General features: G+C 66.6%; 57 protein-coding genes and 1 pseudogene (2 of these 58 only partly in view). 34 read left to right on the forward strand and 24 right to left on the reverse strand.

Features of this window, described 5'->3' with window-relative positions:
- The 3 genes from E2481_RS15370 to E2481_RS15380 form a co-directional block, all read right to left on the reverse strand.
- Positions 1–68, reverse strand: the beginning of a protein-coding gene (locus tag E2481_RS15370) for a heme-binding protein (RefSeq protein ID WP_136718047.1). It extends 1,870 nt beyond the left edge of the window; only the first 68 of its 1,938 coding nucleotides appear in the window; the start codon lies at positions 66–68; its stop codon lies beyond the left edge, outside the window.
- A gap of 37 nt (positions 69–105) precedes the next feature.
- A complete protein-coding gene (locus E2481_RS15375) occupies positions 106–1,032 on the reverse strand; it encodes a hypothetical protein (protein WP_136718048.1) in 927 nt (308 codons plus the stop codon).
- Positions 1,033–1,207: 175 nt separating this feature from the next.
- The gene (locus E2481_RS15380) at positions 1,208–3,028 is read right to left on the reverse strand and encodes a site-2 protease family protein (protein ID WP_136718049.1); all 1,821 of its coding nucleotides are present in this window, start codon (positions 3,026–3,028) and stop codon (positions 1,208–1,210) included.
- A gap of 137 nt (positions 3,029–3,165) precedes the next feature.
- Here E2481_RS15380 and E2481_RS15385 point away from each other — a divergent pair, with 137 nt between their 5' ends.
- On the forward strand, positions 3,166–4,563 hold the full coding sequence (locus E2481_RS15385) for a PQQ-dependent sugar dehydrogenase (RefSeq protein WP_136718050.1): 1,398 nt from the start codon (positions 3,166–3,168) through the stop codon (positions 4,561–4,563).
- 16 nt (positions 4,564–4,579) lie between these two features.
- Here the strand turns inward: E2481_RS15385 and E2481_RS15390 are convergent, their stop codons facing one another.
- The 3 genes from E2481_RS15390 to pyrH all read right to left on the reverse strand — a co-directional run bounded on the left by E2481_RS15390 (position 4,580) and on the right by pyrH (position 7,917).
- Entirely contained in the window at positions 4,580–5,488 is a 909-nt protein-coding gene (locus E2481_RS15390; RefSeq protein WP_136718051.1) for a DUF4352 domain-containing protein, read from the reverse strand.
- A 61-nt stretch (positions 5,489–5,549) separates the two neighbouring features.
- The gene (lysS, locus tag E2481_RS15395; protein WP_136718052.1) at positions 5,550–7,229 is read right to left on the reverse strand and encodes a lysine--tRNA ligase; all 1,680 of its coding nucleotides are present in this window, start codon (positions 7,227–7,229) and stop codon (positions 5,550–5,552) included.
- A complete protein-coding gene (pyrH, locus tag E2481_RS15400) occupies positions 7,222–7,917 on the reverse strand; it encodes a UMP kinase (protein ID WP_136718053.1) in 696 nt (231 codons plus the stop codon). Before pyrH ends, lysS begins: the two co-directional genes overlap by 8 nt.
- Before the next feature lie 105 nt (positions 7,918–8,022).
- Here pyrH and E2481_RS15405 point away from each other — a divergent pair, with 105 nt between their 5' ends.
- The 3 genes from E2481_RS15405 (at position 8,023) to E2481_RS15415 (ending at position 10,670) form a co-directional block, all read left to right on the forward strand.
- The gene (locus E2481_RS15405; protein WP_136718054.1) at positions 8,023–8,853 is read left to right on the forward strand and encodes a molybdopterin synthase; all 831 of its coding nucleotides are present in this window, start codon (positions 8,023–8,025) and stop codon (positions 8,851–8,853) included.
- Positions 8,854–9,130: 277 nt separating this feature from the next.
- Positions 9,131–9,376 carry a DUF7123 family protein gene (locus tag E2481_RS15410; protein WP_136718055.1) on the forward strand — a complete coding sequence of 82 codons (246 nt, stop codon included), beginning with the start codon at positions 9,131–9,133 and terminating at the stop codon, positions 9,374–9,376.
- 172 nt (positions 9,377–9,548) lie between these two features.
- The gene (locus E2481_RS15415; protein ID WP_136718056.1) at positions 9,549–10,670 is read left to right on the forward strand and encodes a site-2 protease family protein; all 1,122 of its coding nucleotides are present in this window, start codon (positions 9,549–9,551) and stop codon (positions 10,668–10,670) included.
- On the opposite strand, the gene thiL is transcribed toward E2481_RS15415, so the two are convergent.
- Positions 10,667–11,566 carry a thiamine-phosphate kinase gene (thiL, locus tag E2481_RS15420; protein ID WP_136718057.1) on the reverse strand — a complete coding sequence of 300 codons (900 nt, stop codon included), beginning with the start codon at positions 11,564–11,566 and terminating at the stop codon, positions 10,667–10,669. The genes E2481_RS15415 and thiL overlap by 4 nt on opposite strands.
- 87 nt (positions 11,567–11,653) lie before the next feature.
- On the opposite strand from thiL, the gene E2481_RS15425 reads away from it, so the two are divergent.
- The 5 genes from E2481_RS15425 (at position 11,654) to E2481_RS15445 (ending at position 14,854) form a co-directional block, all read left to right on the forward strand.
- Entirely contained in the window at positions 11,654–12,694 is a 1,041-nt protein-coding gene (locus E2481_RS15425) for a lysylphosphatidylglycerol synthase transmembrane domain-containing protein (protein ID WP_136718058.1), read from the forward strand.
- Positions 12,695–12,763: 69 nt separating this feature from the next.
- Positions 12,764–13,225, forward strand: a complete 462-nt coding sequence (locus E2481_RS15430; protein WP_136718059.1) for a 30S ribosomal protein S19e — start codon at positions 12,764–12,766, stop codon at positions 13,223–13,225.
- A 116-nt stretch (positions 13,226–13,341) separates the two neighbouring features.
- Positions 13,342–13,812: an SRPBCC domain-containing protein gene (locus E2481_RS15435; RefSeq protein ID WP_136718060.1), complete on the forward strand. Its 471-nt coding sequence runs from the start codon at positions 13,342–13,344 to the stop codon at positions 13,810–13,812.
- Positions 13,813–13,870: 58 nt separating this feature from the next.
- Entirely contained in the window at positions 13,871–14,230 is a 360-nt protein-coding gene (locus E2481_RS15440; protein WP_136718061.1) for a DNA-binding protein, read from the forward strand.
- Entirely contained in the window at positions 14,231–14,854 is a 624-nt protein-coding gene (locus tag E2481_RS15445) for a DUF7411 family protein (protein ID WP_136718062.1), read from the forward strand.
- A 10-nt stretch (positions 14,855–14,864) separates the two neighbouring features.
- Here the strand turns inward: E2481_RS15445 and E2481_RS15450 are convergent, their stop codons facing one another.
- Positions 14,865–15,119, reverse strand: coding sequence for a hypothetical protein (locus E2481_RS15450; protein WP_136718063.1), 255 nt, complete (start codon positions 15,117–15,119; stop codon positions 14,865–14,867).
- A 211-nt stretch (positions 15,120–15,330) separates the two neighbouring features.
- Here E2481_RS15450 and hisS point away from each other — a divergent pair, with 211 nt between their 5' ends.
- On the forward strand, positions 15,331–16,635 hold the full coding sequence (hisS, locus tag E2481_RS15455; RefSeq protein WP_136718064.1) for a histidine--tRNA ligase: 1,305 nt from the start codon (positions 15,331–15,333) through the stop codon (positions 16,633–16,635).
- A gap of 33 nt (positions 16,636–16,668) precedes the next feature.
- Here hisS and E2481_RS15460 read toward each other — a convergent pair whose 3' ends face one another.
- Positions 16,669–17,181: an LEA type 2 family protein gene (locus E2481_RS15460; protein WP_136718065.1), complete on the reverse strand. Its 513-nt coding sequence runs from the start codon at positions 17,179–17,181 to the stop codon at positions 16,669–16,671.
- Positions 17,182–17,273: 92 nt separating this feature from the next.
- Here E2481_RS15460 and truA point away from each other — a divergent pair, with 92 nt between their 5' ends.
- On the forward strand, positions 17,274–18,077 hold the full coding sequence (gene truA, locus E2481_RS15465; RefSeq protein WP_136718066.1) for a tRNA pseudouridine(38-40) synthase TruA: 804 nt from the start codon (positions 17,274–17,276) through the stop codon (positions 18,075–18,077).
- Positions 18,078–18,090: 13 nt separating this feature from the next.
- Here truA and E2481_RS18765 read toward each other — a convergent pair whose 3' ends face one another.
- The gene (locus E2481_RS18765; protein ID WP_169302464.1) at positions 18,091–18,246 is read right to left on the reverse strand and encodes a DUF7331 family protein; all 156 of its coding nucleotides are present in this window, start codon (positions 18,244–18,246) and stop codon (positions 18,091–18,093) included.
- 152 nt (positions 18,247–18,398) lie between these two features.
- Entirely contained in the window at positions 18,399–20,255 is a 1,857-nt protein-coding gene (locus E2481_RS15470; RefSeq protein ID WP_136718067.1) for a cation:proton antiporter domain-containing protein, read from the reverse strand.
- Between the two features lie 174 nt (positions 20,256–20,429).
- Here E2481_RS15470 and E2481_RS15475 point away from each other — a divergent pair, with 174 nt between their 5' ends.
- From E2481_RS15475 to E2481_RS15495, 5 genes are all read left to right on the forward strand, one after another.
- On the forward strand, positions 20,430–22,088 hold the full coding sequence (locus tag E2481_RS15475) for a methyl-accepting chemotaxis protein (RefSeq protein ID WP_169302465.1): 1,659 nt from the start codon (positions 20,430–20,432) through the stop codon (positions 22,086–22,088).
- An 87-nt stretch (positions 22,089–22,175) separates the two neighbouring features.
- On the forward strand, positions 22,176–22,574 hold the full coding sequence (locus E2481_RS15480; protein ID WP_136718068.1) for a hypothetical protein: 399 nt from the start codon (positions 22,176–22,178) through the stop codon (positions 22,572–22,574).
- A 68-nt stretch (positions 22,575–22,642) separates the two neighbouring features.
- Positions 22,643–23,020: a hypothetical protein gene (locus E2481_RS15485; RefSeq protein ID WP_136718069.1), complete on the forward strand. Its 378-nt coding sequence runs from the start codon at positions 22,643–22,645 to the stop codon at positions 23,018–23,020.
- Positions 23,021–23,095: 75 nt separating this feature from the next.
- Positions 23,096–23,479 (forward strand): hypothetical protein, encoded by a 384-nt coding sequence (locus E2481_RS15490; protein WP_136718070.1) that lies wholly within the window; start codon positions 23,096–23,098, stop codon positions 23,477–23,479.
- A gap of 77 nt (positions 23,480–23,556) precedes the next feature.
- A complete protein-coding gene (locus tag E2481_RS15495) occupies positions 23,557–23,928 on the forward strand; it encodes a hypothetical protein (protein WP_136718071.1) in 372 nt (123 codons plus the stop codon).
- A 19-nt stretch (positions 23,929–23,947) separates the two neighbouring features.
- Here the strand turns inward: E2481_RS15495 and E2481_RS15500 are convergent, their stop codons facing one another.
- Positions 23,948–24,871 (reverse strand): MBL fold metallo-hydrolase, encoded by a 924-nt coding sequence (locus tag E2481_RS15500; RefSeq protein WP_136718072.1) that lies wholly within the window; start codon positions 24,869–24,871, stop codon positions 23,948–23,950.
- An 80-nt stretch (positions 24,872–24,951) separates the two neighbouring features.
- Here E2481_RS15500 and E2481_RS15505 point away from each other — a divergent pair, with 80 nt between their 5' ends.
- Positions 24,952–25,533, forward strand: coding sequence for a nucleotide exchange factor GrpE (locus E2481_RS15505; protein ID WP_136718073.1), 582 nt, complete (start codon positions 24,952–24,954; stop codon positions 25,531–25,533).
- Between the two features lie 15 nt (positions 25,534–25,548).
- Here the strand turns inward: E2481_RS15505 and E2481_RS15510 are convergent, their stop codons facing one another.
- The 4 genes from E2481_RS15510 to E2481_RS15525 all read right to left on the reverse strand — a co-directional run bounded on the left by E2481_RS15510 (position 25,549) and on the right by E2481_RS15525 (position 31,384).
- On the reverse strand, positions 25,549–26,550 hold the full coding sequence (locus tag E2481_RS15510; RefSeq protein ID WP_136718074.1) for a zinc ribbon domain-containing protein: 1,002 nt from the start codon (positions 26,548–26,550) through the stop codon (positions 25,549–25,551).
- Positions 26,551–26,619: 69 nt separating this feature from the next.
- Positions 26,620–28,221 carry an Hsp70 family protein gene (locus tag E2481_RS19045; RefSeq protein WP_250137845.1) on the reverse strand — a complete coding sequence of 534 codons (1,602 nt, stop codon included), beginning with the start codon at positions 28,219–28,221 and terminating at the stop codon, positions 26,620–26,622.
- 63 nt (positions 28,222–28,284) lie between these two features.
- Positions 28,285–30,501: a methyl-accepting chemotaxis protein gene (locus E2481_RS15520; RefSeq protein WP_136718075.1), complete on the reverse strand. Its 2,217-nt coding sequence runs from the start codon at positions 30,499–30,501 to the stop codon at positions 28,285–28,287.
- A gap of 127 nt (positions 30,502–30,628) precedes the next feature.
- The gene (locus E2481_RS15525; RefSeq protein WP_136718076.1) at positions 30,629–31,384 is read right to left on the reverse strand and encodes a bacteriorhodopsin; all 756 of its coding nucleotides are present in this window, start codon (positions 31,382–31,384) and stop codon (positions 30,629–30,631) included.
- A 225-nt stretch (positions 31,385–31,609) separates the two neighbouring features.
- On the opposite strand from E2481_RS15525, the gene serS reads away from it, so the two are divergent.
- Both serS and E2481_RS15535 read left to right on the forward strand, forming a co-directional pair.
- Positions 31,610–32,989 carry a serine--tRNA ligase gene (gene serS / locus E2481_RS15530; protein ID WP_136718077.1) on the forward strand — a complete coding sequence of 460 codons (1,380 nt, stop codon included), beginning with the start codon at positions 31,610–31,612 and terminating at the stop codon, positions 32,987–32,989.
- 85 nt (positions 32,990–33,074) lie between these two features.
- On the forward strand, positions 33,075–33,482 hold the full coding sequence (locus E2481_RS15535) for a hypothetical protein (RefSeq protein ID WP_136718078.1): 408 nt from the start codon (positions 33,075–33,077) through the stop codon (positions 33,480–33,482).
- Positions 33,483–33,506: 24 nt separating this feature from the next.
- Here E2481_RS15535 and E2481_RS15540 read toward each other — a convergent pair whose 3' ends face one another.
- Both E2481_RS15540 and E2481_RS15545 read right to left on the reverse strand, forming a co-directional pair.
- Positions 33,507–33,848 (reverse strand): nuclear transport factor 2 family protein, encoded by a 342-nt coding sequence (locus E2481_RS15540; protein WP_136718079.1) that lies wholly within the window; start codon positions 33,846–33,848, stop codon positions 33,507–33,509.
- Between the two features lie 43 nt (positions 33,849–33,891).
- Positions 33,892–35,160, reverse strand: a complete 1,269-nt coding sequence (locus tag E2481_RS15545; RefSeq protein ID WP_136718080.1) for a redoxin domain-containing protein — start codon at positions 35,158–35,160, stop codon at positions 33,892–33,894.
- 52 nt (positions 35,161–35,212) lie between these two features.
- On the opposite strand from E2481_RS15545, the gene E2481_RS15550 reads away from it, so the two are divergent.
- Both E2481_RS15550 and E2481_RS15555 read left to right on the forward strand, forming a co-directional pair.
- Positions 35,213–35,731, forward strand: coding sequence for a DUF367 family protein (locus E2481_RS15550; protein WP_136718081.1), 519 nt, complete (start codon positions 35,213–35,215; stop codon positions 35,729–35,731).
- A 189-nt stretch (positions 35,732–35,920) separates the two neighbouring features.
- The gene (locus E2481_RS15555; RefSeq protein ID WP_136718082.1) at positions 35,921–37,240 is read left to right on the forward strand and encodes a hemolysin family protein; all 1,320 of its coding nucleotides are present in this window, start codon (positions 35,921–35,923) and stop codon (positions 37,238–37,240) included.
- 24 nt (positions 37,241–37,264) lie between these two features.
- Here the strand turns inward: E2481_RS15555 and E2481_RS15560 are convergent, their stop codons facing one another.
- The gene (locus E2481_RS15560) at positions 37,265–38,305 is read right to left on the reverse strand and encodes a hypothetical protein (RefSeq protein WP_136718083.1); all 1,041 of its coding nucleotides are present in this window, start codon (positions 38,303–38,305) and stop codon (positions 37,265–37,267) included.
- Positions 38,306–38,406: 101 nt separating this feature from the next.
- Here E2481_RS15560 and E2481_RS15565 point away from each other — a divergent pair, with 101 nt between their 5' ends.
- The gene (locus tag E2481_RS15565; RefSeq protein ID WP_136718084.1) at positions 38,407–38,556 is read left to right on the forward strand and encodes a 50S ribosomal protein L40e; all 150 of its coding nucleotides are present in this window, start codon (positions 38,407–38,409) and stop codon (positions 38,554–38,556) included.
- 60 nt (positions 38,557–38,616) lie between these two features.
- Here E2481_RS15565 and E2481_RS15570 read toward each other — a convergent pair whose 3' ends face one another.
- On the reverse strand, positions 38,617–39,228 hold the full coding sequence (locus tag E2481_RS15570; RefSeq protein WP_136718085.1) for an MBL fold metallo-hydrolase: 612 nt from the start codon (positions 39,226–39,228) through the stop codon (positions 38,617–38,619).
- A 79-nt stretch (positions 39,229–39,307) separates the two neighbouring features.
- Between E2481_RS15570 and E2481_RS15575 the strand changes: the two genes are divergently transcribed.
- The 5 genes and pseudogenes from E2481_RS15575 to E2481_RS15595 all read left to right on the forward strand — a co-directional run.
- Entirely contained in the window at positions 39,308–39,499 is a 192-nt protein-coding gene (locus tag E2481_RS15575) for a DUF5786 family protein (RefSeq protein ID WP_136718086.1), read from the forward strand.
- Complete coding sequence (locus E2481_RS15580) at positions 39,496–40,062, forward strand: endonuclease dU (protein WP_136718087.1); 567 nt, start codon at positions 39,496–39,498, stop codon at positions 40,060–40,062. The genes E2481_RS15575 and E2481_RS15580 overlap by 4 nt, the downstream gene beginning before the upstream one ends.
- Positions 40,063–40,304: 242 nt before the next feature.
- Positions 40,305–40,889 carry a uracil-DNA glycosylase gene (locus tag E2481_RS15585; RefSeq protein WP_136718088.1) on the forward strand — a complete coding sequence of 195 codons (585 nt, stop codon included), beginning with the start codon at positions 40,305–40,307 and terminating at the stop codon, positions 40,887–40,889.
- 38 nt (positions 40,890–40,927) lie between these two features.
- Positions 40,928–41,575: an imidazole glycerol phosphate synthase subunit HisH gene (gene hisH / locus E2481_RS15590; RefSeq protein WP_136718089.1), complete on the forward strand. Its 648-nt coding sequence runs from the start codon at positions 40,928–40,930 to the stop codon at positions 41,573–41,575.
- A gap of 189 nt (positions 41,576–41,764) precedes the next feature.
- Positions 41,765–41,839 (forward strand): annotated as a pseudogene (locus E2481_RS15595) (imidazole glycerol phosphate synthase subunit HisH); the annotation flags it as partial.
- A 360-nt stretch (positions 41,840–42,199) separates the two neighbouring features.
- Here E2481_RS15595 and pan2 read toward each other — a convergent pair.
- Both pan2 and pepF read right to left on the reverse strand, forming a co-directional pair.
- Positions 42,200–43,420, reverse strand: coding sequence for a proteasome-activating nucleotidase Pan2 (gene pan2 / locus E2481_RS15600; RefSeq protein ID WP_136718090.1), 1,221 nt, complete (start codon positions 43,418–43,420; stop codon positions 42,200–42,202).
- 55 nt (positions 43,421–43,475) lie between these two features.
- Entirely contained in the window at positions 43,476–45,266 is a 1,791-nt protein-coding gene (pepF, locus tag E2481_RS15605; RefSeq protein ID WP_136718091.1) for an oligoendopeptidase F, read from the reverse strand.
- A gap of 692 nt (positions 45,267–45,958) precedes the next feature.
- Here pepF and aceA point away from each other — a divergent pair.
- Positions 45,959–47,029, forward strand: a complete 1,071-nt coding sequence (gene aceA, locus E2481_RS15610) for an isocitrate lyase (protein ID WP_136718092.1) — start codon at positions 45,959–45,961, stop codon at positions 47,027–47,029.
- A gap of 220 nt (positions 47,030–47,249) precedes the next feature.
- The gene (aceB, locus tag E2481_RS15615) at positions 47,250–48,551 is read left to right on the forward strand and encodes a malate synthase AceB (protein ID WP_370628413.1); all 1,302 of its coding nucleotides are present in this window, start codon (positions 47,250–47,252) and stop codon (positions 48,549–48,551) included.
- A gap of 24 nt (positions 48,552–48,575) precedes the next feature.
- Here the strand turns inward: aceB and E2481_RS15620 are convergent, their stop codons facing one another.
- Entirely contained in the window at positions 48,576–48,965 is a 390-nt protein-coding gene (locus E2481_RS15620) for a hypothetical protein (protein WP_136718094.1), read from the reverse strand.
- Between the two features lie 118 nt (positions 48,966–49,083).
- On the opposite strand from E2481_RS15620, the gene E2481_RS15625 reads away from it, so the two are divergent.
- From E2481_RS15625 to rnz, 4 genes are all read left to right on the forward strand, one after another.
- A complete protein-coding gene (locus E2481_RS15625; RefSeq protein WP_136718095.1) occupies positions 49,084–49,752 on the forward strand; it encodes a potassium channel family protein in 669 nt (222 codons plus the stop codon).
- Positions 49,753–50,119: 367 nt separating this feature from the next.
- The gene (locus E2481_RS15630) at positions 50,120–51,202 is read left to right on the forward strand and encodes a putative sulfate/molybdate transporter (RefSeq protein ID WP_136718096.1); all 1,083 of its coding nucleotides are present in this window, start codon (positions 50,120–50,122) and stop codon (positions 51,200–51,202) included.
- A 123-nt stretch (positions 51,203–51,325) separates the two neighbouring features.
- Positions 51,326–51,796, forward strand: coding sequence for a DUF7384 family protein (locus tag E2481_RS15635; protein WP_136718097.1), 471 nt, complete (start codon positions 51,326–51,328; stop codon positions 51,794–51,796).
- A 75-nt stretch (positions 51,797–51,871) separates the two neighbouring features.
- Positions 51,872–52,804: a ribonuclease Z gene (gene rnz, locus E2481_RS15640; protein ID WP_136718098.1), complete on the forward strand. Its 933-nt coding sequence runs from the start codon at positions 51,872–51,874 to the stop codon at positions 52,802–52,804.
- Between the two features lie 22 nt (positions 52,805–52,826).
- On the opposite strand, the gene E2481_RS15645 is transcribed toward rnz, so the two are convergent.
- A complete protein-coding gene (locus E2481_RS15645; RefSeq protein WP_136718099.1) occupies positions 52,827–55,085 on the reverse strand; it encodes a histidine kinase N-terminal 7TM domain-containing protein in 2,259 nt (752 codons plus the stop codon).
- A 179-nt stretch (positions 55,086–55,264) separates the two neighbouring features.
- On the opposite strand from E2481_RS15645, the gene E2481_RS15650 reads away from it, so the two are divergent.
- Positions 55,265–55,440, forward strand: the beginning of a protein-coding gene (locus E2481_RS15650; RefSeq protein WP_136718100.1) for an HIT family protein. The gene runs 241 nt beyond the window's last position; 176 of the gene's 417 nt are visible here — the first part of the coding sequence; it begins with the start codon at positions 55,265–55,267; the stop codon falls past the right edge of the window.

A 55,440-nucleotide genomic window follows, 5' to 3' on the forward strand; every position in this document is an offset into this window, starting at 1 on the left:
TCGATCGTTCGGAAATCGTGCAGGGCGTACCATCCTTCGTCGGTCGGTGGCGGGTCGCGCTGTTCCATGCGTGGCCCTTCGAAGCGGTCCGTAAGGAGGTTTCCGTTATCCGTCGCCCGCCTCGGACCGTTCAGCGGCTTCCGAGGCGGCGATGCGGCGACGGAGGTCGCGCGGTGGCGGGTTGAGCCGCGAGTCGTTGATGTGCGCCCAGTCGTCGAAGGGCGCCTGCCGGGAGAATCGGAGCCCGTCCCCGGCGTAGTTGTAATTCATGATGCTCCGATACCGGGTCCCGGAGACGGAATGTGAGTCGACGCCCTCGTAATCGCTGGAGTCGATCCCGAGCGAGTGCCCGAGTTCGTGCATGAACGTGGCGGCGAACTCGCCGTGCTGGTACTCAACAGCCATCTGTCGGTAGCCCCGCCCCGAGGACTGGAACCCCGTCCGCGTGAACCCGGCGTCGCTGACGTCGTCGACGATCACGGCGTAGTGGTAGCCCGCCGACGAGTTGTTGAAGTAGATGTCCCGCAGCTGGGAGAGGTCCTCCGGCGTCGTCCGATCTGACACTGGGATCGCGTCGTCGACGACGAGGTGGAGATCGATCCCCGATGAGCCGTCCGGGTTCTCGACGGGCGCGGTGGCGAACCGCTCGGCGATCCGGTCGAGTTGGTCCCGCAAGGGCCTGTGTCCGGCCATGTAGTCGATCTCGACGTAGACGTCTTTCCGAAGCGGGTCGGCACCGGCCACCGGCGTGGCGGCGGCGACCTCGACACCGTCCGGGTACGAGTCACCGTCCGTGTCAGCCACCGTCGGGTCGGTCCCGTATCTGGTGACCTCCAGCCAGTCGCCGAGGCCGTCGCCGTCGGTGTCCGCGTCGAAGGGGTTCGTCCCCAGCTCTCGCTCCCGCTCGTTGTCGAGACCGTCCCCGTCGAAATCGCGGTCGGGAAACAGCGGGAGCTGTGTCACCTGAAAGAGCCCCTGTGTCCAGGCGAACAGCAGGAGCACGACGAGTACGACGCCGACCCGTTTGGCCATCCACCCGGCACGGACGGACAGCGCCCACCTTGTACGTCAGTGGTTACCACGGTTGGGCGGGCATACAGGCGTGTTAGTATACCGCTAACGCGGACAGTCGTCCATCGGCGGCGTCGCGACGTGCCACGGCCAGAAGCCGGGAAAATAAACGGCCGGGGCGGTGGGCGATCGCCTGTTAGGAACCCATTCCGGCCAGCAGCCCGGGACCGAAGATCATCAGGAACAGGCCGGCGATCATCACCAGGCTAATCGAGATGGTGACGGCCGTCGTCAGCCGGCGGCCACCCTCGATGGGGAGCCGCGAGATGAGTGCCTCGGTACTCGCCCGGAGGATGTGGCCGCCGTCCAGCGGGAAGGAGGGAACGAGGTTGAACAGCCCCAGCTGGAGGTTGATCCACGCCGTCCAGAACATGACGTTCGCCAACGTGAACACCCAGCCACCGAAGACGGAGAGCGGCCCCTCGATCGTGTAGAAACCGACGACCGACGGGAGGAAGCCGGCGAAGTTGTAGGAGAGGTTCGGGACGATGACGCTCGCGAAGGGCAAGACGAGGACGAAAAAGATCTGCTGGATGAATCCGATCGACTCACCGGCCGGGCCGTTGCCGCCGCCCAGCAGGCCGAGGAACCCCTCTGCCGGGTAGGTGTCGATGCCGAAGTCGTTGACCGCCACCCCGCTCGTGCCGCCCTGCAGGAAGACGCCGAGGTACGCGCTACCGTCGTCGTCTTCGGTCAGGGTGACGTTGTACGTCGTGGCCCTGGGCCGTTCACCGTCGAGAACGTACGCTTCGATCGTCACCTCGTCACCGGGTTCGTGACTGGAAAGCGCCGTCTGGAGCGCCCCGGTGTCGGTGATCCGCTCGCCGCCGAACTGCGTGATGACGACCGCCGTGCCGTTGGTCGGGGCACCGGCCGCCGCCAGCGGATCGCCCTCGCTCGCTCGGGTGACGTAGGCACCGACGGGGAAGGTCGCGTTCCCCGCGGTCGTCGACACGGTGGCGACGGGCCGGTTCTGGACGGCCTCGGAGAAGCCCTGTTCGGTGTAGACCGGCGTCCCGTTGACGGCGGTGATGGTCGGCGGCGTGTCGCCGCTGATGTCGACGCCGGACTCCCCGGGCCAGCCGTCGAGCACGCCGGGTATCGCCCGCGTGATCATCAACTTCCGATCGACCCTGACCGTCGAGCCCTCCCGTCGCTCGACTTCGACCGTCCGGTCCGTGGTGTTTTCCAGCACCGCGTCGAGTTCCGAGGCGTTGGCGACCGGCTGCCCGCCGACGCCGGTGATGACGTCGCCGCGCTCGATGCCGGCGTCCTGAGCGGCCGACCCCGGGAACGACTTCCCGACGGGAGCACCGTCGACGACCGAGATCGCACCGGCGATGGGGCCGAACAGGAGCAGGAAGGCCACGAGCGTGATGGCGAAGTTGTTGGTGACGCCGGCGGCGAACATGCGCGTCTGTGCGCCCCGATTCGCCTCGTTGCGGCTCTCCTCGCTCGGTTCGACGAACGCGCCGATGGGGATGAAGGCAAAGAGCGCCAGTCCCATCGAGTCGATGTCGATGTCCTCGACCCGGCAGAGCAGGCCGTGCCCGCCCTCGTGGACGATGAGGCCGGCGACGAGGCCGAAGACGATCTCCGGGGCCGCTGCCACCGGGAGGAAGTCGTTGACGCCGGGGATCACGAGGACGTTCTGGGGGTTCCGGACCGGGGTCGCCTGCGGTTCCGTGACGGACCTGACGCCGGCGAACAGCACCGTCACGAACATCCCGATCATCGTCACCAGGGCGATACCGACCCCGAAGTTCCCCCAGGCGCGCCAGAGCCGGCGCGGGGAAGCCAGCCAGTCCAGGAAGGCCCGGCCACGCTTCGTGTGTATCGTGGTGATCGGCCCCTGGACCCGGATGTATTCGGGAATCCGTCCCCGGGCGCGCAGCGCCATCGCGACGAGCGTGTAGAGGAGCACACCCGCGAGCACCCAGGTCAGCGTACGTACCATTGTTCGGTTGGACGGCCCTGGCGGTCAAGAGGGTTTGGTTCACGACACCGACGCGGGGCGGTCGCGCCCGCCGGCCCACCATTTTTTAGGCTAGCCAAAATCGGCAGGATTTAACCGGAGTTCTCCCCAGTCCCGATATGGTCGAACACCCGCTGACACGTCGGCACCTCCTCGCTGCGGTCGGTGCGAGCGGATTCGCCGGATGTACCGGCTTCCTCGGGGGAGCACCGACGAACCGTACCCCCGGGTCGTCGTCCACACCCGGCGACGGGACGACGCCGTCGGACAGACCGGAGCAACTGCCGTACGACACGTCGGTCACCCACGACGAGACCGCCTGGGACGGATACGCGCCGGACTGGTCCGCGCCGACGGACACGCCCGCGACCGACGACCTGGGCGCGGAGGTGCTCGTCGAGAACCTCGAAATCCCCTGGGACCTGTCCGTTGCCCCCACAGGAGAGCTGTTCGTCACCGAGCGGACCGGTCGCATCGTCCGCTTCGAGGCGTTCGCGGACGGTCGCGGCGAGACCGTCGCCGAACCCGGGGCCGTCATCGACGCCGAGGCGGTCGACCCGGGTGCCGAGGAGGGGAGCTGGTGGGTCGAAGGCGGGGAAGGCGGCCTGCTCGGTATCGCGGTCCACCCGACCTATCCGGACCCACCGCTCGTGTACGCGTACTTCACGACCGAAACGGACAGCGGGACGCAGAACGCGGTCCGGGCCTTCGACGTGCGTGACGACGACCCCGCGAGCACCTCGTGGCCGATCGTCGAGGGGATTCCCGCCGACACCATCCACAACGGCGGTCGCATCGAGTTCGGGCCGGCGAACTACCTGTGGATCACCACCGGTGACGCCAGCGAGGGCGAGCGAGCACAGGACCCGACCGACCTGGGGGGGAAGATCCTGCGCGTGACGCCCGGCGGCGATCCGGCACCGGACAACCCCGACCTGGGTTCCGACGCCGACCCCCGGATCTTCACCCTTGGCCACCGGAACCCGCAGGGTATCTCCTGGTTGCCCGACGCCACGCCCGTCGTCACCGAACACGGTCCGGGCGGCGGCGACGAGGTGAACGTCCTGCGGGCGGGTGCGAACTACGGGTGGCCAGAAGCGCGCAACGGCGAGGGATACGCGGACTACGCCGACACGGACTACCAGCCGCCGGTCGCCGACGCCGTCTCCTGGGCACCGGCCGGGAGCGTCTTCTACACCGGCGACGCCGTCCACGGCCTCCGGAACCGGCTGCTGTTCGGCGGTCTCATCGGGCAACTCCTCGTCGCCGTCACGCTCGGGACCGACGCGAACCCCCCGGCCGTAGGCGACGGCGAACTGTACGATGGCGACCGGTACGACGACCGCTACCTGGCGGCGACGCAGGAACGACTCGAAGACGAACTGGGACGCATCCGTCACGTCGAACAGGGTCCGGACGGCGACCTCTACGCGATCACCTCGAACCGGGACGGACGCGCGAGCGGGCCGTTCCCCGGCGGCCGGGACGACGTGCTGGTCCGGCTGACAGCGGAGTGAGCGCGGTGCCAGGGATTCACTCGTCGCGAGACATATTGATCTCACCGAGCGGGACGTAGTGGAAATCCCCTTCGGTCATCTTGCTGGGAGGCTGGGTCTTGAGCCGGTACTCGTGGCCGGCGCGAACGTCGAAGACGACCGCTCGGGTGAGCCGTTGGTCCGGTTCGACGCGCACCTGAGAGCTCTCGACGCGACCGAGCCCCAGTTGGTCGGATTCGAACTCCTCGGCCGCCAGAATCCGACTCGCGTTCCGTCTGGCCGCGTAGTAGTTCCCGCCCTCCGTGACGACGCCCAGATCTGAGCTGTAGAGCGACACAGGCTCGTCGCCGTCGTGGTCGATTACCAGCGTCACGACCAGGAACGCGTCGTAGTCGGGCGTGACCAGCTCGTCGTCGCCGGGTGGGCTGACCGCGGTCGTCATCTGGATTCCCGTGACGGTGTACTCGAGGTCGGCGTCGTCGCCGGCGTTGACAGTAAAGGCCTCGCCGGGGTCGTGTGTGACGTTGCCCCGCTCGGGGGGCGTGTTCATCTCGACGTAGACCGGCCCCACGGCGGCCGCCGCACCGACGAGAACGACGGCAGCGACGACGGCGCGCCCCGGTCGGACGCCGGTCCGCTTCGCGAGCTGGGACCGGACCGGCGGAATCGCGAACAGCCCGGTCACGACAGCAGCAGCGCCGGCCGGCGGAATCTGGGGCGCGACGACGAGCCCGAACAGCACCAACAGGAGGCCCACGAGCCAGACGCCGAGGTCCGTGGCCGTGGTATCGATGGCGTACCGCTCCCGGACCGGCGGAAACACGAACAGGCCGAGCAGTATCGTGACGACGCCAAGCGGGGGTGCGCTGACGAGAAAGAGCACGCCGAGCACCAGCAACGTTCCCCCGCCGAGCCACGCAATCAGTTCCCGAGCGGAGCGGTTCACTACCGGGACCCTCTCGGTTCGACGCCTAAAATCCTGTCACTTCGACCGACAGAACGACCGATCAGTCCTCACGGCGGAGCCGCTCTAAGACGAACTGCTCGTCCAGGGCCGCCAGGAACGGGCCGAGTCGCGGTCCCTGATCGGTGTCGAGGAAGAGTTCGTATCCCGCCGCAAAGAAGTCACCCACCTCGACGTCGTTGCGCTTGGCCGCCTCGTAGATCTCGCCTTGAATCTCCTCCCCGTCGTGTCCCGCTTCGACGAAGTCGGCGAGTTCGTCCAGCGCCGCCTCGGTCGCCGCCTCGAAGTCGGTCTCGGGCAGGTCCTCGGCCAGCCGGTAGTTGTACTCGTTGTCGGTCCGCTTGGCCCACCGGCGGGCGCGTTCGACGCGGTCGAGCGCGGCCTCGATCTCCACCTCGGTGGCGTCCTCGGGGATGTGGCCCTCCCGTCGCGCCATCTGCTCGCGGAGTTCCGGGTCGTCAGTCATCCCCAGGACAGCGGCGAAGGTGTAGGGGATGCGGATCGGCTGGTCGTCCGCAACCTCGGTCACCATCGGGTACGCGCGCTCGACCAGTTCGGCTTCCTCCTCGTCCCGTGGCTCCTCGGCCCCGTAGAAGACGCGCTCGAACCGGTCGAACTCCTCGACCAGCTGGTCGAGCGTCGTCACGTCGAAATCGCGCTGTTTGCGCGGGTTCTTGGTGAAGAAGTACCGGAACACCTCGGGTTCGAGCAGGTCCAGCACTTCGGCGACAGTGACGATGTTGCCCGCCGAGGACGAGAGCGCCTCGCCGTTGAGCGTGAACCACTCGTAGACCATCGGCACCGGCGGCTCGATGCCCAGGACGTTCCGGGCGATGTCCGTCCCGCTGGGCCAGGACCCCTCGGCGTGGTCCTTCCCGAACGGCTCGAAGTCCACGCCCAGGATCTCCCACTGGGCCGGCCACTCGAAGCGCCACGGCAGTTTGCCCTCGCGGAACGTCGCCGTCCCTTCGTGGCCACACCCCTCGATGGTCCGGTCGCCGGCCTCCATGTCCGAGCAGACGTACTCGACGGTGCTCCCATCTACGTCCACGTCGACGACCTGGCCCGTCAGCAGTCCGCACTCGCTACACTGGGGGGTGAAGGGGACGTAGGAGTCGCCGACGCTGGCCTGGTACGCCGAGAGCGTCTCCCGAGCCAGTTCGGTGTGTTCGAGCAGGTCCCGTGTGATCGCCTCGAACTCGCCGTCGGCGTAGAGGTCGGTGTTCGAGACGAACTCGACGGGTACGTCCACGAGCTCGGCGCTCTGTTCGAGCAGTTCGGTGAAGTGCGCACCGTACGAATCACAGCAGCCGAAGGGATCCGGGATGTCCGTGTAGGGCTTCCCGAGGTTCTGGCCGACCGCGCCCGAATCGACCGATTCGTCACCGAAGTCGACGACGTTCCAGTCCAGGTCGGCCAGCGTCCGGGGGATCTTCCGGAGCGGGTCCTTGTCGTCGGTGGAGAACACCTGTCGGACCTCGTGACCGCGGTCGCGCAGCGCCTCGGCGACGAAGTAGCTCCGCAGGATCTCGTTGAAGTGCCCGATGTGAGGCACGCCCGAGGGCGAGACGCCGCCCTTGATGACGATGGGTTCGTCGGGGTCACTCGCGAGGATGGCGTCGGCCACCGCGTCGGCCCAGAAGGCCCGGCCGCCGATGTTCCCGACCTCGTAGGGGTCGTAGAGGTCGACGTCCTCGACGTCCGTCCCACCGTCGTCACTCATCGGCCATCACCGGCAGGATCTCGGTCCCATCGTGGTCGTTCTCGTCGACGGCGCGCGCGACGGCGTCGGGGTCGGTCCCGTCGAGGACGATGGCACGCAGGCCCGCCCGCTGGATGACTTTCCCGGCCAGCAGGTCCACAGGAGCGTTACTGCCGGCGTCCATCTCGATGTCGGCGATGATGTCGACCAGCTCGTCGGGCGTCATTTCCGTGAACTTCGTCGCGTCGTCATCCTCGTTCGGGTCGGCGCTGAACACGCCGGGGACGCTCGTCGCGTACACGAGCAGGTCCGCGTTGACGTACTCCGCGAGCACGGCGCTGACGGCGTCGGTAGTCTGAGCCGGGGCGACCCCGCCCATGACCGGCACGTCGCCGCGGTGCATCGCGGTGCCGGCGTCCTCGTACGTTTCAGGCGGCGTCGGCGCCGCCATCTCGCCCATCGCGGCGATGAGCAGTTGCGCGTTCAGGCGCGTCACGTCGATGCCGAGCTGGTCGAGTTGCATCTCGTTGGCCCCCAGCTCGCGGGCGGTCGTGATGTAGTCGCGGGCGACCGTCCCACCGCCGACGACCACACCGACTCGGTGTCCGTTCGCGACCAGTCCCTCGATGACGTCCGCGTAGGCACGTACCCGGTCCGGTTCCAGATCCGGCGCGAGCACGCTCCCGCCGATAGAGACGACGACTTTCATTACGTCCGGGTTGCTCCGAGCCGTTCTTAAGCGTTCGTACTCCGCGATGGCGCGACCGACCCCGGGACCGAAGGCTAATGCGCCAGGGCGTCCTGCTGTCTGGACATGAACGTACTCGGCGTGGTGGGCCCGTCGGAGTCGGGAAAGACGACACTGGTCGAACGGCTCGTCGACCGGTTGACCGAGCGCGGGTCCGTCGCGACGGTCAAGCGCATGACCCACGCCCCGGACATCGACACCGAGGGCAAGGACACCGCCCGACATCGGGCCGGCGGTGCCGCGGCGACCTACGGCCTCACCGACGACGACGGCTGGTTCGCCACCGGGACCGAGCGCACGCTCGATGCGACGCTCGACGACCTCGCACCCGACTACGACTACGCCGTCGTCGAGGGGTACAGCGACGCGGCGATCCCGCAGGTGGTCCTTGGCGATCGCGACCACGCCGGGCCCGCACTCGCAACTGCACCAGACGCCGACGGCGTCGACGTGGACGCAGTCCTCGACGCGCTCGCGGAAACCGACCCACACGTGACCCTGGAGACGCTCGTCGAGCGTGTCAAACGCGCCCCCGAGGCCGAACGTGCTGGTGCCATCGCCACCTTCACCGGCCGCGTCCGGGCGAAAGACGCGCCCGACGACGAACCCACGGAGTACCTGGAGTTCGAGAAGTACGAGGGCGTCGCCGAGGAGAAGATGGCAGCGCTCAGCGCCGACCTCGAAGGCCGGGAGGGCGTCCTCGACGTGCGCATGCATCACCGAACCGGCGTCATCGAGTACGGCGAAGACATCGTGTTCGTCGTCGTACTGGCCGGCCACCGCGGTGAGGCGTTCCGAACCGTCGAGGACGGCATCGACCGCCTCAAAGACGAGGTCCCGGTCTTCAAAAAGGAGGTCACCGTCGAGGAGGAGTTCTGGGTCCACGACCGGGAGTGACCGAGCGCGCCCGAGCAAACCAGCGGCAAAAACCCCCTGTATTTCGGGTTTGACCAATGGATTCGACACGACGTGGCCCGGACGAGGTAAGGTCGACATAACTGACTTAGAACCGTTTGTAAAACGTCTCCAGCCCTCTCGAAACGTCCTGAAAGAGTTGTTTTACACCGGTTTACGCGAAAAAAGGTCCGAACCGGCGCTAAAACCGACGAAGCGACCCGAAGCTTCCCGCCTTTATATGCAGATGTAGTCGATACGATCGGTTGAGGTGTCACACATGAGCGCTACAACGCAGCCCTCCACCGAACCGGAAAGCAAGGAAGAACGGCTCCGCGCGTACCTGAAGCAGAAGGCACAGGACGGCGAGATGTACTTCAAGAGCAAGTTCATCGCCGACGAGGTCGGCCTCTCGCCCAAGGAGATCGGCGCGCTGATGGTCAAGCTCAGCGATTCGGCCACCGACCTGGAGGTCGAGAAGTGGTCGTACACGAGCGCGACCACGTGGCGAATCGAGCCCGCCTGACGACACCAGCGCCCGCCCACTGACCGGTACCCGCTCGGTCGAACCCGTTCCGTGGACCCGCACCGACCGAACCCCTCGAATCCCCGATATCGACCGTTCGAGACGCTGACGAGTTCTTTTCCGTGATACTCGGACCGGAGATTTATACGGCCCGGCGTCAAAGAAAGCAGCGATGGCTGGGAGCGGAGTACCGGGGGACGCGCCCCCGGCCGACGAACTCTCTTCGGTTTTCCGCGTCTACGAGGTGCGAACGGACGGCGACAAACTGCTGTACATCGGCCGTCCGGCCGCCTCCGCCGACGCCCTGGAGCGAGAGGTGTTGCCGCTGTTCCGACAGTACGACTACGACGTGACGCTCCGACAGCAGTACCAGCCGGACCGCGGCCCCGGACTCATGTCGGGCAACTACGCGCTCGTCGCGAAACCCCAGTCGATGGGGCTCGATGGCATCCCCTGGACGAACGTCGTCCTGGCCGTGTTGACGGTGCTATCGACGCTGTTCGTCGGGGCGAGCCTCTGGTACGACATCGACATCGGCGGCGACCCCACGAGACTGCTCGACGCGTGGCCCTTCACCCTCGCGGTGCTGGGCGTGCTCGGGACCCACGAACTGGGCCACTACGTGATGAGTCGCTACCACCGCGTCGACGCGAGCCTCCCCTATTTCCTGCCCGTGCCCACGATCTTCGGGACGATGGGCGCGGTCATCAAAATGAAAGGCCGGATTCCCCACCGGAAGGCGCTGTTCGACATCGGCGTGGCCGGCCCCCTGGCGGGACTGGGGGCGACGGTCGTGGTGACCGTCATCGGTCTCCACCTGCCCCCGGTGACCGTGCCACTGGAGCTCACCTTCAACCACCCGCCGATGTTGCAGGCGCTCTCGGCGATCACCGGACAGCCGCTCAGCTACAGCGACCCACACAAGATCTTCAATCCGGTCGTCTTCGGCGGCTGGCTCGGGATGTTCATCACGTTCCTGAACCTGCTCCCCGTCGGGCAACTCGACGGCGGCCACATCGTCCGGGCGATGTTCGGCGAGCGAACCGAGACGCTGTCGGCCGCCGTGCCGGCCGGTCTGTTCGGCCTCGGTCTCTACCTCTATATCGCCAGGAGCGGCGAAGCCGTCTACATCTGGTTCATCTGGGGCCTGCTCGCGCTCGGCCTGGCCTACGCCGGCCCGACCGATCCCATCGACGATGCCCCGCTCGACCGGAAACGGTACGCGGTCGGCGCCCTCACCTTCCTGCTCGGCCTGGCGTGTTTCACGCCCATCCCCATCGAAGTCGCGGTCTAACCGGCGTCGTCGCGTTCCTCGCCGGCGTGCGTGTACCCGCGGTCGGGCAGCAGCTCGCCGTCGAGCGTGATTCCGGTCCCCGATTCCGTGACCGTCCCGATGCGAGTGAGCGGTACGTCACAGCAGTCCCGGATCCCCGACAGCCGGTCCGGTGGGACGGTACAGACGAGTTCGAAGTCCTCGCCGAAGTACACGCCCAGTTCGCGTCGCGCCGCCGCGTCGGCCGTCACGTCGTCGACGGCCCCGTCGATGGGCAACGGGGATTCGACGGCGATCCCGCAGTCGCTGGCCTCGGCGAGTTGGTGGAGCGACCGCGCGAGGCCGTCGCTGGAATCGATCATCGCCGTGGCGTGGGTCGAGATCGCCAGCCCGGGCACGACTCTCGGCGTGAAGCGGAACAGTTCGTTGGCGCGCTCGATCTCGCCGCGCTCGAACAGGCGGAGTGCCGCGCCGCTGCGGCCCAGCGTCCCGGTCACGCAGACGGCGTCGCCGGGCGTCGCGCCGGAGCGGTAGACCGGCGCGTCGGTCCGACCCAGCGCGGTCGTCGCCACGGTGAACTCGTCGTGGTTGTCGAGGTCGCCGCCCACGTACTCGGCTTCGACGTACGAACACACGTCACGTGCCCCCTGAATGAAATCGCGGATTTCGGTCCGGTCGAAGGCGGGAGCGGCGTAGACGGCGACGGCCGCGGTGGCTTCGGCGCCCATCGCAGCCACGTCGGAGAGCGACGCGCCGACGGCGCGCCAGCCGGCGGTGTAGCGGGTGGTCCCCTCGGGGAAGTCCGTCCGGTCGTGGAGCATGTCCGTCGTGAGCACCTGCTCGCCGACGACGGCCGCGTCGTCGCCGGCCGCCGGCAGGTCCTCGGCCAACAGCGCGAGTGTCGCCCGCTCGTCCATACCCGGCCTTGGACGGCACCCCCTAAAATCCCGTGGGAGACGGCGACAGTCGGTGGCTTCAAACGGGGACCGGCCGATAGGCCGGGCATGAATGGGGACAGGCGGGCGACGGTAGCCGGGTTCGCTGGTGCCGTCCTCGTCTTGCTGGTGTTGTTCTGGTTCGTCGGCATCGACGAGATCCTCGCCGCGCTGTCCGGTGCCAACCGCGTCATCGTGGCGGCGCTCGTGCCGGTCGCCGTCCTGTGGCTCTGCGCGTGGGGAATGGCGCTCTACACCGTCCTCCAGGCCATCGACAATCCCGTCTCCGCACCGATGGCCGTCCTGTTGTACACGGCGGCCATGTTCGCGAACAACGTGACGCCGTTCGGCCAGGCCGGCGGCGAACCGATCACCGCGCTGCTGATCTCGCAGGCGGCCGACAGCGAATACGAGAGCGGGCTGGCGGCCATCGCCAGCGTCGACGCGCTCCACTTCGTCCCGTCGGTCGTCCTCGCGACCAGCGGGTTGGCCTTCTTCGCCGTCGAGACCGTCACGCTCGGCCGAAACCTCCAGATCGCCGCCGTCGCCGTCGGAGGCCTCGCAGTCGCCATCCCGGTCGCGGTGTACCTCGGGTGGCGCTATCGGTACGAACTCGAAGCCGCCGTCGTCCGCCTGCTGACGCCAGTGATCCGGGCGCTGGGTCGGCTCGTGCCGCGACTGAGTCCGCCCGACCCCGACGTCATCGAACACCGCATCGAGGGCTTTTTCGTCGCCATCGACCGCGTGGCCAGCAGTCGGCGACGGCTCGCGCTCGCGCTCGGGTTCTCGCTGGCCGGGTGGCTCGCGCTCACCTCCTCGCTGTGGCTGTCCGTGGTGGCGCTGGGCTACGACATCCCCTTCGCGGCCGTCCTGGTCGTCATCCCGGTCGGCGCGATCGCGAGCGGGACCCCGCTTCCCGGCGGCCTGGGCGGCATCGAGACCGCGTTCGTCGTCCTGCTGGTCTCGACGACTGGCATCCCCGCGGCCGCCGCCGGGGCCGCCGTCGTCATCCATCGGGTGGCGACCTACTGGCTCCCGACGCTGGCCGGGGCCGGCGTGGCCGCCGCTTTCGGGGCTCGACGGGAGCAGCCACCGACCGGCGGGGAGTGACGCTGGGGCGGCGAGGTTGACGAGCGGGTAACGATGCGCTTTTATGACGCCACGAGGAACGAGAGTGCAATGACGACGCTATTCGACGTTCCCGCCGAGGACCTAAACGAGGCGCTCGCGGAGCGACTCGCAGACGAGGACGCAGTGGCAGCACCCGACTGGGCTCGCTTCGTGAAAACCGGCACCGGCCGCGAACTCCCCCCCGAACAGGAGGACTTCTGGCAGCGACGCGCCGCCAGCCTCCTGCGAAAGGTCGCCGTCGACGGTCCCGTCGGCGTCGGGACGCTCCGCGGAGAGTACGGCGACTCCTCGAAAGGATCGACTCGCTACAAGGTCCGACCGAAGCGCAGCACCAAGGGCAGCGGGAACATCATCCGCACCGCCCTCCAGCAGCTCGAAGAAGCCGGCTACATCGAGACCGCGCAGGGCGAGGGCCGCCGAGTCACCGGCGACGGCCGGAGCCTCCTCGACGAGACCGCGGGCGACGTGCTCGAAGAACTCGACCGACCGGAACTCGAACGCTACGCCTGAGCTCGCTGCTTCTGGCGATTTCTCCACCATCCACGAGCCGCTGCACTCCCCCTCGTGTTTCTGCTGTGCACACATGTCACGCAACCTATATGGACTCAGCAGCCCTCTATATGCGTATGAAGACACTTGAGACGACAATCGACATCGACGCGCCGGCCGACATTGTGTGGGACGTGCTGACCGACTTCGAGCGGTATCCGGAGTGGAACGACTACACGCGTATCGCGGGCGAGGCCGTCGAGGGCGCACAGCTCCGGGTCGCACCAGGGCCACGAGCGGGACGGATGCCGACGTTCACTCCCCGCGTACTTCGTTCCCGAGCCGATTACGAGCTCCGGTGGCTCGGCCACCTCTACGTTCGAGGCCTATTCGATGGCGAACACCGGTTCACGATCGAGGCCCTCGGTGACGGCCGCTCACGGCTGACCCAGGCCGAACAGTTCTCCGGTCTCCTCGTTGGCCCCATCATGCACCGGTACGGCGAGCAGACGAGAGCGAACTTCGAGAGCGTCAACCGCGCACTCAAGCGGCGAGCCGAGGGACTGGTACGGGAGGAACCGACGGCGGGACCCGACGTGGCAGCCTGACAGAGAGGACAGTGTCCGTAACGGTTTTCGGTCAGACGCGACAACTATTGTGATAGCTATGAGTGGCAACCCCGACGACGAGGAACTCGAACAGCTACGACAGGAGAAAATGGAGAAGCTCCGCGAGCAGAAACAGGGCCAGCAGGGCGGGGCCGGCGGCGAGGCCCAGGAGGCACAGCGCCAGCAGGCCGAAGCCCAGAAGAAGGCGCTGCTCCGTCAGCACCTCACCGACGGGGCGCGAAAGCGGCTCAACACGGTGAAGATGTCGAAACCGCAGTTCGGCGAGAAGGTCGAACAGCAGGTGCTGGCGCTGGCCCAGAGCGGCCGCATCCAGGACAAGATCGACGAGGAGAAGATGAAACAGTTGCTCTCGGAGCTCAAGCCCGACTCGAAGAGCTTCGACATCGAGCGACGCTAGATGCACGCCGGACTGTGCTACAGCGGCGGCAAGGACTCGACACTGGCCGCCCTGCTTCTCGATTCCTTTTACGACGTGACGCTCGTCGCCGCGACCGTCGGCGTGACCGACGCGGCCGACCACGCCCGCGAAGCCGCCGAAGCGGTCGGGTTCCCGCTCGTTACCGTCGAACTCGACGAGGCAGTCGCCCACGAGGCCGTCGACCGAATGGTCGCGGACGGCTACCCGCGCAACGGTATCCAACAGGTCCACGACCACGCCCTCGAAACGGTGGCCGCCGGCGAGTTCGAGGTGGCGGGGACCGTCGAGACGTTCGACGCCATCGCCGACGGGACCCGACGGGACGACCGCGTCCCCACGGTGTCCCGCGCGCAGGCCCAGAGCATCGAGGACCGCTACGGCGTCGACTACCTCGCGCCGCTGTCGGGGTTCGGCCGGAGCGCCGTCGACGACCTCGTCGAGGCGACGCTGGTCGTCGAGACCGGCCCCAGCGAGGAGATCGACAAGGGCGACTACGAGGCCGAACTGCGGGCACTGATGGCCGAAGAACACGGCGAGGAGGCCGTCGACGAGGTGTTCCCCGATCACGACCAGACCCGCGTGGTCGGACTCCGTGACCGGTGAGCGACGGGCGCTACGCTCCGTCGACCAGTCGCGGATCGTCGATCCCTGATTCGAGGTTCCAGCCCCGTTCGAGCGGCCCGGTGATGAGCGACCAGCGGTGACCCCCTGTCGCCAGACCCTGGGCACGAGTGATGAACGACTCCCACTCGACGGCACACTGATGATGCAACAGCAGCCCCCGCGACCGGCCCCGGTTCGGCGTGATCCTGATGGGATCGGCCGACGCAGTCAGTGGCTCGTCGCACCACGGACAGTGTTCGGTCATGGTCCGAGGCTCGTCGTGGCACATCGTTGTTACACGGTACCTATAGTAGTCAGCAGAAATTTTCACTGTCCAGGATCGTCAGCAGGCTGCCTTTCCGGCACGAAACACCCTGCTCGATGAGAGCGTGAGCAAAGACTGCTGGTGACTACTATAGGGGAGGCTCGACCGCGGGAAGGACAGTTTCAAGCGCGCCGTGTGCGAACCCCTGGGCATGTACGACCACCTGAAGGGCTTTCGGGACTTCTACCCCGACGAGATGGGGGCGCGCCGGGAGGTCATCGACCAGCTGGAGGCCACGGCACGGCAGTACGGCTTCCGCGAGATCGGCACGCCCGCGCTCGAACGGACCCAGATGTACGTCGACAAGAGCGGCGAGGAGATCGTCGAGGAACTGTACGCCTTCGAGGACAAGGGCGGCCGCGAGGTCGCGCTGACGCCCGAACTCACGCCGACCGTCGCGCGGATGGTCGTCGCCAAACAGCAGGCGCTGTCGAAACCGATCAAGTGGGTGTCGACGCGGCCGTTCTGGCGCTACGAACAGGTCCAGCAGGGCCGCTTTCGCGAGTTCTACCAGACCAACGTCGACATCTTCGGGTCGGCGGAACCGGAGGCCGACGCCGAGGTCCTGGCCTTCGCCGCCGACGCGCTCACTTCGCTCGGGCTGACCGCCGACGACTTCGAGTTCAAGGTCTCACACCGGGACATCCTCGGTGGCCTCCTGGAGGCGTTCGACGCCGACATCGCGACGAAAGACGCCATCCGCGCCGTCGACAAAAGCGAGAAGATCAGCGAGGCCGAGTATCACGATCTGCTCGTCGAGGCGGGACTCACCTACGACCAAGCCGCCGAGTTCGACGAGTTGCTCGCCACGGGCGAGGACGACCTGGACGAACTCGTCGACTTTGCGGGTACCGACCGCGTCGAGAACGCCGTCACGAACCTCCAGAACGTCCTGGACGCGGCGGCGGACTTCGGCGCGCGGGAGTACTGTACGCTCTCGCTGGAGACCGCGCGTGGACTGGACTACTACACCGGCGTCGTCTTCGAGTGTTTCGACTCGACGGGCGAAGTCTCCCGCTCGGTGTTCGGCGGCGGCCGCTACGACGACCTCATCGAGAGCTTCGGCGGCCAGCCCACGCCCGCCGTCGGCGTCGCCCCGGGACTGGCTCCCCTCTCCCTGCTCTGTCAGCGCGCCGGCGTCTGGCCCGAGGAGGGATTCACGACCGACTACTACGTCCTGCAGGTCGGCGACACGCGCGAGGTCGCCGCGGAGATGACCCGGAAACTGCGCTCGCGGGGCCACGTCGTCGAGACGGACGTAGCGGGTCGGAGTTTCGGCGCGCAACTGGACTACGCCGACAGCATCGGTGCCGAGACGGTCGTCATCGTCGGCGAGCAGGACCTCGCGGACGACGCCGTGACAGTCAAGGACATGGACAGCGGCGACCAGAAACAGGTTCCGCTCGCCGAATTCCCCGGCGACCACGACCGCCCGACGCTCGACGACTTCGAGTGATCGGTCGTCACGGACCGACGCGACGGTACGCTCTCAGCCGGACGGGTACTCGTAATCGAGCGATACGTCCCGTTCGGCCTCGCCCGCGCGGAGCAGGCCGTTGATCTCGAGCGTGAACGATCCGTCCCTGATGGCGTCGCCTGCGGACTCGCCGAGGTCGGCGTAGTCGACGATGACGGTCATGGTCCGTCTCGCCGTTTCCCCCGGTTCCAGCGTGTTGATCGTCGGTTCCGACGTGACCGCCCGTGCGCCGTTGATGAACACGTCGAATTCGCCCGACGGACTGGGAATCTCCTCGTCGGTCGGGTTCTCGACTTCGAGGATCACGTCCATGTCGGCGCTCCGGAGGCCGGCCTCGGGCTTTCGAACGTCGAAAATCGATATCTCGAGGTCGTCGATGGGCGGTGGCATCGGCGTCGGTGTCGCCGTCGCCGTCGCGCCCGGTTGCTCGTCGTCACCGCCACCGGCTCCCGCGTCGTCGGTACAGCCCGCGAGTCCACCGACCGCGAGCCCGCCGACCGCCGTCAGTACTGACCGCCGATTCATCGTTCGCTAACGTGTCGGGCAGAAACGATAATCTTACGATAACGAACGGCGGAGCGCAACGCTCATCCGCCGGCCCGCCGGAGTGACGGGCGATGCGTGCGTTCCGCGTCGCCTACGACGGTCGGCCGTTCCACGGCTTCCAGCGCCAGCCGGACGTCCCGACCGTCGAGGACGCCATCCTCGACGCGCTCCGTCGGCTCGACGTCCTCGCAGGCGACGACGTACCCGAGAACTACGCGGCCGCCGGCCGCACCGACGCCGGCGTCTCCGCGCTCGCCCAGACCGTCGCGTTCACGGCCCCCGAGTGGCTGACGCCGGCCGCACTGAACAGCCAGCTCCCGGCCGCGGTCCGCGCGTGGGCTCACGCCGACGCTCCGACGGGATTCCACGCGACCCACGACGCGACCAGTCGCACCTACCGGTACCACCTCCACGCGCCAGCCGAGACCGTCGACGATGGGCGGGCAGGCAAGGGGTTCAATCGCCTCCGCGGCGAACACGACTTTCACAACCTGACGCCCGACGAGACCGGAACGGTCCGGGCCCTCCAGGGGTCGCTCCGGCGCGACGGCGAGTACCTCGTGATCGAACTCACTGCTGGCGGGTTCGCGCGGCAACTCGTCCGCCGGGTCGTCTCCGTCGTCGCGGCGGTCGCTCGCGGCGACCGCGACCTCGACTTCCTCGACCGCGTGTTCTCGGCCGAGTCGCTGGCCGGCCCCGACGGGGTCCCGCCGGCACCGGCCGATCCGCTCCTGTTGGTCGACGTGACCTACCCGGACCTGACGTTCACCGTCGATACCGAGGCCCGGGAAAGCGCGAACGCGGTCTTCGCCGAGCGACGCGACGAACACCGGACCCGAGCGCGGGTGGCCGGTGACATCGCTGCCGAGCTGTGAGAAGCAGGGCCGGTTATTCCATCTCGTCGAGCGAAACGACGGTGTCGGACTGGAGCCAGCGGCTAGTGTCTTCTCGGTCGTAGACCACCAGGGCGTCCCGGGTGGTAAACTGGCGGTATCGGCCGGGCGAGGGCGTCCGGTCGGTGGATCGTCGTTCAGGGCGTGTCATCGTCTCTCTCCACTCGCCGTTTGGACCCGGATGGTGGTATAGGTATGACACGTTATCCGATGTTTTCGGCCGTTTCGAGCGGTTTCAGGCGTCTTTCGACGGTTCAACCAGCGTAAAGAGTGTGAACGATACGGTCCGAGAGCGGCGACGGGTCAGACAGGGGCGACCATGTCCATGGCCTCCCGCACCGACTCGCGCTGGCCCAGAATCGTGATCCGGTCACCGAGTTCCAGCGCCATGTCCGGTTCGGGGACCTCGATGCCGTCGTCGTGGTCGACCAGGGCGATGAGACAGTCCTCGGGGAGTTCGAGGCGGAGTTCCCGGACGGTGTAGTCGGCGAACCGCTCGGCCGTGAGTTCGACCTCCTGGACGTCGCCGACGCGGTCCAGATCGGTCATCCAGTGGGCCATGGCGGGCCGTTCGATCTGGTTGTCGATGGCCCAGGCGGTCGCCATGCTCGCGTCGATGGTTCGCACGCCGAGGTCCTCGAAGGCGTCGACGTTGTCGGGGTTGTTCACCCGTGCGATGACGGTCTCGACGTCGAACTTCGAGTTCGAGAGTTGCGCGATGAGCAGGTTCGCGTCGTCGTTGCCGGTCGCGGCGATGATCGTTTTGGCGTTGGCACCACCGGCCTCACTGAGGACCTCCGTGTCGGTGCCGTCACCCCAGACGACCGAGTACCCGTCGTTTCGTGTTCGTTCGACCATTGCCTCTTCCGTTTCGATGATGACGACGTTCTCGCCTCGATCTTCGAGGCGTTCGGCGAGCGACCGACCCACTCGTCCGCCGCCAACGATGATGACTCTCATTGGTATCACATCCAGGTATTCCGCGATTTTGCGCGCGAAGCCGCCCTCGAAGGCGACCGTCGCGAAGATGACCAGAAAGACCGTCCCGACGAGCACCTGGGCCTGCTCGTCCAGCCCCTGGGCCTGCATCTCCACGGCGAACAGCGTCGCGACCGAGGCCGGAATGATGCCCCGCGGGCCGACGAAGCTCATGAACAGTTTCTCGCTGGTCTTGAACCGGTCGCCCCAGGTCGAGACGAAGACGAGCACCGGCCGGATGATCAGCATGATCACGGCGACGACGGCCAGTCCGGGTACCCCCAGTTGGAGGAGGTCCTCGAACTCCAGCAGCGCCGCCAGCGCGATGAAGACGATAGAAAGCACCAGCAACGTGATGTCGCCTTTGAACGCCGCGATTTCGTCCTCGTAGGGGAGGTCGGCGTTCCCGAGCAAGAGCCCGGCCGTCGCGACGGCCGCGACACCGGCCTCCGTCCTGATGGTATCGGCCGCGGCGAAGGCGACGAGCGCGCCCGCGAGCGTGAGCAGCCGTGCGCTCTGTGGCGCGTTGCCGGGTGAGAGGTCGACGTACCTGATGAGGTAGTAGATCACGGCGGCGACGACGACGCCGACGAGCAGTCCGATACCCAGGCGCGTGGCGAACGCCTCGACGAACGACACTTCCGCCTCGTTTCGGAGGACGATGACCTTGAAGACGACGACGGCGATGATCGCCGCACTCACGTCGTTGATGATCCCCTCGGTCTCCAGGGCGGTCGCCACCCGGTCGCGGACGGGGACGACCTCCAGGATCGGCGTGACGACCGTCGGTCCCGTCGCGACCAGGAGGGCACCGATGAGAAAGGACATGTCCCAGGGTTGATCGAGCGCGAAGTGGACGACCACTGCAGTCCCGCCCAGTGCGATCGCGGCTCCCACCGTCACCAGCCTGAGCGTGGCCGCCGGTGCCGCCTTGACGCGATCGATGCGGAGGTGAAAGGCCCCCTCGAAGACGATGATCGCGACCGAGAGACCGACGATCGCGGGCAGCGCTGGCCCGAACGACTCCCGCGTGACCAGGCCCAACCCCTCGGGACCGAGGGCGACGCCCGCGGTCAGGAGGAAGATGATACTGGGCACGCGAAAGCGCGCGGCCAACAGCTGTGCCCCGACGCCGATTCCGATTATCGCTGCAACCAGTGGAATTATCGCACTACTGGCCACACCCGATCCTCCATACACCGGACCCAATGAACGGCTGTGATTTAAACACTCACAATCCGTCCTGCCGCTCTCTGCCCCGCGATACACTCGACCAGCGAGGACGGAGCGCGTTCACTATCGACGATGATAATGCAACCCTGAAGTATATACTGTTCTGGTGAGGTGAGGATGGTAATGAGTAGCATGAGGCGAATAACTCGGTTCGTTCACTCGTCTCGTCTCGCCGCGTTGGTTCGGTCCGACACCGACGACCACTCGGAGACGGACGCGACGACCACTGGCGAACCGGACACGGGGGGAACCGACAGAGAGCGGACGACTTCGGAGGACGGCTCGGACCAGATGGCGCTGGAGACGACCGATGACGAGGGTGCGGGGGAGACGAATTCCACGTCGTCACCCGTCGGGACAGGCAGCGACCACACGCCAGTCGCCTCGGACGGCGGGACACACACGGTCGACGCGGCAGCCGCGTCGACCACGTCGTCGCTGGAAGCCACAGCCCGCGACTTCCGCGACGCCATGGCGGCCGCGGCGGACGGCGACATCAGTCAGCGCCTGGACACGGACCGGGACAACGACGCGATGGCGGAGGCCGCGTCGGCGTTCAACGAGATGATGACGCATTTCACCGACACCGTCGGGGAGTTAGAGGAGTTCGCCGAGGACGTCGACGACGCGACCGAGGAGATGAGCGCCGCCACCCGCGAAGTCAAGGAAGCCAGCGAAGAGGTCAGCGGGTCGATGGACCAGATCTCGAACAACGCCTCGAAGCAGGACGACCACCTCCAGGAGGTCGCCGACGAGATGACGGACCTCTCGGCGACCGTCGAGGAGATCGCCTCCTCGGCCTCGGAGGTCGCCAGTATCTCCAGGGACGCCGCGGAGTTCGGGCAGGAAGGCCGCGACGCCGCCGAGAAGGCCGTCGATCGGATGGACGAGATCGAAACGACGGCCGACGACACCATCGAGCAGGTCGAACACCTCGAAGAGCACATCTCCGAGATCAACGAGGTCGTCGAAGTGATCGACGAGATCGCCGATCAGACCTCGATTCTGGCACTGAACGCCTCGATCGAGGCGGCGCGAGCGGGCGAGGCCGGCGAGGGGTTCGCCGTCGTCGCCGACGAGGTCAAGCAGTTGGCCGAGGAGGCCAGCCAGGCGACCGAGGATATCAGCGAGATGATCACGGACGTCCAGGACGAGACGACGGCGACGGTCACGGAGATCCGCGAGATGGGAGAGCACGTCTCGGAGGGGACGGACACCGTCGAGGAGGCGCTCGAAGCGCTCGACGCTATCGCGGACCGCGTCGAGGACGCCAACGACGGCGTCCAGTCGATCAACGAGGCCACCAACGAACAGGCGGGGAGTACCGAGGAGGTCGTCGCACTCGTCGAGGAGGTCGCCGACCTCAGCGAGCGGACGGCCGACGAAACGCGCGAGGTGTCGGCCTCGGCAGAGGAACAGACCGCCGCACTAACCGAAGTGGCGGCCAACATGGACGGGATCGCCGACCAGGCGACTACCCTCACCACGCTGCTCGACGACTTCGAGCGACGCGACGGGGACGGCGGCGACGACGACGATCTCGCCTGGGACGATGCGATGGTTCACGACGGTGACGACGAGGAGGACGCCGCGGAAGAGACAGCAGCAGACAGCGACGAGGACGACGACCTCGCCTGGGACGACGCGATGGTTCACGACGGCGACGACGGCGGCGCTGGCGACGAGGACGGGACGGGCGGAGAAACGACGGATGCGGACAGCGGCTCCGACGAGGAAGAAGAGATCTCCTGGGACGACGCGAAAGTCCACGACGGGAGTTGATCGACGGACGGTCGTGGACAGACGTGAGCTATCAGGGATGAGAATCGCGGAGTAATACTAATAATTAGTTGGGAGACAGACACACACATGCCGTACAAGTCCGGAGAGAGCTGGGAAGTGGACATCGACCAGGGAACGAACAGGCTGTACCTCGAACTCGACGGATACCTCGAGAGCGACGCGGCCGGTGCGGCGGCGGACGCGACGATAGAAGGGGCAAAGAAGCTGGATGCGGGGTTCGACATGATCAACGACCTCTCGAACTTCCAGCCCTCCGACGAGGAGGCGATGAAACACATCGAGCGCGGGAAGAAAGGCATCGCCAAACACGACGTGGCCGCCGTCGTGCGCGTGACGTCCGAGTCGACGACGGGACAGATGCAGTTCGACCGCGCCGGCGAGGACGAGGAGAGCTATCAGCTCGCGATGGCCGACTCCCAGGAGAAAGCCGAGAAGCTACTGGACAAGCGACGCGAACAAGCATGAGAGAGACCCACTATCAACGGTGAAAAACGGCGAGGAACGCTTTTGACCGGTACCGCGATACTCGCCCTATGGGCGACTGGAGCGTCGAAATCGACGAGGAGCGGAGTCGAATATACCTCACGCTGTCGGGCTACCTGGAGCTATCGGAACACGAGAAGGTGGCCGACGCCGTGACAGAGGCCGCGATCGACATGGACGGCGGGTTCGACCTCGTCAACGACATGTCGAGTTTCGAGCCGGCCAGCGAGGACGCGATGGCGGAGATCAAACGCGGGAAGCGCGGCCTCGCCGAGAACGGTATGGAGGCCGCCGTCCGCGTCGTCTCCGAATCGACGACCGGCCAGATGCAGTTCGACCGCGCCGGCGAGGGCGTCGAGAACTACCAGCTCGCAAAGGCGAACTCGATCGACGAGGCCGAGAAACTGCTGGACTCGCGGGGCGACTAGGGAGACCCAGTCGTCGGACAGTCGGCCCGGGACGGGCTGAAACACGTGAGCGATTCGATCACACGGAGAACACACATGGGCACTTGGAACGTCGACACGGACGAGGAGAAGAACAGACTGTACCTATCCCTGGACGGGCACTTCGAGGTCGAGGAAGTGGCGGAAGCGGCGGATGCGGTTATCGAGGCCGCGGAGCGACTCGACCCGGGGTTCGACGAGATCAACGACATGTCCGGGTTCGAGCCGGCCGACCAGGAAGCGATGGACCACATCGAACGGGGCAAACGCGGGATCACCGAAAACGGCGTCGCGGCCGTCTGTCGCGTCGTCTCCGAGTCGACGACGGGCCAGATGCAGTTCGACCGCGCCGGCGAAGGCGAGGAGGACTACCAGTTGGCGAAAACCGACTCCATCGAGAAAGCCGAGAAACTGCTCGACGCGCGCCGCGAGGACAACTGACCCCAGCGCGGACCCCGAATCGATCGATACCCAACAGTCTGCGAACATTCATTACGGAGTGCTTACATCACAGGGGTATGGGACAGTGGAGTGTCGACGTCGACGAGGAGCGCAACCGGTTGTACGCGGAGCTCTCGGGCTTTTTCGTGGAAGAAGAGGCGACGGAGTCGACCGAGGAGTTCATCGAGGCGGCCGAACGACTGGAGACGGGATTCGACATGATCCAGGACCTCGCGGAACTCCAGATCGGAGATCCGGGCGCGGCGGAGCAACTCGAACGCGGCAAGCGCCGGCTCGCGGAGAACGGACTGGCCACCGTCGTCCGGATCCCGCCGACCGCCACGACGAGCGAACTGCAGTACGAGGAGTCTGGCGAGGACGCCGAGAACTACGAGATCAGGACCGCGTCGTCGGTCACGGAAGCCGAGACGATCCTCGACAACCAGTAAGACGGCGGACGGGGAACCGTCAGTCGCCGTCGGCCCCGTCGCGCTCGTCGAGGTAGGTCAGGACACCGCGGACGTTCATTCGTTCTTCGCCGCGAGCCTTGCGCTCGCCCCAGATGCCGATCATATCGGTCCGCTCGGCGAAGTGCTCGATGACAGCGTCGTCGTCGTCGAGTTCCTCGCGTTTCGTCGCGACGCGATCGACCCACTCGGCGATGGCGTCCGCGTACTCCTGGAGGCGGTCGTCGGTCCGCGCCGAGCCGAAGTGCCCGTAACAGAGTACCTCGGGGTCCAGTTCCCGGATCGTGTCTATGTCAGCGAGCACCTGCTCCAAGTCGAAGTTCGACGGGGGCGAGGTGTGCTGGATGAACGCCTCGCTGGGGACGTAGATGCCCGCCGCGTCGGCGACGAACACGATCGCGTCGTCGGGTTCTTCGAAGACGACCTGATGGGGTGCGTGTCCCGGCGCGTGGTGGACGCGCAGTTCGCGGTCCCCGAGGTCGATGACGTCACCGTCGGTGAGTTCGCGGATGCGGTCCTCGGGGATCGGTTCCGGGTCGGTGTAGAACGCCCACTGGTCGCCGACGGCCGCTTTCGTCCCCTCGATCAGTCGCGAGGGGTCGACGAGGTGGCGCGCGCCGATCTCGTGGATGGCGACGGTCGCGTTCGGACAGGCCGCCGCGAGGTGGCCCGCACCGCCCGCGTGGTCGAGGTGGACGTGCGTGAGCGCGATGACATCGAGATCCGCCGGCGCGATGCCGACCTCGTCCATCGCATCGAGGATCCGCTCGTACTCGGTCCCGATACCCGAATCGATCAGTGCGGGCCGCTCCCCGTCGACGATGTACACCGAGCCGTACTCGGGGGCGTCGTACATCCCGGTGTCGACGTAGTAGACGTCCTGACAGTCGCCCTCGGTCACCTCGAACACGTCGCCGATTGCCATACCGGAGGACCGAAGCCCGCGGGGAAAAACGGTTCGGACGACCCGGGAAGTGAAGTCCCCGACACGCGTTTCCGTGACGTATGCGAGAAGACGGGACAGCCGAACCCGACGGCGACGACGACCGGGCCGACGAGGGTCTACCCGCGACATCGTCGATCGACGGCGCTGTCGGCGAGGAACTGACGCGACTGCGCGGCGAGATCGAGCAGCTATCGGTCGCGGTGGCGACCCTCCAGGAGGCCGACGAGGAGCGCGAACAGCGGCTCTCGGACCTCGAAACGCGCGTCGAGGACTACCAGCGGCGCGGCGAGCGCGAGCGCGAGCAACTGGCCGCACAGACGCTGGCCGACTTCGCCGACCGCATGCTGTCGGTCAAGGACAGCCTCGACAACGTCCTCGGGATGGCCGACCTGGACGAGGACACCGACCGACAGCTCTCGCTGGTCCGCAAACAGTTCGAGCAGTCCTTTACCGGCGGCGAGGTCGAGCGCATCCGCTCGGACGGCCAGTTCGACGCGAGCCGACACAAGATGGTCGAACGGGTGCCGGCCGACGACCGCGACGACGGCGAGATCGTCCGAGAACTCGACGCGGGCTATGCTCTGGGGGACCGCGTCCTCAGACCGGCCCGCGTCGTGGTCGCGAAAGGCGACGGCTCCTGACTCGTCGCCGAACGATCAACCGCCAGCCAGATACCCGGCCAGTCCGCCGATGGCGACCGGGTAGACAAGCCCCATTATCAGAACTGCGCTGCCAAGGTCCGGCTGAATCGTGACGACGCCACCGGTCCCGCTGTACGAGAAGACGGTCATCGCGCCGAGGACCGTGAGCGCGAGGTAGCCGACGGCGATCGTCGCGCCGGCCCGGGCGCTGTCGAACCGGGAGACGGGTTCGTCCATCGACGCTCGCGAGGCGAGTATCATCCCGAACAGCAAGAGGAGCACTGCCGGGACGACGTAGTAGGCGATTTTCGGCACTATCGGGTCCAGCGTGGCGCTGTAGGCCTCTTCGACGAAGTTTATCGACTCGTCACCGGCCGAGTCCGTAGTCTGGACTCCGTGTGCCGAGTAGAAGAACCAGCCGAACAGCGCGACCAGCGCATCGACCGAGTCCTCCACCGGAAGCACGCCCAGCCCGTCGCTGTCCTCCACTTCCAGGAGGACGAAGGCGGAGATGACGACGAAACTGATGAGATACGAGAACAGCCCGTAAATGACGCCGCCGACGATGGGCAGGTCCGAGAGCAGACTCGTGGCCGTTCCGGTCGTCTGCTGGTTGCCGCCCTGACGCGTGCCGCCACCGCGCTGGGCTCCCTGGCCCTGTCGCTGGTGACCGCCGGGCTGACTGCCCTGCGTCGGTTGCTGGTAATTGCCGGACTGACCACCCTGGCCCGGTTGCTGCTGACCGCCCTGCGTCGGTTGTTGCCGGCCGCCCTGCGTCGGTTGCTGTGGACCGCCACCGGATTGCTGGGGTTGGCCCCCGCCGACACTGACGGGTTGCCCGGACTCCTGGGTCCCCGATCCGGGCTGTTGGGGCGGTGTCTGGCCGGTCCCGTGTTCGTCGCCCTGGGTCGGTTGCGTGCCCTGTCCACCCTGCTCGTCCTGTGACAGCGTCACGCCACACTCGGGACACTGCCGGTTCTGTGCGGACACCTCGGTCCCGCACGACGGACAGTACATATCCGATCTTGAGACACCAGTCGTGTAAAACTTCTGAAAGCAGCAAACGGGAGTAGACCAGAACCGCCGTCAGGACCCGACCTGTGCCGTATCGCTGCCGTCGTCGGGCGAGGTGCCGGTGACGTTCTGTTCGACGGTGAGCGAGCCCTCGGCGTCGCCGTCGATGTCTTCGGCCGTCACGTGGAGAATGCCGTCGTCGTCGATCCGGAAGGTCACCTCGATGGTCGGGTCGCCGGCCGGGGCCTCCGGGATGCCGGTGAGCGTGAACTCGTCCAACTTCTCGTTCTCGCGAGCCGTTTCGTGTTCGCCCTGAAACACGTCGATGGCCATGATCGTCTGGTCGTCGCGGGTCGTCGTGTAGTACTTCGTCCCCGTCGCTTCCGTGATGGGCGTCCCCTTCTCGATCAAGACGTTGAAGCTGCCGTCCTTGACGCGGGTGCCCAGCGAGCGTGTGACGATGCTTTTGACCGTGATCTCGCCGCGTTCCTCGACTTTCTCGGCGTGATCCGCTGCCCCGTGTGCGTCGTCGACGTGGTTCTGGAACGCCTCGCGGGCGTCGAAGGTCTCGCCGCAGGTGCAAGCGTACTGCTCCTCGACGGCCCCGCTCTTCTCGGCGTACAGCGCCGCCCCCTTCGCGACGATCTTGTCCGGTTCGAAGGTCAGTTCGGGATCGACGCCGGTGTAGTCGGCGACGCGTTCCTGGATGGCCGGCATCCGCGTCGACCCGCCCACCAGCAAGACGGTGTCGACGTCGCGGGTCGTGCGGTCGGCGTCGTCGAGCGCCTGTTCCAGCGGGGCCAGGGCTCGTTCCCGGAGGTCCTCCGTGATCGACTCGAAGGTGTCGCGGGTCAGCGTCTCCTCGACGTCGACGATCTCGCCGTCGACCTGGCCGAGTAGCGGTTCGATGAGTTCTGTCTCCGCGGCGGTCGAGAGGTCGATCTTCGCGCTCTCGCCGAGCGAGCGGAGGTTCGCCCGGAGTTCGTCCGCGGCCAGGACGTCGATGCCCCGGTCCCCCTCGATCCGGTCGGCGACGTGTTCGACGATCGCCTCGTCGAAGTCGGTGCCGCCGAGGTGGTTGTCGCCACTGGTCGTCAGGATGGTGAAGGTGTCGTCGGCGATCTCCAGAACGGAGACGTCGAGCGTGCCGCCGCCGAAGTCGTAGACCACGAGCGTCTCCTCGTCGAGGCCGGCGTCGTAGCCGTGGGCGATGGCCGCCGCGGTCGGTTCGTTCAGGAGCGTGATCTCGTCGAAGCCGGCCAGTTCGGCTGCCCGTCGGGTCGCCTTCTTCTGGTCTGCGGTGAAGTAGGCCGGGACGGTGACGACGGCTCTCGTGACTTCCTCACCGAGATAGGACTCGGCGTCAGCCTTGAGTTTCCGGAGGATCTCGGCGGAGATCTCGGCGGGGTCGTAGGACTCGCCGTCGATCTCGACGCCGTCACCCGTGCCGATGTGGCGCTTGATGGTTCTGATCGTTCGGTCGGGATTGGCGGGGGCGCGGTTCTCGGCGCGCCGGCCGACCACCGGGTCCCCGTCGTCGTCGAAGCTGACGACCGACGGCGTCAGCGGCTCGCCCTCGTTGTTCTGTAACATCTGGACGTCGTCGCCCTCGATGAGCGCCATGCCGCTGTTGGTCGTCCCGAGATCGATCCCCAGGGCCTTCTCACTGACCATCTCGACTACACCTGCCTCGCCGCGGCATATCACGCTTTCGCCCGATGTGAGCGACGAAGCCGGTCAATCGTCGCCTCCGGAGGGTACCGCCTGTATCTTCTCGTCGCCCGCGTCGATCTCGAAGGCGGCGAGCATCTCCTGGAGTTCTCGGGTCCGCTCGGCCAGGCTCGCCGCCGAGTCCGACACCTGGCTGATCGAGCTGCTGGCCTCCTCGGAGGCGGCGGCGACGGTCTCGGCCTGCTGGGTGGTCTCCTCGGAGACGCTGGCGATCTCGTCGACCATCCGGACGATCTGCTGGGCAGAGTCGGCCTGTTCGTCGGTGGCGTCGTTGATGCTCTTGAGGCCGCCGTCGACGCTGTCGACCCCGTCGACGATCGCTTCGAGCGAGTCGGTCAGGTCCTCGACGGTCTCGGTCCCCTCGGTGATGCGGGACTCGGCTTCGCGGATGTCCTCGGCGCTGGCCGTCGCCCGGTCCTGGACCGACGAGATGGTCGTCTCGATCTCGTCGACCGCCCGCTGGGTCTCCTCGGAGAGTTCCTTGACCTCCTCGGCGACGACCGCGAACCCGGAGCCGGACTCGCCGGCGCGGGCGGCCTCGATGTTGGCGTTCAGCGCCAGAATCGAGGTCTGCTCGGCGATCTCGTCGATCAGACGAGTCACCTCGCTGATCTCGTCGATCTCGTCGGTGAGCCGCTCGATCGACTCGACTACGTTGCCCGTCTGTGCCTCGATGGACTGCATCTCCTCGATGGTCGCCTCGGCCTGCTCGCGGCCCTCGGCACCGAGTTCGGCCACCCTGTCGGACTGGCTGGCGACCTCGTCGGTCGTCGAGGCCACCTCCTCGATGGTCGCCGAGAGGTCGTTGACCTCGTCACCCGTCGCCTGCAGGTCCTCGGTCTGTTCCTGTGCGCCCGTCGAGATTCCCTGGATGGAGCGGCTGACCTCCTCGCTTGCCTCCTTGACCTCGCCGGCGCTGTCCTCGACGTCGTGACTCGACGCGGCGACGTCCTCGGCGAACTGCTGGACGTCGGCGACGGTCCGTTCGAGGTCGGCGATCATCTCGTTGAACGAGTCGGCGATCGACTGCATCGCATCACTGTCGGTTTCGGGGTCGAGCCGCCGGGTGAGGTCGCCGTCCGCACAGGCCGCCATCGTCTCGCTGTAGCGTTCGGCCTCGGCTTCGAGCTGCTCGTTGAACCGCTGGGTCTCGAGTTCGCGCTGTTCGGCCTCCTCGCGTGCGCGTTCGGCCTCGGCTCTCGCGTCGTCGGCTTCGGCCAGGGACTCCTTGAGCGAGTCGCGCATCGCGCCGAACTCCCCGTAGAGCATCCCGACCTCGTCGGTGCGGTCGGTCTCCAGTTCGACGTCCAGGTTCCCCTCGCCGATCTCGCTGGCCCGATCCGCGAGCTGGCGCAGCGCCAGTGCGAGGTTGCCACCGATGGTGATCCCGAACACGCCGAGGTTCAGGGCGATGACGTACAGGAGCGCGACGAGCCCCGCCGTCGCGGTGTTCCGGTCAGTGTACACCACGTCGCTCGGCGCGTACGTCACGACCTGCCAGTTCGTGTCGGCCACGCCCGCCCCCGTCGTCGCGAACTCGGACCCGTCGACGGTCGTCGTCTCGATGCCCTCGTCGCCGGCCAGGTCCGCCGCGCCCGTGGCGTTCCACGCCGTCGACCCGGATGCGGCCACTGGGGTTCCGTCGACCACGAGCGCCGTCGCGTAGCCGTCGTCCGCGATCCGGGACTGCAGGGACGCCGTCGAGGCGTCCACGACGATCGCGCGGTCCGCGTCGACCGCCGCCACGAACGGCACGACCGTCGCGTCACCGCTCACGGCCGCCCGCGGCGTGCCCGCGACCGCCTCGCCGTCGCCGGCGTCACCGACCGCGACCGTCTCGCCCGTCGCGTCGCTCGCCGAACTCGACAGTATCTCGCCGCTCGTCCGGTCGACGTAGTGGACCGCGGCGACGCGATCGGCCCCTGCCGCCCGGTCGAGTCGATCCGCGATCCGGTCGGTATCGCCGCTCTCGACGGCGCTCGACGTCGCGACGCCGGTGGCGAGTGCCTCGTTCGAGTCGGCCCACAGCGCCGTGACGTTGGCACCGTCGCTCGCGTGGTCGGTGAAGGCCGCGTCCGCCGACTGCCCGAGTTCGCCGGCAACGTTACCGTAAAAAAAGGCGGTCGAGACCAGCGTGATCAGGAAGACCACGCTGAGCGTGACCACCATCTTCAGGCTGTAGCTCGACCTGACCCGATCCAGTACGTTCGTATCGAAGTTCATGTGTCCTCACTTCCGGGCCGCATACCCCGTGTGAATCGTACCCGAACGATGCCAGTCGTCTCGGTAAAACCTGACGGGCGGATTATTAGATCCGATAACAAACCACTTCGAGGTTGATTACGCATCGTCAATCACCGGCCGGGGTGTCGGCGCTCGGTGGGTGCGTTCCGTCGTCGCGGAAGTAATCGAGCGGCGTCGGGTGCTCGGCCGCGAGTTCCCGGATCGCGGTCGGCGCTCGCAGCAGGATTCCGCCGAACCCGATGTGCCCGAGCAGGTCGAGGTAGCCGCCGACGTAGACGCCGGTGAACGTCCCGAGGAGCCCGAGGCCCTGGCGGGAGGTCAGTCCGACGACGAGGTACATCAGCATCAACAGCGCCATGAGGTTCCGGAGTTTCCCGAAGAGCAGCCGCCGGGCACCGGTCACGGCCTGGGCGGACTGGGTGTAAGGGAGGAAAAGCAGGTAGAGAGCGCTGGCGATCGATGCGAGAACCATCAGTTTGCCGCCGCTGTCGAAGGGCACTGGAGCGAGCCAGTTTATCAGCGTCCCGGTCACGAACCCGACGAGCGCGATCATTCCAGCGAGCGTGAGCCGGCGACTGGCGTCCGCGAGTACGCCGATCGACGCGACCACGAGCGGATACGTGAACAGGTACATCAAGAACCGCGAGACGGGAACCGGTTCGCCGCCGGGACTGTGAAGGACGAGCAGCTGGTTGGCCATCGCGAAGTAACCGATCATCAACATCCCGGATGCGAACGGTGCGAGCAGCAGGTACTGGCGCGTCGTCCCGGAGAACTGGCGGAGTCTGGCGACGAAGCCGAGTGTCGCGACGAGCGCCACGGTCGAAACCAGCAGATAGAACGTGCTCTCGGGAATGATCATGATGCCTCCGATCGTCGGGGTCGGACGACGAGTCGCGAGCGCTGTGCGGTCGTGTCCGGCGGAGCGGTCCCAGACCCGATACTCGACATGCAAGAACGTTCGATTAAACTACAGTATAAAAGTACGCTCCCTCTTCTCATACATGATATTGCCACCCACGGACGGGACGGCGCCAACGGGCCAGAGCGACACGGTTTTGCCACGCCACGGCAAACCGACTGCCAAATGATCAGCAGGCAGTTCCTCCGTGAGAACCCCGATGCCGTCCGGGACGCCCTCGAACAGAAGGGCGTCGACGACGTCGACCTGGACCGGATACTCGAACTCGACGAGGAGTGGCGCGAACTGAAAGCGCGGGGTGACGACCTGCGCCACGAGCGCAACGAGGTCAGCTCGAAGATCGGCCAGCTCAAACAGGACGGCGACGAGGAAGCCGCCCAGGACGCCATCGAGCGCTCCCAGGAGCTCAAGGACGAACTCGAGGACGTCGAGGAGACCGCCGACGGGTTGAAAGACCAGCTCGAAGACGCGATGCTGGAGCTCCCCCAGATCCCCCACGAGGACGCCCCCGTCGGCGACGACGAGAGCGACAACGTCGAGGCCTACCGCGAGGGCTTCGACGACGTCGACGTCATCGACGACGTGACGCCCCACTACGATCTGGGCGAGGAGCTGGGCATCCTGGACTTCGAACGGGGCGCGAAGGTCACCGGCGGCGGCTTTTACTTCCTTCGCGGTGACGGCGCGCGACTCGAACACGCGCTGATCCAGTTCATGCTCGACGTGCACCGCGAGCAGGGGTACTCGGACATCTACCCGCCGGTGCCGGTCAACAGCGCCTCGATGCGCGGGACCGGCCAGTTCCCGAAGTTCGTCGACGACGCCTACCGGGTCGGCGAGCGCAACGAGGAGCCCTACGACGACGACGACCTCTGGCTCTGCCCGACGGCGGAGGTGTCGGTCACGAACATGTACCGCGACGAGATCCTGCTGGACGGCGACCTGCCGCTGAAACACCAGGCCTTTTCCCCGAACTTCCGGCGGGAGGCCGGCGAGCACGGGACCGAAACCAGGGGCATCGTCCGCGTCCACCAGTTCAACAAGGTCGAACTCGTCAACTTCGTCCGTCCCGAGGAGAGCTACGAGCGCCTCGACGGCCTGCTGGGCGAAGCCGAATCCGTTCTCCAGAAACTTGGCCTGCCCTACCGCGTCCTGGAGATGTGTACCGGCGACATGGGCTTCACCCAGGCCAAGAAGTACGACATCGAGGTGTGGGCCCCCGGCGACGACATGGAAGACGGTCCCGAGGCGGGCGGTCGCTGGCTCGAAGTCTCCTCGGTGTCGAACTTCGAGGACTTTCAGGCCCGACGCGCCGGCCTGCGCTACCGGCCGGAGCGCCACGAGTCCGCCGAGTACCTCCATACCCTGAACGGGTCGGGGCTTGCAGTCCCCCGGACGATGGTCGCCATCCTGGAGTACTACCAGAACGAGGACGGCACCGTCACCGTCCCCGAACCGCTCCGGCCGTACATGGGCGGCCAGGAAGTCATCGAGGGCCACGACCCGGTCGGCGAGAGCGCGCTCGGCTCCGGCGAAAAGGAATAGCGGCACCGTCCCCTCGGCCGTCCTAACGGTCGGTGCGTGTGATACGTTCCCAAACGGATTTCCTCGCACGCGTCGTACTAGTTGCGTGGCTCGTATCCGACAGGCACTCAGCGACCGCTCGCAAGCCACGGACACAGACAAATCGGACCAGGGGGACGGGACCCGGTCGTCCCGAAGTGCCCTCCTGCGGAAACTTCTGATCGTTCTCGGCCTCGGCGTCGTCGTCTATCTCGTCACTCGCCGGGGGACCATCACCGACCGCGAATCGAACCCGACGGACTCGAAGTCGTCGGTGACGACCGGGTCGGCGACCGCCGAGCAAGCCGGCGAGGAGTTGCCGGGCACGGACCGTGTACCGGGAGAAATCGAGCAGCGCGGGACCGAAGACGCCCCCGAAGAACCCGCCGAGCCCGGGGAGATGCACGTCGACGAGGAGATCGTCGACGAGGTGGTCGAGGACGAACCGGACGAAGGGGACGACGACGCGGCGTGACCGGCACGACCTGTTTTGGCCGCCTCACCGCGTGTACGTCCGAATCGCCGCGACCTCGTCGCCCGTAAACGAGAACACGTCGACGAAGGAAACAATACGCTCGCCCCCGGCGTCGAGCAACCGACCCCTGACCGCGATGTCGCCCCGAGCGGTGTCGTCGGTCCGGTACACGGCGTCGACGGGGTGGCTCGTCTCCGTGTTCGGGCGCTCCTCGCGCATGAACCGGACGAACCGGTCGCTGCCCTCGATGGTCTGGTCGGGCCGGTCGTGGACGAACCCCGACGCGAGCAGGTCGGCGAGCGCCTCGTAGTCGTGCCCGTCGAGTGCCTCGTAGTACGCCCTGGCCGTCGCCTCGCGGTCTGTCATGCGACCGCGTACGCGGCGACGGACCGAGAAACCGGTGGTCTCGTCACTCGTTCGGATCTTTCAGGTCCAGTTCGATGTCCTCGTCGTCCTCGTCGTTGCGCTCCGCGTCGTCGCCATCGTCTCCGACACGCTCCTCGGCGGCGTCCTCGGAACCGACAGCCTCGGTCCCGTCCCGGTCGTCTTCGTCACCGTCGAGATCGAACTCGACGCCGTCGGGAACTGTTGGCTCCGTCGCGTCCGCCGGCTCCGTCGCGTCCGCCGGCTCCGTCTTGTCCCCGTCGACGGCCACGTCCCGGACCGCAGCGTCGACGTCCTCGTCGGTCTTGGGTTCGCCCGTGGCGTCCCGACCTGGTTCCGAGGTCGTCTCGTCGTCGGCGGGGTCGGTTGGCGCGTCGAGGTCGTCGCCGTCGTCGCCCGCGGCGCTCGCCGCTGTGGCCGCGTCGGCATCGAGAGAGATGTCGTCCGGGTCCGGCGGTTCCCCGATGTCGCGGGCGGTCTCCAGCGGCGATTCGGCGTCCTGCCGGTAGTTGTCGGCCTCCTCGCCGTTCCCGCTGGCGTACTGGTTGGCCGACTCGGCCAGCCACTCGGCGGCCTGCCACAGCGACGTGGTCTTCTCCTGGGCGCGCTCGAATCCGGCTTCGAGCGGACCGGACTCGGCGAAGCGGACGGCACTCTGGAACCGGTCGGCCGACTCCCGGAACTCGTCCATCGCGCGCTCGAAATCGCCCTGGGCGATGAGCCAGTCGCGGTCCTCGTAGCTCCCCATCGCGCTCGTGAAGGCCCGTCGGCCCTCCATGTAGTGGGCGTGGCCGACCCGATAGCGGCCGACGGCCGTCGAGTCGCCCCCGATGTCGGCGGCGGCCTCGCGCACGTCGTCGACGGGGGGCCGCTCCTCCAGGTCGGTCGTCGACCAGGCGTACTGGACGACCCCGCGCTGGTCGACGACGAAGACGGCTCGCTCGGCGAGCAACTGATCGCTGGCGTCGTATTCGACGTCGTACGCCCCCATCGCCTCGCCGCGGGTGTCCGAGAGGAGCGGGAGCGACAGGGAGTACTCCTCGGCGAAGGCCCGGTGGCTGAACACGCTGTCGGGCCCCACGGCGAAGACGTCGACGTCTTGCTGCATCGTAAAGAGGTCCAGTTCCGTCAGGTCGCAGGCGTCCTCGCCGCAGGCCGGGTTGAAATCAGCCGGGTAGAACGCGAGGACGAGGATGCCGTCCCCGACGTAGTCGGAGAGGTCGACGTCGCGCGGTGCTCCGTCGACGACGCCCGGCAGGGTAAACGTCGGCGCGTCCGACCCTTCGGATAGCACACGTATACCTCGATTGGAAGTGACTTAAAGGCTGACAGCGTTTGGGCTGGTGATGGGCACGTACGGCCTGCACGTCCGCTACGAAGGCGACGACGACCCGAAGAAATGCAGCGCCCGCAAACTCGCCCGCTTCGATCTCGCGGAACTGCACAACTCCACGCGAGCGACGCCGCCGGGCATCGTCCTCAACCCCTTCGCCGAGCAGGCGCTCTCACCCGCCGACGGCGTCGGGTCGGGCGCGCGCCACGACCGCCTCGTCGCCCTCGATTGCTCCTGGGAGACCGCCGAGCGGGAGGCCTTCGACCTCGACGGCATCCACCGCTCGCTCCCCTTCCTCGTCGCCGGGAACCCCGTCAACTACGGGACGGCCTTCCAGTTGAACACCGTCGAGGCCTTCGCCGGGGCGCTGTGTATCCTGGGCGAGCGCGACCACGCCGAGGAGATCCTCTCGAAGTTCACCTGGGGCCACACCTTCCTCGAACTCAACGAGGAACCGCTCGCCCGGTACGCCGAGTGTGCCGACTCCTCGGCGGTCGTCGCCGTGCAGGACGATTACCTGGCCGAGGAGTAAGGCCGCCGTCCGGGGGCGCGAGTCGGGATTTCTCGACCCCCAGGCCGACAGTCGGAGAACCCACAACGAATAGTGTCGGCAGTGTGTACCCCGCCGTATGATCACACGCCGATCCACTGTGAGAGAGCCGGCGAGCCCGGTCGCAGACGGGAGTCCGACCGCCACGCGCGAACCCCGGAGGGCGTCGGGATGGTAGACCTCGTGGCCTCGGTCGGCCGACTGCTCGCGGCGCTGTTTCTGGTGGTTCTCAACGGCTTTTTCGTCGCCTCGGAGTTCGCCCTCGTTCGAGTCCGGTCGACGGCCGTCGATCGAATGGTCGAGGAGGGGCGGAGAGGAGCGACGACCCTGCAGGATGCACTGGGGAATCTCGACGACTACCTGGCCGCGACCCAGCTCGGGATCACGATCGCGTCGCTGGGACTGGGGTGGATCGGCGAACCGGCCGTCGCCGCGCTGATCGAACCGGTGTTGGCACCCGTGGTTCCGGCGGGAACGCTCCACCTCATCGCGCTCGTGATCGGGTTCAGTACCGTCACCTTCCTGCACGTCGTCTTCGGGGAGCTGGCACCCAAGACCGTCGCGATCGCGGAAGCCGAGCGACTCGCCCTCCGGATAGCCCCGCCGATGAAGCTCTTCTATTACCTGTTCCTGCCGGGCCTGTTCGTGTTCAACGGGGCCGCCAACTGGTTCACGAGCCTGATCGGCGTCCCGCCGGCCTCCGAAACCGAGGAGACGCTCTCCGAAGAGGAGATCCGACTAATCTTGAGCCGGGCCGGCCAGGAGGGACACGTCGACGCCGGTGAAGTGGACATGATCGAGCAGGTCTTCGAGCTCGACGACGTCACCGCTCGCCAGGTGATGGTTCCACAGCCGAACGTCGTGACGGTGCCGGCCGACGCGAGCTTTTCGGCGTTGCGGACGCTCGTCGTCGACAGGGGTCACACCCGGTATCCGGTCGTCGACGGCGAGGCGGGCGACGAGGTGGTGGGCTACCTCGACGTCAAGGACGTCCTGCGAGCGAGCGAGAGCGGCGACACCGCCGATATCACGGCGGCTGATCTCGCGCGGGAGGTCCCGATGGTGCCCGAGACGACGTCCGTCGACGACCTCCTCGCCGAGTTCCAGTCGAGCGAACGCCAGCTCGCCGCAGTCATCGACGAGTGGGGGACGCTGGAGGGAATCGCGACCGTCGAAGACGTCGTCGAGGTCGTCGTCGGCGACATCCGCGACGGGTTCGACGACCGCACGCCCGAACCATCGGTCGAGCGCCGGGCCGACGGCACGTACGTCGCCGACGGCGCGCTCCCCCTCGCGCAAGCCAACGACGTTCTGGATGCAGTCTTCGAGAGCGACTCCTACAGTTCGCTCGGCGGGCTCGTGTTCGACCGCCTCGGCCATCCCCCCAACGTCGGCGACACGATCACGACCGACGGCTACCGGCTGGAAGTCGAGGCCGTCGACGGTGCACGGGTCGAGACGGTCGGGATACGGCCCCCGTCGGACGAGTGATGAAGGGGCCGTGACCGGATTCCGTCACCACCCGAACCCGACGGGGTCCGTCGGCGGCTCCAGCGGACTCGACGGCAATCCGTCCTCGGGGTCCGGGACGTTGTACCCGCCCGGGGCAACGTCGTTGGGACCGTCCGGATAACACAGCGAGGCCAGCGCCTGGATCTGGCCGCGGCCGACCCCGAGTTCGAACTGGCCGCCGCCGTACAGCCGGACGTCCCGCGCCAGACAGTACTCGACGGTGTCGAGAGCGGATTCGAGACTGCCGAACCGGGAGGGCTTGATGTTCAGCCACTGCGGCTCGAAGGGGAGGTTCTCGACGCTCTCGATACCCGTGATGGGGTGGTCCCAGGACACCCGGTCCTCGTGGTCGGCCAGGACCGGTCGCGTCTCGTCGGTGAGCGCCGGGTCCTCGACGACCGCGTCCGGGAACGCCTCGACGACGAGCCGGTAGAGGTCGGGATCGGCGGGCACGTCCACGTCCGTGCCCTCGTACTGCCCTTTGAGATCGACGATTCGGACCGTGGCCAGGTCGCCGATCTCGTCGGCGAGGTCGGCGGTCCAGTCCGGTGTGGGGTCGAGTTTGAAGGAGAGCTCGGGCGAGATAGCGAGCAACTGTTCGAGGCGGTCGGTCGAAGGCGGGTCCCCCAGTCTCGTGCTGGCGACGAAGGACACGGGGTCGTAGGTGCGGTCGAGCGCGCTCGCCAGATCCGTCTTGGCCTGTCGCAGCGCCAGGTCGAGCGCGGCGCTCTCGAAGCCCCACTGCCGGTAGTTCCGGGATTCCTCGCTGTCGGGCGGCTCGGGAAACAGGTCGCGCTCGGCGACGACCTCGGAGAACTCGGCGATGGTGAACTCGCCGGTCAACTCGGGCGGGCCGGCCTCGGCGAACTCGTGGTGGGCTGCCCGCTCGTAGGTCACGTCCTCGCCGCATCCAGTCTCCCCGTCGCCGTGGAGCGAAATCGTCGTCGTCGCGCGCACGAAGTCACTGGACGTGTCCCGCTCCTGGACGTCGAGGTCGATCGCATCGATGGAGAGCGACAGGTCCGCGAGCCGGTCGTAGAGCATACCGTCGCTTGACCGGCCATCCTCAAAACCCTCCTGCCACCGCGGACGCGGGCGGCGGCAGACTCGGAAATCTTAACCGGGGGGAGTCGAAAGCGACCCCCATGGCCAAGTTCGACAAAGCGGAAGATCGGATCCTCGATAAGATGATCTGCATGCGGTGCAACGCCCGGAACCCGAAAGGAGCCGACAGCTGTCGGAAATGCGGCTACAAGAAGCTCCGGACGAAAAACCGCGAACGCGCCGCAGCCTGACGCCGTCGCCGTCCGTTTTGCAGTCAACCCACCGGCGAGCGACGGCGCTGGGCGGGCGGGTCACCCGTCGGGATACTTCGGCTCGTGCTTCTCGGCGCGTTGCAGCGCTCGCTGGACCACGTCCCGAACGTCGCCGTGATACACCGAGCCGTGGCCCGAGTACATGTATTCGATCCCGTCGGGCATGCGATCCAGCAGGGTCCGGATGCTCTCGATGAGGCGTTCGCGTGACTGGCCGGCCATGTCGGTCCGGCCGAACGACCCGTAGTCGAAGGCCCCGTCGTCGTGAACGACCACGTCGCCGGAGAACAGCGACTCGTCGCCGACGAGGGACACGTGGTCGTCGGCGTGGCCGGGTGTGAACACCACCTCGCAGTCCTCGTCGCCGATGAGGACTGTGTCGCCGTCGGCCAGTTCGTGGGTTCGACGGTCGTGGTGGGCGTACGCGTAGAGGTCCACATCGAAGGCGTCGAGGACGGCGTCGAGTTGGGCGACGTGGTCGCCGTGCTGGTGTGTGAGGACGACCGCGTCCAACTCGTCGGTGTGCTGGCGAACGGCGTCGACGACGCCCTCCATCGCGCCGGCGTCGACTAAGACCGGCCGCTCGCCGAGCGCCAGATAGGCGTTACAGGTGAACGACTCCGCGTCGGCCGTGACGTTGTGGACGTCCATACAGAGGATTGGGGCCGGGAGCCCTATCAGGATACCGGGCGGCGGGAGGTTTTTCAATAAGCAACTACAATAAACGAACATGGGGTTCGGTAGCTACGACGAATCCGAACAGGAGAATCAGGACTACGATACTGATTTCGACGACGATGACGGTGTCAACACTGCCGAGAATGCCCACGAGGGCGACGTCGAGTACGAGTTCAGCGCCTCGAACGACGAACTTCTCGACAAGCTAGCCGATATCAAGGAGAGCGAGCAAGAGAACACGTGAAAGCCGGGGTCCGTGCGCTCGGCATCGCCGAGTCGTTCCGTGACGAGCGGAGTACGCTCGCCGGTGCCGTCGTCCGGGCCAGTCGCGTGGTCGACGGATTCGTTTTCGGTTCCTGTACGGTCGGTGGGACCGACGGGACCGACGCAGTCAGTTCGCTGTTCGCGGACCTCGGACGCGAGGACGTTCAGTACGTGCTCGTCTCGGGGATCGCACCCGCCTGGTACAACGTATTAGACCTCGACGCCATCCAGCAGCGCGTCGGCCGCCCGGTCATCTCCGTCACCTTCGAGGAGAGTGAAGGGCTGGAACCGGCACTTCGCGAAGCGTTCGACGGGGACGCCCTCGCGGAGCGCCTCGACACTTACCGTCGCCAGCCGGCGCGGCGCGAACTGACCGTCAACGGCGAGACGGTGTTCGTCCGGAGCGTCGGTATCGACGACGGCGAGGCCAACGACGTGGTGCGGGGGTTCACGCCGGAGGGGGGTCGGCCCGAACCGTTGCGAGTTGCGAGGTTGGCGGCTCGCGCGGCCGACCGCTGGGAGGCCGCGGACTGCGAGCGGTGAAACCGCGAGCAGGGCGGTCGACCAACGGGAGACCGCCGAATAAGCGAGTAGCGCGGAACTTCGTTCCGTGGACCATTCGAGCGGGCCGACGGCCCGCGAGAAGACGGCGAAGCCGCGAGCCGCGCGCTCGACCAGCGGGAGACCGCCGAATAAGCGAACGGTGCAACCGCGAGCCGCGCGGCCGACCTGTCTGGCGCGTGGGTGACGGCGCTTTCTTATTCCCGTCCGTCGGAGAGGCAGGTATGGAACACATGGAGGGACCGTCGGTGGTGGACTGTACGCACTGCGGCGCGCTGGTCGACTCCCGCCAGCAGATCGTCAACGGGACCGGGCCGGAGGACGCGGACCTGCTGTTCGTCGGGGAGGCACCCGGCGCGAACGAGGACGAGGAGGGCGAACCCTTCGTCGGTCGGAGCGGCGACGTGCTCGACGAGGCGCTGCGGGACGTGGGGCTGGCGCGGGCGGACGTGCGCATCACCAACTGCGTGCGCTGTCGGCCGCCGGAGAACCGCGACCCGACGGGGGAGGAACTCGAGAACTGTCGGGGGTATCTGGAGGCCGAGATCGATCTGGTCGACCCGGAAGCCATCGTCACGCTCGGGAAGGTTCCGAGCGAGCACCTGCTGGAGCGGTCGGTCGGCGTCACCAACGAGGCCGGGTCGCTGGTTGACCACGAACTCGGCGGCGCACGGCGGAACGTGTTGATTTGCGTCCACCCGGCGGCGACGCTGTACGACCGGAGTCAGGAGGAAACCTTCGAGCAGACTATCGAACGGGCGGCGGAGCTGGCCGGCGACGGCGGCCAGTCGAAACTGGGCGAGTTCTGAGCGGAACGCCTTTCCTGTGGACGGTCGAACGGTCGGGTATGAGCGGGACTACACAGCAGGCAGCCGAGATCGTCGTCGTCGACTACGGCCTCGGGAACCTCCGGAGTGTGACGCGGGGCCTGGAACGGGCCGGCGCGGACGTCGACCTCGTGACGGAGCCGGCGGCTCTCGACCGGGCGGACGGCATCGTGCTGCCCGGCGTCGGCGCGTTCAGCGAGGGCATGGAGAACGCCGGCCCCTTCCGCGAGGCGCTCGTCGACGCCGCCGACGAGGGGCTCCCGATCTTCGGCATCTGCCTGGGGATGCAGATGCTGCTAACCAGCAGCGAAGAAGCCGACCACGCCGGCCAGGGCGACGCCGAAGGGCTGGACCTGATCCCGGGCACGAACAAGCGGTTCGAGCGGGACCAGACCGTGCCCCACATGGGCTGGAACGAACTCGACGTGCAACGCGACCACCCGCTGGTCGAGGACGTCGACGGGGAACACGCCTACTTCGTCCACTCCTACTACGCCAGTCCCGAGGACGACGACGCCGTCGTCGCGACGACCGACTACGGCCGCGACTTCCCGAGCATCGTGGCCAACGAGGCCGGCAACGTCTTCGGCACGCAGTTCCACCCCGAGAAGTCCGGCGAGACCGGGCTGACGATTCTGCGGAACTTCGTCGACATCTGCTCGGAGTAGTGGGTGCTGTATAGCATCCGCCGAGCGCAGCGAGGCGGTTCACGGGACCGAGTACAACGAGGTCCCGCTTTTTCGCCCACGTCCGCAAGAGCGAAGCTCTTGCGAGGCCCATCAGAAACCGAAGGTTTCTGAGGACGTTTTTCGACGCGCGGTGGTGAACGGAGTGAACCACCCGAGGAGAAAAAGGTGGAGTTCCACCCCGAGAAGTCCGGCGAGACCGGGCTGACGATCCTCCGGAACTTCGTCGACATCTGCTCGGAGTAGTGGGTGCTGTGTAGCATCCGCCGAGCGCAGCGAGGCGGTTCACGGGACCGAGTACAACGAGGTCCCGCTTTTTCGCCCACGTCCGCAAGAGCGAAGCTCTTGCCAGGCCCATCAGAAACCGAAGGTTTCTGAGGACGTTTTTCGACGCGCGGTGGTGAACGGAGTGAGCCACCCGAGGAGAAAAAGGTGGGTCGACATCTGCACCGGTCCCTGACCCCCTCGCTTCACCTCGAACCGGCGCCCTGTCTGTCGAATTCGCTCACCAGTGATCACTTTCACTGCGGGCGTCGGTCGGCTGTGTCGCGACGTGGCTTCGGCTAGAGCAGGAGGTGTTGACGGGACGAAAAACCAGACGGCGCGTCAGTAGAAGGCGATCGGGCCGGTTTCCTCGCCGTCCTCGTCGGTCAGCTTCTCCAGTGCCTCCTCGAAGTCCGCAGTGGTGACGGTCGTTCGCTCGTCGCGGATGGCGAACATCCCGGATTCGGTGGCCAGGCTGGCCAGTTCGGCACCGCTGAACCCGTCGGTCTGTTCGGCGATCTCCCCGAGGTCGATGTCGTCGGCGAGTTGCATCTCCTCGGTGTGGATTTCGAGGATGCGCTCGCGACCCTCGCGGTCGGGATTGGGGACTTCGATGAGTCGGTCGAACCGACCGGGCCGGAGGATCGCCCGGTCGAGCATGTCGAAGCGGTTGGTCGCCGCGATGATCCGGATCTCCCCGCGCTCTTCGAAGCCGTCCATCTCCGAGAGGAGTTGCATCATCGTCCGCTGGACCTCCGCGTCGCCGCTGGTCTTCGATTCGGTTCGCTTGGCGGCGATGGCGTCGATCTCGTCGATGAAGATGATCGCCGGCTCGTGCTCGGAGGCCAGCTCGAAGAGGTCACGCACCAGCCGCGCGCCCTCGCCGATGAACTTCTGGACGAGTTCGGAGCCGGCCATCTTGATGAAGGTGGCGTCGGTCTCGTTGGCGACGGCCTTGGCGAGCATGGTCTTGCCGGTGCCGGGCGGGCCGTGGAGCAGGACGCCGCTGGGCGGGTCGATGCCGATCTCGGCGAACTGCTCGGCGTTGACCAGGGGTTCCTCGACGGCTTCCCGCACTTCGCGGGTCTGTTCTTCGAGGCCACCGATGTCGTCGTACGTAACCCCGGGCGAACTGTCGACCTGCATCGCCTGTGCGCGAGCGTCCGTCTCGGCTTCCAGGAGCGTCTGGACCGAGAAGGAATCGTTGATGGCGACGCGGTCGCCCGCTTCGATGTCCTCGCGGAGCTGCGGGGACACCTCCGTCAGGACTTCCTGGTTGTTGCCGTGCTGTTTGACCACGATGCCGTCGTCGGTGAGTTCCTCGGCCGTCGCGATGTACAGCGAGGAGGTTTTGAGCGTCTCGTTTTGGCGCTCCAGCCGGTCGACCTCCTCGCGGAGGTCCTCGCGACGGGACTCTGCGGCGTCGAGCTGATCGGACAGCTCGTCGTGTACCTGTTCTAACTTCGCGAAGTGCTCCTGTAATGCGTCCAGCCGTTCGGCCGGAGACATCTCCGGATCGAGGTCTAGCCGGGGTCGATCCGGGAGCGAGGGGCTCCGAGACATCTGACTACCATTGGTTACGTGTACTCGTAAAAGGGCCTTTGGGTCGCGGCTATCCTCAGGTCAACGAGGCGAACTCATCGAGGTACTCGGCGTACACGTCGAGGGCCGACTCGACAGGCTCGGGCGAGGCCATGTCGACGCCGGCGTGGTCGAGCAGTTCCAGCGGATACGCACGGGAGCCCTTCTCCAGGAACTCGATGTACCGCTCGGCGGCCGGGTCGCCCTCCTCCAGGATTCCGTCGACCAGGGCGACGGCGGCACTGATTCCCGTCGCGTACTGGTAGACGTAAAAGGAGCGATAGAAGTGGGGAATCCGCATCCACTCGCGGGCGATACGATCGTCGATCGCGGCCGGTTCGTAGTAGTCCCCCTTGAGTTCGAGATACAGTTCGTCGAGTCGGTCGGGCGTCAGCGCCTCGCCGGCCTCCGAGAGTTCGTGGGTCCGGTGTTCGAACTCCGCGAACATCGTCTGCCGGAACAGCGTCGAGCGGAACCGTTCTAAGTACTGGTTCAGGACGTGCCGGCGCAGGCGCTCGTCCTCGACCGTATCGAGGAGGTGGTGCGTGAGGAGGGTCTCGTTGACCGTCGAGGCGACCTCGGCGACGAAGATCTCGTAGCCGCTGTAGACGTAGGGCTGGGCCTCGCTCGTCAGTTGGGAGTGCAGCGAGTGACCGAGTTCGTGGGCCAGCGTGTACATCGACTCGACGTCGTCCTGGTAGTTCATGAGGATGTACGGCTGGGAGTCGTACGTTCCACCGGAGTAGGCACCCGACTGCTTGCCGTCGGTCTCGTAGACGTCGACCCATCGGGAGTCCAGCCCCTCGGCGAGTCGGGACTGGTAGTCCTCGCCCAGCGGAGCCACGGCGTCGACGACGTACTCACAGGCCTCCTCGTAGGGGACCTCCGGGCTCTCCTCCTGGACCAGCGGGACGTAGAGGTCCCACATCCGAAGGTCGTCGCCCTCGGTGGTGTCGCGTTTGAGTTCGGCGTGGCGGTGGAGCCTGTCGAGGTTCTCGCGCACGGTGTCGACGAGGTTGTCGTAGACGTCGACGGGAACGTTCGGGCCGTCGAGGGCGGCCTCGCGTGCGGTGTCGTAGTGCCGTGCCCGGGCGAGTTTGCTGTCGGTCTTGACGCTGTTCTTGTAGGCCGCGCCGACGGCGTTTCTCACAGTTTGCCACTCGTCGTAGAACTGCTCGTAGACGGTCTGTCGGAACTCCCGATCCGGGTTCTTCTGGAGCGTCGTGAAGTTGTTGAGCGTGATGCGTTTCTCGTCGCCGTCTGGAGTCTCTACGGCCGGGAACTCCATGTCGGCGTTGGCGAGCATGTTGTACACCTCGCCGGGTGCGCCGGTGACCTCGCCCAGTTCGGCCAGCAGGTTCTCGATCTCGGCCGAGCGGGTGTGGTCTTTCGTCCGCAGTACGTCGTCGAAGTAGTGGTCGTAGGGCTCCAGTTCCGGTTCCGCCTCGACGAACGCGTCGATCTCCTCGCGGGTACAGTCCTGGAGTTCGGGTTCGATAAACGAGGCCGCGCTCTGGGCGTCCGAGGAGAGCGACTGGGCGCGGGCCAGAAGCGCCTGGTACTCGCCGTCGGTCGTGTCCTCGTCGCGGCGCATCCGCGCGTAGGAGGCGACGTTCGAGACCGTCCGCATGATCTCCTCGCGGCATTCGAGCGTCGAAAGCAGCGTCGACGCGTCCTCGGTGACCCGCCCCTCGTAGGCCCGGAGGTCGTCCAGTCGCGCCTCGACTCTCTCGTAGGCGGCCTCCCACTCCTCGTCGTCGGCGTAGAGGTCCTCGAGGTCCCACTTGTACTCCTCGTCGATCTCGCTCCGGTCGGGAACCGAACTCATGGCGCTGGATATGGCAGCCGCCGTAGAAAGGCTTTCTCGTCGCCGATCCGCCGGACCCGGGACGGTCGGAGAACGACAGCACAAGATATTTAACTCGGAGCCGCCAATCTCGGGATAGGCACCGATTTTCGGTGCCACCCTTTCCCCCACCCCACCCCCCACCTTTCTACTTTCGACGGTTCGTCCCCGAGCGACAGTGCTGTTGGCGTACCTGAGTGACAACGGCGTCGCGACATCCACCGGGAAACCACTGGCCAAAACCGGGGCTTCGCGTGCTAGAGAACACCAATCCCTTATATTCGTTAGCTCACTCTAGATTCAGTAAACCGATTAAAGAGTATTAACATTATAAACCATAACATTTTTCTGCTGATGTATATTTGTGGAGGGTGCGTACGAACAGAAACCGCGGAACGTGAACGGATTTACATGGGACTGAGTACCGATCCGGACGGCGAGGAGATGTCAGCGGTTAACGACGTGCAGGCGCGGAGTCACCCTGCCGTCACAGCGGCTGGGAGCGACGGGTCGGCGGTCGGTTTTACGGTCGTAAAACCCTCGTCCGTCGGGGCCGGGCACAGTCCCCGTTCACCGGTTCACTCGCGGGTTACGAGCTATGCGAACGCACGGCACCCGCGAATGGATTCGACAGAGATAAACCGAGTCTACAGCAGTATTCAATTGCATTAATCATGGCACACGATTCAGAAGGGGAAGACCCCGTTGCGAGCAACGTTGAGAGCACAGAACCGTTCCTTCGCGATGTCGACAACAAGAAGGCCCGCGAACTGCGGGACATGCTGAACAACCAGGACTACGTCTTCGCGCCCGGTCTCTACCACGCGCTCGACGCCCGTCTGGCCGAGATGGCCGACCTGGACGCCGCGTACATGTCCGGGTATTCGACGGTCCTCGGTCAGTTCGGCTTCCCGGACCTCGAGATGGTCGACATGCGCGAGATGGTCGAGAACGCAAAGCGCATCGTCGAGTCGACGGACCTGCCCGTCATCGCGGACTGTGACACCGGCTACGGTGGCATCCACAACGTTCGCCGAGCGGTCCGAGAGTACGAGAAAGTCGGCGTCGCAGCGGTCCACATCGAGGACCAGACCACGCCCAAGCGCTGTGGTCACATCGCCGGCAAGAAGATCGTCTCCCGCGAAGACGCCAAGGCCCGCTTCGAGGCCGCCGTCGACGCGAAGCAGGACGAGGACACGATCATCATCGCACGGACCGACGCCTACGGTTCCTCCAACGGTGACTGGGAGGAACACCTCGAGCGCGGTCGGATGTACGCCGACGCCGGCGTCGACCTGGTCTGGCCCGAGATGCCGGACCCGTCCCGCGAGGACGCCGTCAACTACGCCGAGACCATCCACGAGACCCACCCCGACCTGAAGCTGGCCTTCAACTACTCCAGCTCCTTCGCGTGGTCCGAGGAAGAGGACCCGCTCACGTTCCAGGAACTGGGCGACCTCGGCTACAAGTACCAGTTCATCACGCTGTACGCCCTGCACTCGGGCGCACACGCGGTCTACGAGGACATGAAGAACATCGCGCAGAACGACGAGGAAGCACAGTGGGACCTCGAAGACCGCTACCTGGGTCACGAGACCGAGAGTCACCACCAGCTGTCGTTCGTCCCGCGCTTCCAGAACATCGAGGCCAAGTTCGACCCCGAAGCCAAGAAGCGCCAGCAGGAGTCCGCCGGCTTCAGCGACGAGGAAGAAGGCGCAGTCATCAACTCCGATCAGGACGACTGATCCGCACGCGCTCCGACGCGAGCCGCAGTCTCCTGATCGCAGATCAGGACGACTGATCGGCGTTCGTCAGCTGGGTCGTACGACAGGTCGAAATCCGATTTTCTTTCGCGACGAAACCGCCCAGTGACTACTGTACGCGGCGGCGACGCCGTCTCTCGGACGGATTCGGTCACCTTTAATAATGGTGGAGTTATCCGTTGATACGACTACAATGACTGAAATCGACAAGCGTCTCCACGACCGAAAGTTCGTGCGGACGTTCTTCACGACCCCGACTGCCGAAAGCGGCGCAGACGACTCGGCGAAGAAGCTCCGGAGCGCAATCGGCCTGCGCGGGATGCAGGCACCGGACGTCTGGGTGCCGGACAACGAGGACGCGACGGCCCCGAACATGCGCGACGAGGGTGCCGAGAACATCGCCGAGGTCGTCGCCGAAGAGGGCGACGAGTTCCCCGGCGAGATTCACCCCCGCGTCGTCTGGCACCGCGACAGCCCCAGCACGCGCTACAAGGGCTTCCAGCACATGCTCGAGATCGCCGACCCCGCGAACGGCGCAATCGAGAACATCGACGGCTTCGTCATCCCCGAAGTCGGTGACATCGACGACTGGAAGAAGGCAGACGAGTTCTTCACGATCGTCGAAAACGAGCACGACCTCGAAGAGGGCAGCCTCAAGATGTCCGTCATCATCGAAAGCGGCTCGGCCGAACTCGCGATGGGCAAGCTCCGCGAGGAGATGGGCAAGCCGACGAACAACCTCGAACGCATGTTCCTGCTGGTCGACGGCGAGGTCGACTACACGAAGGACATGCGCGCCATCACGCCGACCGGCGCGCTCCCCGAGTGGAAGGAACTGCGCCACAACACGTCCCGCGCCGCGAGCGCCGCAGGACTCATCTCCGTCGACGGCCCGTTCGACGACATCCGCGACGTCGAGGGCTACCACGACCGCATCGAGGCCAACGCGGCGATGGGCATGACCGGCATCTGGTCGCTCACGCCGGGTCAGGTCGTCGAGGCCAACCAGAGCGTCCTGCCGCCCGAAGAGGGCTACTGGACCATCGACGCCGACGGTCGAACGGTCGAACTCACCGAAGAGGACGGCGTCGCAGTCTACGACGGTGACCGCATCGAACTCGAGAAAGAGGGTGACACATACGAACTCGAGGTCGGCAGCGAGGAACTCGAACTCACCGAGGAGGAACTCGTCGAGGAACTCGTCGACCTGACGGCCTACGTCCCGAGCATGGACGACATCGTCGACTCCATGGAGGAGTTCGAGGCCGCCAAGGAAGCCGGCAAGGGCGCGATCGCCATGACCCGCGCGACGACCGTCAGCATCGACGGCGTCGAGATCGACATCAGCAGCGACCGCATGTGGGACGAGGCGACCTACCAGGCCATGATGGCCCCCGTCGCGCTGTTCCAGGACGTCTACGAGAACCGTCCGGACCAGCACGACGACCTCGCCGAACTCTACAGCGAGGACGTCGTCTCCCGCGCGATGGAAGTCGGCAACTAAGCGGACGACAGTCCACCGATTTTTTCAGAGCCACCCCGAGAGATCAGCCGCCGGTCCGTCGTTCGCGAAGGGCGTCTCCTCGAAGTGGACCGGTTCGATCCCGTCCCGGTCGTCGAGCCGTGTCTCGATCTCCGAGCGGGTCGCGGTCCCGGCGTCGACGACGCCCCAGGGCGGCCAGAACGCGACGAACACGTAGCTGCCGCCGGTATCGATCCAGCGGACGTACAGGTCGGCCTCGTCGTCGGGCGCGACCAGACAGACCGCCCCGCCGGTGACTCGAAGCACCTCCAGGTAATCCCGAACGTCGAGGGCCGGCGTCCCCGAACTGTCGTCGATCGCCTCCCAGAGGAGGCGACAGGGCCGGCTATCGGAGTGTCGAAACAGTACCTCACGCATGGCGTCCCGGTCACCCATTGGTGTGTGAATAGTGATCACGACGCATAAGCATCAGGGTGAGAGCGGTCCGTCCAGCGACCGGCCGAACGCGGAACAGGGGGAGCGCTTTTCACGCATGGTGGCATACCACACGGGTATGAAGTTCGTCATCGTCGGCTTCGGGCGAGTCGGGATGCGCACCGCACGGACGCTCCAGTCGGAGGGCCACGAGGTCGTCATCGTCGACAACGACCCCGAGAAGGCAAAGCGAGTGCGCGCGGAGGGGTTCGAGGTCGTCGAGGGCGACGGCTCGACGGAGGACACCCTCGAAGCGGCCGGCGTGAACGACGCCGACGCCATCGCCGCGTTGACCGGCGATCTCAACACCAACTTCAGCGCCTGCATGATCGCGAAACACCACGGCTGTCGGACCGTGTTGCGCATCGACGAGGACTACCGCGAGGAGATCTACGAGAAGTACGCCGAGGACGTCGACGAGATCATCTATCCCGAGCGACTGGGCGCCGCGGGTGCGAAGACGGCGCTGCTCGGCGGCAACTTCAACGTACTGGCGGACATCACCGAACAGCTCTCGGCCGCCTCCGTCGAGATTCCGGCCGGCTCACCGGTCGTCGGCGAGCGCGTCGTCGCGCTCGAACTCCCCGAGGAAGCGCGCATCTACGCGCACGGACGAGCGAACGAGTCGATGACGATCCCGCTGCCACAGACGGAGATCGAGGCCGGCGACAGCGTCGCCATCATCGCCCACCCCGACTCGCTGGCCGCCGTCAGAGAGGAACTGCGCGGCGACGCGGCGGTCGCGTAGTTCGGCGTCACCCATCGACTGTTACTGCCGGACCGAATCGTCACACCTCACGTGTCCAGTGAGACGGTCTCGCTGTGAAATGTCGGCCCGAGCAGCTCTCCGGTATTCACGCACGGCTGTCCGGTAGTCCGAGAGAATGGGTGGGGTGGGGTCAACGGTGTCCGGGCGCGCCGGGAGGATGGGAGACTGAGGCCGTCTGAGGCACGCCCGTATCTCGGGAGACGGGAGGAAGCCACTTAAAATCGCGTCAGACAACCGTCATACCGCCCGCGGACGGCCGTAAGCCGCGCTAGTTGCCATCCCACCGGACGATAACCACGATCGATTACTGAAAACATTGATTGCGTGCGAGCGTTTTTCCTGTTTCGTGGCCGTTTCAGCCCCGTTCGATCTCGATGACAGGATCGAGTTCTCGGTCGGCGAGGTGACCGGAGCGCTAGGGGATTCAGTTACGGTGCTGCCCATCGTCGTGGCACTCGGGGCGCTCACCCCGGTTTCGATCGGGCACGTCTTTCTGTTCTTCGGCGTCTTCCAGGTGGTCTGGGGGCTCCGCTACGGGCTTCCACTTTCGGTCGAGCCGATGAAGGCGCTGGCCGGGCTGGCGATCGCCGGCGCGCTCAGCTACGGCGAACTCGTCGCGGCGGGGCTGCTCGCCGGTGGCGTCCTCCTGGCCGTCGGCGCGACCGGGACGCTCGGACGGGTCGAACGGTACGTCGGCCGGCCGGTCATTCGCGGCGTGCAACTGGCCGTCGCGCTCTTGCTCGTGGAGGCCGGCCTCGACCTGTCGATGGGACACCCCGCGATGGCGGTCGCCGGTGGTGCGGTGGCCCTCGGCGTGGCCGCGGCGGGTCACTGGCGGCTCGCGAGCCTGACCGTCCTCGGTGTCGGGACTGGCTGGACCCTGTTCGTCGGCGGACTCCCGGCGGTTTCGGTGCCGACGCTCTCGGCGTTCCCGACCGGTGGGCCCGCCTTCACGACCGGAGCCGTCGAGGGGACGCTGGCACAACTTGCGATGACAGTCGGGAACGCGGCGGTCGCGACCTCGCTGTTGCTCGACGACTGTTTCGACGCCGACGTGTCGGCCGACCGGCTCTCCCGGAGCATGGGGACGATGACGCTCGCGGCCGTGCCGTTCGGGGGACTCCCGATGTGTCACGGCAGCGGCGGCCTCGCGGGGAAGTACGCCTTCGGCGCCCGGACCGGCGGCGCGAACGTCGTCCTCGGGGTGCTCTACCTCGGCGGGGCCCTCGTCGCGGGCCTCTGGCTCGGCTTCCCGATGGCCATCCTGGGAACCCTGCTGTTCGTCGTCGCGGCCCAGCTCGGTCGCGTGGCGGCCGACACGGACCGCCCGCTGCTGGTCGGTGCCATCGGCGTCCTCGCGGTCGCGACCAACGTCGGCGTGGCCTTCCTCGCGGGCCTGGGCTACTGGCTGGTCGCCCAGCGAGTCTGACCGGTGGGTTTTCCACAGGCCGCGACCCACGTCGACCCATGACCTGGGCAGCGCTGTTCGAGCGGGCGAGCGAGTACGAGACGGACCTCGAGACCGTCAGGGAAGCCCTGGCGGCGCGACGCGATGAGTGACCCCGACCCGAACCCGGCGCGGTTCGTCGCCGACGCCGACGTGCTGGCCGCGGACCTGCTGGTCGGCGGCCCCGCTCGCGAGGCCCTGAACCTCGCACGGGACCACTCCTGGGTGACGCTCGTCGCCAGCGACCCCCTGCTCGACGACGCCGAAGCGGTCGTCGAAACGTGTGCGAACGCCGAACTCGCGGCCGACTGGCGCGACCACGCCGAGGAACTCCGGGAGCGGGTCGACCACCCCGACGGAGATCACCCCGGACTCGCCTCAGCGTACAACGGCGACGCCGTGCATCTGCTCTCCTACGACGACGAACTGGGGAGCGTCCAGACCGGCGCGTCCCTCCGGAAACACATGAACGTGAGCGTCAGGGAACCGCGGGCGTTCGTGTCCCTGTTCGACCCCGAGTCTCTGTACGAGGTGGTCGTCGGGGGCGAATACCCCGGTCCGGATCGGGAGTACTGACGCGAGGTCCGGTCCGAAGCCGGGCCGTCGGTCCCTTTCGAAGCGCGTTTAGGGACCCCTCGCCGAAATCGGGGTATGCACGTGACCTTCCTCGGGACCAGTGGGGCCGTCCCGACGACCCAGCGCAACCCCAGCGCGGTGATGGTCCGCCGGGAAGGCGAGCGGTTCCTCTTCGACGCCGCCGAGGGAACCCAGCGCCAGATGATGCGCTTTCAGACCGGCTTCAACGTCTCCCACGTCTTCGTCACCCACCTCCACGGCGACCACGTCCTGGGCCTGCCCGGCCTCGTCCAGACCTGGGACTTCAACGACCGCGAGGAACCGCTGGCCATCCACACGCCGGCAGGCACGCGAAACCGCATCGAGGAACTCGTGACCGTCGCCGGAAACTCCCCTTCCTACCCGATCCGGGTCCACGAGGTGTCGGCCGGCGACGTAGCGCTGGACCGCGAGGACTTCGAGATCCGCGCCATCGAGGTCGACCACCGGGCGACAGCCGTCGGGTACGCCGTCGTCGAGGACGACCGGAAGGGCCGCTTCGACAGGGAAAAGGCCGAGAACGACCTCGGTATCTCGCCGGGCCCGGAGTACAGCAAACTCCACAACGGCGAACCGGTCGAACTCGACGACGGCACCGTCGTCGAACCCGAACAGGTCGTCGGGCCACCTCGTCCCGGCCGACGCGTGGTGTACACCGGGGATACGCGCCCGATCGACAGCGTCGTCGAGGCCGCAGAGGACGCCGACCTGTTGATCCACGACGCGACCTTCGCCGAGGACCGCCGCGAGCGGGCCGGCCAGACCGGTCACGCCACGGCCAAGCAGGCGGCCGAGATCGCGAACCGCGCGGGTGCGAAACGCCTGGCGCTCACGCACGTCTCGACGCGCTACGCCGGCCAGTCCGACCGACTTGAAACTGAAGCCCGCGAGGTGTTCGAGGGCGAGCGGGCTTTCCTCCCCGACGACGGCGACGAACTCGACGTGCCCTTCCCGGACGCCGAGGAGTGACCGTCGGTCACGTCGTCCGTCGCTACTGCTCGGCGGGGGTCGTCGCGCCGGTTATCTCGAAGCGTGCGCCGCCGGACTCGCGGAACTCGTCCGGCGCGTCCCCGCTCGCGGGGACGCCCCCTACCTCGCTCTCGGTGACGCGAATCGACCAGCCGTGGTCCTCGACGATTCGGCTGACGATAGACAACCCGAGACCGGTGCCGTCGCTTTCCGTGGAGAATCCAGAGTCGAACACCTGGTTGCGTTCGTCCTCGGGAATGCCCGGGCCATCGTCTTCGACGTAGAATCCACCTTCGAGCGGCCCGACGCGGACGGTCACGTCGGTGCCGCCGTGGTCGACGCTGTTCCGAAAGAGGTTCTCGAGCAGTTGCTGGAGGCGGCTCTCGTCGGCCTCGATTCGGCAATCCTCGGTCCGGAGGTCGGCGTCGCCGGTCTCGGCGACTTCCCAGGCCGTCCGAGCCACGTCGCCCAGCGACAGCGTCGCTGTCTCGTCGACGGGGCCGCCCTGTCGGGCGAGCGTGAGCACGTCGTCGATTATCTCCTCCATGCGTTTTAGTGCCGCCTTGGTCGCGTCGGCGTGTTCGCTCTGTTCGACCTGTTCGACGTGTCCGTAGGCGACCGACAGCGGGTTCCGGAGGTCGTGTGAGACGACGTTCGCGAAGTCGTCGAGCCGTTCGTTCTGCCGGCGGAGTTCGCGTTCGCGCTCCCTGACGGCCTCCTCGCGGTCGGCCCTGGCGATGGCCGTCGACGCGCTGGCCGCGAGTACCTCCGCGAAGTGAACCGTCTCCTCGTCGATTGCCACGGGCTCGACGGCAACGGCACCGAGGACGCCGTACTCACCGAGCGGAACCAGCAGTGCGCGCTCGATGGACACGGCTGCGTCTCGTGGCTGTACGTCACCGGTTCCGTCGTAGACGACAGTCTCGCCGCGCTCGAACGCCGTTCCAGCCAGTCCCGCACCGACCGGCACCGACGGCGGGTCTTCGTAGAGGGCGGATACGTCGTCGGTGGCGGCGACCGGTTCCAGCCGCTCGGCCTCGTGACGGTAGACGGTGACGTACTGCAACCCGACGACGTCGCTGGCGGCGTGGACGACCCGCTCACAGACGCCGTCGACGGTCTCGGCGCGCATCAGGTCCTGAGTCACGGTCTGGAGTGCAGCCAGCGTCTCGGTCCGTCGCGTTCGCTCGGTGATATCGTGGAGGACCACGGTGAGGCCGGTGACGTCGTCGCTCCGGTCCCGGAGATAGGAGACCTTGACGTCGTAGACGCGCCGGTCCCCGTCGTGGTCGATAGCGACCTCGTCGGTATCGAGGTCGGCCGACTCGGTGGCGTAGTCGAGCGGGTCGAGTGCCGGGCTCGGCGCGGACGTCGCCCCGTCCGCGAGCCGCGTTGCGGTCTCGCGCAGGACGGTTCCGAGCGGCGGCAGCACGTCGCCTGCCTGCTCACCAAGGGGGTTCGCTTCCCGGCACAGCGTCCGTGCCGTGGGGTTGAGGTCGGTGATCCGGCCGTCGCGGTCGAGGACGAACATCGCGTCGTCCATGTCCTCGACGACCGTCCGTCTGGCGACCGGGGACAGGTCGAACAACCGATACCGGAAGATCCCCCAGAAGATAGAGAGCCCGGCGAACACGAAGGTAAACGGCGTGAAATCGAGCGCCGGAAACGGCCCGATATCGAGGTAGTAAAACGCGTTCGCCGGCGTGATCGGAAGCCCCGAGAGGAGTATCAGGTCAGTCTGGCGGCGCTGGAAGTGGACCGCCGTGAGCCGGTACCGGACTAGCAGTATGATCGCGATGGTGATGAGGACGTAGCTGTAGGCGACGTTGAACCACCAGGCGACGCCGAAATCGAGCGCGAGCAACTGGAACGGTCCGTTCTCGACGAAGCGTCCCGCCGTCCAGTTCAACGTGTGCACCCAGCCGTTGGTCAGGACGAGTCCCACGTTCGTAAGCGGGACGACCGCGAGCGCGGCGAGGTGCCACCGCGTGATTCGGTCGGTTTCGGTGTAATCGACCGCAAAGAGGAGCCAGGCGATCGGAATCCCGTTCAGACCGAGTACCTTGATGCGGTGCCAGAACAGCGCCCCGCCGAGCGTTCCGCTCGCCAGTTCGAGTGCGTATCCCGCCAGCCAGAGCGTCGCCATCGCGTTGGCCAGCGCCAGGCCGGTCGCCCCGCGTTTGTCACGCCGGGCCCACGATAGCGCACTCACTCCCGCTGCGAGTACGGCGGTAGCCCCCGTCACGGCTGCCAATGCCATCGTCGGCCCGGACGCTACCATCGTACGGTGTGTGACATGATGCTGTCATAGCTGTTTGGCTGATTCTCTCGTGTGATACGGATTGTCGTACGTCAGTTCAGTATCAACCCCCGTCGTCGGGCGGCCGTACGGGGAGCCAGTGACAACAGTCCGTCTGAGTGACCAGTGGTTCTTTGTGACTATCACACGAGGATGTGACAATGACTGACGACTGTCCGTTCTGTGCGATCGCGGCCGACGAGGCACCGGCGAGCGTCGTCTACGACGGCCCGGAGACGATAGCCTTCATGGACCTGAACCCGATCAACGAGGGGCACGTCCTCGTGATTCCCCGGGAGCACTCGACGGGACTGGCGGGACTCGTGCCGGCGACCGG

Origin of the sequence: Halorientalis salina (assembly GCF_005049285.1) — an archaeon.
GTDB lineage: Archaea > Halobacteriota > Halobacteria > Halobacteriales > Haloarculaceae > Halorientalis > Halorientalis salina.

What these genes read in the sequence shown, in the direction of transcription:
- E2481_RS15375 (WP_136718048.1), bottom strand. Translation starts at nt 1,032, where the DNA reads ATGGCCAAACGGGTCGGCGTCGTACTCGTCGTGCTCCTGCTGTTCGCC.
- E2481_RS15380 (WP_136718049.1), bottom strand. Translation starts at nt 3,028, where the DNA reads ATGGTACGTACGCTGACCTGGGTGCTCGCGGGTGTGCTCCTCTACACG.
- E2481_RS15385 (WP_136718050.1), top strand. Translation starts at nt 3,166, where the DNA reads ATGGTCGAACACCCGCTGACACGTCGGCACCTCCTCGCTGCGGTCGGT.
- lysS (WP_136718052.1), bottom strand. Translation starts at nt 7,229, where the DNA reads ATGAGTGACGACGGTGGGACGGACGTCGAGGACGTCGACCTCTACGAC.
- pyrH (WP_136718053.1), bottom strand. Translation starts at nt 7,917, where the DNA reads ATGAAAGTCGTCGTCTCTATCGGCGGGAGCGTGCTCGCGCCGGATCTG.
- E2481_RS15405 (WP_136718054.1), top strand. Translation starts at nt 8,023, where the DNA reads ATGAACGTACTCGGCGTGGTGGGCCCGTCGGAGTCGGGAAAGACGACA.
- E2481_RS15410 (WP_136718055.1), top strand. Translation starts at nt 9,131, where the DNA reads ATGAGCGCTACAACGCAGCCCTCCACCGAACCGGAAAGCAAGGAAGAA.
- E2481_RS15415 (WP_136718056.1), top strand. Translation starts at nt 9,549, where the DNA reads ATGGCTGGGAGCGGAGTACCGGGGGACGCGCCCCCGGCCGACGAACTC.
- thiL (WP_136718057.1), bottom strand. Translation starts at nt 11,566, where the DNA reads ATGGACGAGCGGGCGACACTCGCGCTGTTGGCCGAGGACCTGCCGGCG.
- E2481_RS15425 (WP_136718058.1), top strand. Translation starts at nt 11,654, where the DNA reads ATGAATGGGGACAGGCGGGCGACGGTAGCCGGGTTCGCTGGTGCCGTC.
- E2481_RS15430 (WP_136718059.1), top strand. Translation starts at nt 12,764, where the DNA reads ATGACGACGCTATTCGACGTTCCCGCCGAGGACCTAAACGAGGCGCTC.
- E2481_RS15435 (WP_136718060.1), top strand. Translation starts at nt 13,342, where the DNA reads ATGAAGACACTTGAGACGACAATCGACATCGACGCGCCGGCCGACATT.
- E2481_RS15440 (WP_136718061.1), top strand. Translation starts at nt 13,871, where the DNA reads ATGAGTGGCAACCCCGACGACGAGGAACTCGAACAGCTACGACAGGAG.
- E2481_RS15445 (WP_136718062.1), top strand. Translation starts at nt 14,231, where the DNA reads ATGCACGCCGGACTGTGCTACAGCGGCGGCAAGGACTCGACACTGGCC.
- E2481_RS15450 (WP_136718063.1), bottom strand. Translation starts at nt 15,119, where the DNA reads ATGACCGAACACTGTCCGTGGTGCGACGAGCCACTGACTGCGTCGGCC.
- hisS (WP_136718064.1), top strand. Translation starts at nt 15,331, where the DNA reads ATGTACGACCACCTGAAGGGCTTTCGGGACTTCTACCCCGACGAGATG.
- E2481_RS15460 (WP_136718065.1), bottom strand. Translation starts at nt 17,181, where the DNA reads ATGAATCGGCGGTCAGTACTGACGGCGGTCGGCGGGCTCGCGGTCGGT.
- truA (WP_136718066.1), top strand. Translation starts at nt 17,274, where the DNA reads ATGCGTGCGTTCCGCGTCGCCTACGACGGTCGGCCGTTCCACGGCTTC.
- E2481_RS18765 (WP_169302464.1), bottom strand. Translation starts at nt 18,246, where the DNA reads ATGACACGCCCTGAACGACGATCCACCGACCGGACGCCCTCGCCCGGC.
- E2481_RS15475 (WP_169302465.1), top strand. Translation starts at nt 20,430, where the DNA reads ATGAGTAGCATGAGGCGAATAACTCGGTTCGTTCACTCGTCTCGTCTC.
- E2481_RS15480 (WP_136718068.1), top strand. Translation starts at nt 22,176, where the DNA reads ATGCCGTACAAGTCCGGAGAGAGCTGGGAAGTGGACATCGACCAGGGA.
- E2481_RS15485 (WP_136718069.1), top strand. Translation starts at nt 22,643, where the DNA reads ATGGGCGACTGGAGCGTCGAAATCGACGAGGAGCGGAGTCGAATATAC.
- E2481_RS15490 (WP_136718070.1), top strand. Translation starts at nt 23,096, where the DNA reads ATGGGCACTTGGAACGTCGACACGGACGAGGAGAAGAACAGACTGTAC.
- E2481_RS15495 (WP_136718071.1), top strand. Translation starts at nt 23,557, where the DNA reads ATGGGACAGTGGAGTGTCGACGTCGACGAGGAGCGCAACCGGTTGTAC.
- E2481_RS15500 (WP_136718072.1), bottom strand. Translation starts at nt 24,871, where the DNA reads ATGGCAATCGGCGACGTGTTCGAGGTGACCGAGGGCGACTGTCAGGAC.
- E2481_RS15505 (WP_136718073.1), top strand. Translation starts at nt 24,952, where the DNA reads ATGCGAGAAGACGGGACAGCCGAACCCGACGGCGACGACGACCGGGCC.
- E2481_RS15510 (WP_136718074.1), bottom strand. Translation starts at nt 26,550, where the DNA reads ATGTACTGTCCGTCGTGCGGGACCGAGGTGTCCGCACAGAACCGGCAG.
- E2481_RS19045 (WP_250137845.1), bottom strand. Translation starts at nt 28,221, where the DNA reads ATGGTCAGTGAGAAGGCCCTGGGGATCGATCTCGGGACGACCAACAGC.
- E2481_RS15520 (WP_136718075.1), bottom strand. Translation starts at nt 30,501, where the DNA reads ATGAACTTCGATACGAACGTACTGGATCGGGTCAGGTCGAGCTACAGC.
- E2481_RS15525 (WP_136718076.1), bottom strand. Translation starts at nt 31,384, where the DNA reads ATGATCATTCCCGAGAGCACGTTCTATCTGCTGGTTTCGACCGTGGCG.
- serS (WP_136718077.1), top strand. Translation starts at nt 31,610, where the DNA reads ATGATCAGCAGGCAGTTCCTCCGTGAGAACCCCGATGCCGTCCGGGAC.
- E2481_RS15540 (WP_136718079.1), bottom strand. Translation starts at nt 33,848, where the DNA reads ATGACAGACCGCGAGGCGACGGCCAGGGCGTACTACGAGGCACTCGAC.
- E2481_RS15550 (WP_136718081.1), top strand. Translation starts at nt 35,213, where the DNA reads ATGGGCACGTACGGCCTGCACGTCCGCTACGAAGGCGACGACGACCCG.
- E2481_RS15555 (WP_136718082.1), top strand. Translation starts at nt 35,921, where the DNA reads ATGGTAGACCTCGTGGCCTCGGTCGGCCGACTGCTCGCGGCGCTGTTT.
- E2481_RS15560 (WP_136718083.1), bottom strand. Translation starts at nt 38,305, where the DNA reads ATGCTCTACGACCGGCTCGCGGACCTGTCGCTCTCCATCGATGCGATC.
- E2481_RS15565 (WP_136718084.1), top strand. Translation starts at nt 38,407, where the DNA reads ATGGCCAAGTTCGACAAAGCGGAAGATCGGATCCTCGATAAGATGATC.
- E2481_RS15570 (WP_136718085.1), bottom strand. Translation starts at nt 39,228, where the DNA reads ATGGACGTCCACAACGTCACGGCCGACGCGGAGTCGTTCACCTGTAAC.
- E2481_RS15575 (WP_136718086.1), top strand. Translation starts at nt 39,308, where the DNA reads ATGGGGTTCGGTAGCTACGACGAATCCGAACAGGAGAATCAGGACTAC.
- E2481_RS15585 (WP_136718088.1), top strand. Translation starts at nt 40,305, where the DNA reads ATGGAACACATGGAGGGACCGTCGGTGGTGGACTGTACGCACTGCGGC.
- hisH (WP_136718089.1), top strand. Translation starts at nt 40,928, where the DNA reads ATGAGCGGGACTACACAGCAGGCAGCCGAGATCGTCGTCGTCGACTAC.
- pan2 (WP_136718090.1), bottom strand. Translation starts at nt 43,420, where the DNA reads ATGTCTCGGAGCCCCTCGCTCCCGGATCGACCCCGGCTAGACCTCGAT.
- pepF (WP_136718091.1), bottom strand. Translation starts at nt 45,266, where the DNA reads ATGAGTTCGGTTCCCGACCGGAGCGAGATCGACGAGGAGTACAAGTGG.
- aceA (WP_136718092.1), top strand. Translation starts at nt 45,959, where the DNA reads ATGGCACACGATTCAGAAGGGGAAGACCCCGTTGCGAGCAACGTTGAG.
- E2481_RS15620 (WP_136718094.1), bottom strand. Translation starts at nt 48,965, where the DNA reads ATGGGTGACCGGGACGCCATGCGTGAGGTACTGTTTCGACACTCCGAT.
- E2481_RS15625 (WP_136718095.1), top strand. Translation starts at nt 49,084, where the DNA reads ATGAAGTTCGTCATCGTCGGCTTCGGGCGAGTCGGGATGCGCACCGCA.
- E2481_RS15635 (WP_136718097.1), top strand. Translation starts at nt 51,326, where the DNA reads ATGAGTGACCCCGACCCGAACCCGGCGCGGTTCGTCGCCGACGCCGAC.
- rnz (WP_136718098.1), top strand. Translation starts at nt 51,872, where the DNA reads ATGCACGTGACCTTCCTCGGGACCAGTGGGGCCGTCCCGACGACCCAG.
- E2481_RS15645 (WP_136718099.1), bottom strand. Translation starts at nt 55,085, where the DNA reads ATGGTAGCGTCCGGGCCGACGATGGCATTGGCAGCCGTGACGGGGGCT.